Here is a 56,889-nt window from a genome sequence, read left to right as displayed (position 1 = left end):
CGAGGCGCGCTGCGCGAACAGCGCGTCGAGCAGCTCGCGCTCGACGACCGAGCCGATGACCTCCGCGGCCATCACGTCGGGGTGGCCCGCGCCCGGCTTCACGATCGGCATCTGCGAGACGCCGTACTCGCGAAGGACCTCGATGGCCTCGCCGACGGTCTCCTCGGGGTGCATGTGGACCAGCGAGGGCAGCTCGCCGCCCTCCTTGCGGCGCAGCACGTCGCCGACCTTCGGCTGGTCCCCGGCCTGCTCCAGGAAGCCGTAGTCGTTCATCCACTCGTCGCTGAAGATCTTGCTCATGTAGCCGCGGCCCGAGTCGGGCAGCAGCACGACGACGACGTCGTCGGGGCCGAGCCGCTCGGCGACCCGCAGCGCCGCCACGACGGCCATGCCGCAGGAACCGCCGACGAGCAGCCCCTCCTCCTTGGCGAGGCGCCGGGTCATCTGGAAGGAGTCCTTGTCGGACACCGCGACGATCTCGTCGGTCACATTGCGGTCGTACGCGGTCGGCCAGAAGTCCTCACCGACGCCCTCGACGAGGTACGGGCGCCCGGAGCCGCCGGAGTACACGGACCCCTCGGGGTCGGCACCGACGACGGTGACCGCGCCCTTGGAGATCTCCTTCAGATAGCCGCCCGTACCGGAGATCGTGCCGCCGGTGCCGATGCCCGCGACGAAGTGGGTGATCTTCCCCTCCGTCTGCTCCCAGAGCTCGGGGCCCGTGGAGTGGTAGTGCGAGAGCGGGTTGTTCGGGTTGCTGTACTGGTCGGGCTTCCAGGCGCCGGGCGTCTCGCGTACGAGGCGGTCGGAGACGTTGTAGTACGAATCCGGGTGCTCGGGGTCGACGGCCGTGGGGCAGACCACTACGTCGGCGCCGTACGCGCGCAGGACGTTGATCTTGTCGAGAGAGACCTTGTCGGGGCAGACGAAGATGCACTTGTAGCCCTTCTGCTGGGCCACGATGGCGAGACCGACCCCGGTGTTGCCGGAGGTGGGCTCGACGATGGTGCCGCCGGGCTTCAGCTCCCCGCTCTGCTCGGCCGCCTCGATCATGCGCAGCGCGATGCGGTCCTTCACGGATCCGCCAGGGTTGAAGTACTCGACCTTGGCCAGGACGGTCGCCTGGATGCCCGCGGTCACGTTGTTGAGCCTCACCAGCGGGGTGTTGCCGACGAGACTGATCATCGAGTCGTGGAATTGCACCGTTGTCTCCGGGCTGCGATGTAGTGCGACGAATTGGTGCGGTCAGCCTAAGGCTCCTGCTCATCCGTTCACCTCCGCTTGCGATTGGCCGACCGTGCTTACGGGGCAATGAGTGGATGTACGGCCGTATGAAGCGGTACGGCACGAGGAGGTGGCTGCAGGGCATGTCGAGGGCGAGGGTGGCACGGCGGATCGCCGCGGGCGCGGCGTACGGCGGCGGCGGCATCGGGTTGCTCGGGGCCGCCACGGTGGGCGTGGTGCTCGCCGAGGTGCAGCTGGCGAAGCGGTCCGTGGGCGGCGGGGCGCACGGGGATCCGCCACGGGCCGACGGCCGCTACGGCCGCGCCTTCGCGGACCGCCCCGCCTCCTTCGAACCGGTGCGGTTCGCGATGCTCGGGGACTCCACGGCCGCGGGCCAGGGCGTGCACCGGGCCAGGCAGACCCCGGCGGCGCTGCTCGCCTCCGGGCTCGCCGCGGTCGCGGAGCGGCCCGTCGACCTGCGGAACGTGGCACTGCCGGGCGCCCAGTCGGACGACCTGGACCGGCAGGTGACGCTGATCCTCTCGGATCCGGCCTGGGTGCCGGACGTGTGCGTGGTGATGATCGGCGCGAACGACGTGACGCACCGGATGCCGCCGACGCGTTCGGTGCGGCATCTCTCCTCGGCGGTACGCCGGCTGCGTACGGCCGGGTCGGAAGTGGTCGTCGGGACGTGTCCCGACCTCGGCACGGTCGAGAACGTCTACCAGCCGCTGCGGTGGCTGGCCCGCCGGGTCTCGCGGCAGCTGGCCGCGGCGCAGACGATCGGCGTGGTCGAGCAGGGCGGGCGGACGGTGTCGCTCGGCGATCTGCTCGGTCCCGAGTTCGCGGCGAATCCGCGGGAGCTGTTCGGTCCCGACAACTACCACCCCTCCGCGGAGGGGTATGCGACGGCGGCCATGGCGGTCCTGCCGACGCTGTGCGCGGCGCTCGGCCTGTGGCCCGAGGAGGAGCGGCCCGACGTCTCGCGGCGCGAGGGGTTCCTGCCGGTCGCCCGGGCGGCGGCGCAGGCTGCCTCCGAGGGCGGCACGGAGGTCACTGCCGCGATGCCGACGGGGCCTCGGGGGCCGTGGGCCCTCCTCAAGCGCCGTCGGCGGCGGCGCATCCAGACTCCTGAGGCGTCACCGTTGCCCCAGTGAGGGTGCGTTTTCGGCTGCGGGGCGGTGGGGGTTGCTCGCGCAGTTCCCCGCGCCCCTAGGTAGTCCGCCCCGCCCGGCGCCGAGGGGTGCCCCTGAAAGGGGCGCGGGGAACTGCGCGACAAGCCCCCACCGGCCCGCAGGTGAAAACGCACCCCCGCGCGGCCTGAGCGTCCGCTTAGAAATGCGGTCCGCGTCACATGTGCGACCCCGTGACCGTGGGCAATACGTGCGGGTAACTTCACAGGGAGCCCTGCCCCCCTCGTCACTGGAGTCACGATGCCCGAAGCCGTGATCGTCTCTGCCGCCCGCACCCCGATCGGCCGCGCCTTCAAGGGCTCGCTGAAGGATCTGCGCCCGGACGACCTGACCGCCACGATCATCGAGGCCGCCCTCGCCAAGGTGCCGGAGCTCGACCCCAGGGACATCGACGACCTGATGCTCGGCTGTGGCCTGCCGGGCGGCGAACAGGGGCACAACCTGGGCCGCATCGTGGCCGTGCAGATGGGCATGGACCACCTGCCCGGCTGCACGATCACCCGCTACTGCTCCTCGTCCCTGCAGACGAGCCGCATGGCCCTGCACGCCATCAAGGCGGGCGAGGGCGACGTGTTCATCTCGGCGGGCGTCGAGATGGTGTCGCGCAGCGTGAAGGGCTCCTCCGACGGCCTGCCCGACACCCACAACCCCCTCTTCGCCGAGGCCGAGGCCCGTACCAAGGCCGTCTCCGAGTCCGAGGGCTCCACCTGGCACGACCCGCGCGAGGACGGCCTGGTCCCGGACGCGTACATCGCGATGGGGCAGACCGCGGAGAACCTGGCCCGCGCCAAGGGCGTCACCCGCAAGGACATGGACGAGTTCGGCGTCCGCTCGCAGAACCTCGCCGAGGAAGCCATCAAGAACGGCTTCTGGGAGCGGGAGATCACCCCGGTCACCACCCCCGACGGCACCGTCGTCAGCAAGGACGACGGCCCGCGCGCGGGCGTCACCATGGAGGGCGTCGAGGGCCTCAAGCCCGTCTTCCGCCCCGACGGCCTGGTCACCGCGGGCAACTGCTGCCCGCTGAACGACGGCGCCGCCGCCCTCGTGATCATGAGCGACACCAAGGCCCGCGAGCTCGGCCTGACCCCGCTCGCCCGCATCGTCTCCACCGGCGTGACCGGCCTGTCCCCGGAGATCATGGGCCTCGGCCCGGTCGAGGCGTCCAGGCAGGCCCTGCAGCGGGCCGGTCTCACCGTCGACGACATCGACCTGTTCGAGATCAACGAGGCCTTCGCCGCCCAGGTGATCCCGAGCTACCGCGACCTGGACATCCCGCTCGACAAGCTGAACGTCAACGGCGGCGCCATCGCGGTCGGCCACCCCTTCGGCATGACCGGCGCCCGCATCACCGGCACGCTCATCAACTCCCTCCAGTTCCACGACAAGCAGTTCGGCCTGGAGACGATGTGCGTGGGCGGCGGCCAGGGCATGGCGATGGTGATCGAGCGCCTCAGCTAGGCCCGCGTTTCGCTGACACACAGTTCACAGAACTGACGCTCAGTCTCTGCATCTGTTCGTGACCCAATCTCCCCCAGGATGTGACCTATCTCCTGGGGGAGATACATATGCCCAGCTCAGAGCGCATCTGTGGATAAACACTGGGCCCAAAGACCTGTCCAATTCGTGACGTAATGCACTGACAGGTGGATCGTGCAGGCTTCAAGCTGATGTAGGAAGTCGGGGGTCGACTTGAAACCGGGAGTACGTCAGTGAGCGCCATGCCTCTTGCCCTGCTGCTCTCCACGGCCGCTGCCACGGCCGTGGGCGCCGCCGCCCTGCACGCCGTGTACGGGCTCCGGAAGCAGCTCACGGCCCTGCGCACCGAGCTGGCCGACAGCCGTGCCGCGAGCGGACCGCACCCCACGGTGCCGGGCGCCCGCAGCACGCCGGACACCGATGAGATACGCGCGGCCGTGGCCGAGGCGCTGGCCGAGGAGCGGGAGCGCGAGCTGGCCGAGGCGCGCGCGTTCTGGGCCGCCCAGGAGGCCCGCGACGCCTCGGACGCGCCGTCGCTGCTCAGCGGTCTGCCGGGCATCCACGACGGCATCGCCGACGAGCTCTTCCTGCCCCGGCAGGCCGATTTCGCCGGTATCGAGTCGGACAGCCTGGAGCCGGTCATCGAGCCGTTCGCCGACCCGGCGGCCGACGAGTTCGCCGGGGACTCCCCCGAGCTGGCCGCCGCCCGCCGCCGCCACCCCTCGCACCCGGACTTCGTGCCGGTGCAGGCACCGGCCGCCGAGGGGCACGGCGACCACGAGCGCACGGTGGCCTGTCTCGAAGAGCTGGCCGACGCCCGCACCGCCCTCGCCGACGTCCGCCCCGGACCACTCGGCACCCTCGACGTCTACGTCTTCGCGGACGGTACGACGCTGTGCATGACCCCGGGCCACCGCGAGACCGCCGAACTGCTCGCCGGCGCCCTCCGCGACGGCCACGCCCCGGTCCTCCTCGGCGGCTCCGGCGTCTCGGGCGCGTACGCCCTGACGTTCGAGTGCGGCACGGAGAACGTCTACATCCTGGCGGACCGGGTCATCGCTTCGGTGTAGGGCTTCCGGGGCCCCGTCAGGGGCGCGGGGAACTGCGCGCTCAGCCACAAAGCACCCGCAGACGCCACATCACCCACCGGGGCAACCCCTTAGGGTCATCCCGTGCCGCACCTAGAGATATCCGACCTGATCACAGCGACAGCCCCGCGCAGCGGAAATCGCCTACCGGTGCACCGCGCCGACGTGATCCACCGGCTCCACGAGGCAGGAGACAGAAGAGCCGCCCGCATCGTGGAGCGGCTCCCCGTGGACGAGCAGGGCACACTCGACCCGCACCACGTGGACCGCCTCCTGATCTCCGTGCACACGGAAATGCAGCGCCTCAGCGAAGAGCTGCGCATCGGCGACCGCCTCCTGCACCTGCTCGGCCCGCTCCTCGAAGCGATCCGGACGAGCGACGGCGGAGCAGCCCGCGGCGGCCCCCTCCGCCTCGTGGACATCGGCTGCGGCCTCGGCCACCTCGTCCGCCATCTCGCGGCCACCCGCGCCCTCGGCCCGGACGTCGAACTCATCGGCGTGGACCTGAACGCCGCCCTGGCCGACGAGGCCGAACGGCTGGCCCGCGCCGAGGGCCTGGACTGCCGCTTCGTGCACGGCAACGCCTTCGACCTGCCGGAGGCCGCCACCGTGTACGTCTCGACGGGCGTCCTGCACCACTTCCGCGGCCCCGCGCTCGCCGAGTTCTTCCGGACCCAGGCGGCCACCCCCGCGCTGGCGTTCTGCCACTTCGACATCGCCGCGACGTCGCTGGCACCCATCGGTGCCTGGGTGTTCCACCGCGCCCGCATGCGCCATCCGCTGGGCCGCCACGACGGTGTCGCGTCCGCCCGCCGCGCCCACACCGACGAGACCCTGCTGCGCGCCGCGACGGTCCCCGGGATGCGCCCGCTGGTCTACGAGCCCCGCACCCTCTCCAACCCCTTCTGCACCACCCTGCGCCCCGTCGTGGGCGTACGCCCGCACCTGGAGGCCCCCCTGCGCCGCTCCCTCGGCCGCGCCGCACGCAGGCTCGTCGGCCCCGAACACCTGGCGGCGTCCGGCCGGTTCGGCGCGGCGGCGTGATGGGGCCCGCCCTGCCGCTGCTGGCCCTCGGCCTGATCGACGCCGCGTTCAGCGGTTTTCGCGCGTACGCCGGACGCGACGCCCGCATCCGCAAGCGCCGCGCCGCCGTACGGTCCGGGCTGCGCGGCCTCGCGGTCGGCGCCGTACTGCTGCTCGTGCCCGTGGCGACGGCCTGCGCGCTGCTCCTGTGCGCGGCCGACCGGAACGCCGCGTACGCCGAGCTGGCCGACGGCGGCACCGGCTTCCTGCTGCCGCTCGCCGCCTACGCCGCCGTCGTCCTGGTCACGCTCGTCGGCTACTTCGTCCTGCCGTTCCGGGCGAGCACGCTCGCCATGGTCGTGGGCCTCGGCCCGCTCGTCCTGCTGCGCCCGCTGGTCGTCGCGGCCGCCTGCGCGGGCACGCTCCTGGGCGGCGGCGGCCCGGCCGCCCTCCTGGTGGGCGTGGTCGCGGGCGCCGCCGTCCTGTGCGTCGAGCCGCTCACCCACCGCCGCTGGTACGCCGAGCCGCTCACCCACCGCCGCTGGTACGCCGAGCCGCTGTAGCGGCGACTACACCCCGGCCCGCTTCTGCGCCTGGGCCACCAGTTCGAGGGCCTCGGCGAGCCCGGCGGGGTCCTCCAGGACGAGGGCCAAGTCCCGCCCCGCGACGGTGATCTGGTCGGCGGCGGCGAACATCCCGGCGTCCGGCATCTCCCGCGGCTGCGCGCCCGGCTCCTCGATGCGCTGCGCGCGCACCGCCAACTCCCTGGCCAGAGCGAGCGCTTCGGTCGCCGCGCCGCGCTGCAGTCTGCTCTGCGGCGCGGCCCGCAGGCGGTCGGCGAAATGGTCCACTGCGGCCGTCAAAGGCGTCGTATCGAGCACCCCGCGACCTTATGCGCCTTTCCGCGACTGTTGCCAACGCCCCAACGCTCAGGCACGGTGGCGTGAAGGACGGAACACATCGCGACGCGTCCGGAGGCGCCGATGTCCCAAGTCTTCTCCGAGGAGACCCACCGCAACCTGCTCGCCCGAATCCCCCACTGCACCGGTCGTGAAGTCTCCGACTGGCTGCGCGCCGTGGACGAAGGCCCCTCTCTCTTCCGCTTCGAGGAGAAGGTCAGCTGGCTCCGCGCCGAACACAACCTCGCGTACGGCCATGCGAAAGCCATCATCCACGAGTACGACCTGAGGCGGGCCGCCCGCAAGTTCCTCTGATCCACACCCCCCGAAAAATCCCTCTCCCATACGGCGAAGGGCCCGCGAACCGGAATCGGTCCGCGGGCCCTTCGGCCGTCAGCTGCGTCAGTCGTTGCCGGAGAAGATGGCGATCAGGCGCAGGAACTCCATGTAGATCCAGACGAGCGTCATCGTCAGACCGAACGCGGCGAGCCAGGCCTCTTCCTTCGGCGCGCCGTACGCGATGCCGTCCTCGACCTGCTTGAAGTCCAGGGCCAGGAAGCACGCGCCGAGCAGGATGCCGACGATGCCGAAGACGATGCCGAGGCCACCGCTGCGGAAGCCGAGACCGTCACCGCCGCCGAAGACCGCGAACAGCAGGTTCACGGCGGTCAGCAGCAGGAAGCCCATCGCGGCGGCCATCACGAAGCCGTAGAAGCGACGGTTGACGCGGATCCAGCCCGCCTTGTACGCCACGAGGACGCCGATGAAGACGGCCATCGTGCCGAGCACGGCCTGCATGGCCGCGCCGCTCGCGATGCGGTTGTCGACGACGCTGGAGACGACGCCGAGGAAGACACCCTCCAGCGCCGCGTACGTCAGGATCAGCGCGGGGGACGCCTTGCGCTTGAAGGCCTGGACCAGGCCGAGCACCATCGCGATGAGGCCGGCACCGATCGCGATGCCGTACGACTTGCTGATGTTGGCGTCGTCCACCGGCAGCAGCGCCCAGGCGAGCGCGGCCGTGACCACGAGCGTGCCGAGCGTGGTGGCGGTGCGCATGACGACGTCGTCCATCGTCATGCGGCCCGCGGTCGTCACGGGCGCCTGGGGCGCGCCGTACTGCACGTCCTGCTGGGCGTACGGGTTGGTGGCGTAGGGGTTGCCCGCGGGGGCCTGCTGGCCGCCGGCGTACGGATTGCCCTGCGCGTACGGGTTGCCCTGCTGGGTCTGGGTCGCGCCTGCGGGTCCCCCGGCCTGCGGCTGCTGGCCGAAGCCGGCGAAGCCGTTGTCGCGGCTGAACCCCCGTCGCGAGAAGACCGGGTTACTGCTCCTCATTTCACTCCTCCATGGCCACCGAGCGTGGCTTTGGTTCAAGAGTAATGCGTAGGCAAAGGGATGAGCCTAGTGCTTGGGGAGGATCTTTCCCTCCCTGTGACCGAGAACGTGCGGGACCGCCCGCACTGTTCCCGGATCGGAATCGTTCCGCCGCACGAGTGGCACCAGCGAGATGGCGACGGCGCCGAGGACCGCGGCGACCGCGAACGTGGTGAAGCCGAGTGAGGCGTTGCCGCCCGCGACGACCGCGCCGCCGAGCCAGGGTCCGACGACCGCGCCGGTGCGCCCGACTCCGGTGACCCAGCCGAGCCCCGTGGCGCGCTGCGCCGGCGGATAGACGGAGGGGGCGGCCGCGTACACCATGACCTGCGCGGAGAAGAGCCAGATGCCGGTGACGAAGACGACGGCGTAGGCGACGCCGAGCGGCAGCTGGGCCTTGAGCAGGAAGGCGCCGCACGCGGTGAGCAGGAACCAGACCGCGGAGACCTTGACCGCCCCGAAGCGGTCCGCGGTGCGCCCGGCGACGAGCATGCCGACGATGCCGCCCGCGTTGATCACCATCAGGAAGGTGACGGAGGAGGAGAGGGAGTAGCCGGAGGCGCGCATCAGCTCGGGCAGCCAGGTGGAGACGCCGTAGACGAGGAGCAGTCCGGCGAAGGAGGCGATCCACATCAGCGGGGTGGCGAGGCGCCTGCCGGGTCCGAAGAGCGCGGCGACGGCGGAGAAGCGGCCCTTCGCGCCGGCCTCGGGGGCTTCGGCGGCCGTCGGGTCGGGCAGCAGATAGCGGGCGGCGACCGCCTCCGCCTCGCGCGTACGTCCCTTGGCGAGCAGCACGCCGGGCGACTCGGGCAGCCACTTCAGGACCAGCGGGACCGCGACGAGCGCCGGTATGACGCCGGTCCAGAAGACGACGCGCCAGCCGTGGTCGGGGCCGAGCGCGAGCCCGAGGCCCGTCGCCGCCATGCCGCCCGCGTGGTACGAGGTCATCATCAGGCCGGTGGCGAGCGCGGCCCTGCGCGGCGGCGCGAACTCGGCGACGATCGCGAGCCCGATCGGCATGAGCCCGCCGAGCCCGAGCCCGGAGACGAAGCGTCCGGCGCCGAAGACGGCGGCGCTCGGCGCGAGCGCGCACAGCGCGGAGCCCAGCGAGAAGAGGACGACGCTGCCCGTCACCATCGGCTTGCGCCCGGCCCAGTCGGTGAACGTGCCGCAGCCGAGCGCGCCGACGAGCATGCCGAAGGTGGTCCAGGAGCCGATGGTGCCCGCGGTGGACGTGGTGAAGCCGAGGTCGGGGTCGTCGATGAGGTGCGGCATCACAGCGCCGTAGATGTTGACGTCCATGCCGTCGAAGAAGACGACGAGCCAGCACAGGGCGATGACGGGCGCGACGGATCTGAAGGTGCGCTCAGGAGGGGGCACAGCGTTCACGGGCTTCCTTCTGGTCGGTCGGTCCGGTCAGTCGAGGGGGAATCCGGTGTAGCCGTCCGCGAGGTCGGCCTCGGCGGAGCGCGCGGTGGTGATCCGGTCGAGCCGGGCCAGCTGGATGCGGTCGTCGAAGGGGGTGGCGTCGGGGGCGCGGTGCAGCATGGTCGTCATCGCGTACGAGAAGCGCTCGGCCTGCCAGACGCGGCGCAGGCAGGTCTCGGAGTACGCGTCGAGGCGGCTCGCGTCGCCCTTGTCGCGCAGCAGGGTCAGCGCGCGGGCGAACGTGACGACGTCGCCGACCGCGAGGTTGAGGCCCTTCGCGCCGGTCGGCGGGACGATGTGCGCGGCGTCCCCGGCGAGGAAGAGCCGCCCGTGGCGCATGGGTTCGTGGACGTAGCTGCGCATGGGCGTGACGGACTTGGCGGTGACGGGTCCGCGCCGCAGCGTCCAGGCCGGGTCGTCCGTCTCCAGGCGCCGGTCCAGCTCGTCCCAGATCTCCTCGTCGCTCCAGTCGGCGGCGTCCGTGCCGTCCGGAACCTGGAGGTACGCGCGCGTGACGGACGGCGACCTCATGGAGAGCAGGGCGAAGCCGCGGTCGTGGCGGGCGTAGACCAGCTCGTCGTGGGAGGGCGGCACATCGGCGAGGATGCCGAGCCAGCCGAAGGGGTACGTGCGCTCGAAGGTCCGGGAGACCGCCTCGGGTATCGCGGTGCGGGCCACGCCCCAGAAGCCGTCGCAGCCCACCACGTAGTCGCATTGGAGGGTGTCCTCGCGTCCCTCGTGCCGGAAGCGGATCCGGGGGCTCTCGCTGTCGGCGCCCTCCACGGCCAGCGCCTGTGCCTCGAAGAGCAGCGGGCCGCCCTCGGCGAGCTGGAGGGCGATGAGGTCCTTGCAGATCTCGGTCTGGGCGTAGACCGTCACGGACCTGCCGCCGGTGAGCGCGGGGAAGTCGACGCGGTGCCTGCGGCGGTCGAAGCGCAGCTCGATGCCGTCGTGCGGCAGGCCCTCGCGGTCCATGCGGGCCCCCGCGCCCGCCTCGCGCAGCACGTCGACGGTGCCCTGTTCCAGGATCCCGGCGCGCTGGCGCCGCTCCACATAGCCGCGGTCGCGGCTCTCCAGGACGACGGAGTCGATGCCGGCGCGGTGCAGGAGCCGGGCGAGGAGCAGTCCGGCAGGTCCCGCTCCGATGATTCCGACGGTGGTGCGCATCGATGACTCCCTCGCCTTGTTCGCCTGGTGAACTTTCGTTCATAATGTGCTGACGGGAGTCTCTGGGCACGGCTGTGCGCTGTCAACGGTCCTGCGGCACCCGATTTCACGAGCCACGAGGAGCGGCGCGATGCCGGAAGAGTCCGTACGTCCCCTGGAGCGCGGCCTCGCCGTCCTGCGCGCGCTCACCGCACGGGACGGGGCACGCGCCGGCGATCTCGCACGCGCCACGGGCCTGGCCCGCGCCACGGTCGACCGGGTCGTGGCGACCCTGGTCCGGATCGGCTACGTACGCGCACACGGCCAGGAACTCCGCCTCACCCCCCGCCTCATGGAGCTCGGCAACGCCTATCTCGCGGCCAGCGGCCTGACCGGCGAGGTCGCCGCGCGCACCGCCCGGCTCGCGGACGAGCTCGACGAGTCGGTGTCCCTCGCCGTGCCCGACGGCGACGGCGTCCGCTTCGTGACCCAGGCCGCGCGGCGCCGCGCGATGTCGGTGGCGTTCCGCATCGGGGACCTGCTGCCGCCGGAGCGCTGCGCCCCCGGCGCGCTGTTCGCCGACGCGTGGGACGCGGCGGAGTGGGCCGCGTGGCGGGCCCGGACGGCCGCAGGGCCCGCGGAGGGCGCCTTCCCCGCGCTGCCGCCGGGACCCGCCCCGTCGGACCTGCCCGACCTCGCGGACCGCGTGGCGCACTCGCGCTCGACGGGCTGGGCCCTGGACGACCAGCTGATCGAGCCGGGCCTGATCGCGGTGGCGGTCCCGGTGCGCGACACCGAAGGGCGGGTCCGGTACGCCCTGTCGGCGGTGAGCCACACCAGCAGACACACGGCGGACGACCTAGCCTCCGCGGTCCTGCCGCGCCTGCGCGCGGAGGCGAAGCACTTGGCGGACCTGGCGGGGGACGCGCGGCCCGCGGGTCCCGGACTGCCGCCGCCCGCCGACGAGTCGGCGCACTCCCAGGCCCCCGACCCGGCGGCGGCCAAGGCCGAGCTCGGGCCCGGTTTCCTGCAGTCCCTGGCCCGCGGCCTCGCCGTCCTGCGCGCCCTGGGCGAGGCCCGCGGCGACGGCCTGCCGCTGACCGCGCTCGCCGCGGCCACGGGCCTGCCCCGGGCCACCGCGCGGCGCTGTCTGCACACCCTGGAGCAGGAGGGGTACGCGGCGCACGACGGGCGCCTCCACCGGCCGCTCCCCCGCATCCTGGAGCTGGGCCACGCGGCCCTGTCCCGGCTCGGCTTCGCCGAACTCGCCGAGCCGCATCTGCGCGACCTCGCGGACCGCGTGCACCAGTCGGCGTCGGTGACGGTCCTCGACGGGACGGACATCCTCTACGTCGCGCGGGCGGCGACGGTCCGCGTGATGAGCGTCCGCATCACGGTCGGCACCCGCTTCCCCGCGTACGCCACGGCCATGGGGCGCGTCCTCCTCGCCGGGCTCCCCGCGCGGGAGCGCACCCGCCTCCTCACGGCGGCCCCGCCGCGCGCCCTCACCCCGCACACCGTGACGGACCCCGGCGCGCTCGGCCGGATCCTCGACCGGGTGGCCGCCGACGGGTACGCCACCGCCGACCAGGAGCTGGAGGAGGGCCTGCGCTCGGTCGCGGTCCCGGTCAGGGACGCGGAGGGCCGCGTGGTGGCGGCGCTGAACGTGGCGCAGCACGCGGGCCCGGGGCCGCTGCGGGAGACCCGCGACGCCCTGCTCCCCGCGCTGCGCGAGACCGCGGCGGCGATCGAGACCGACCTGCACACCGCGGGCCGCTTCAACGCCGTGCGGCTGCCGTAGGGCCACTGTTCGAGCAGCGCCCTGTCGCGGGGGGGGCAAGTGTCTGATGGGGCGTCAGTTCAAGCGTCTCGCAACGGTGTTGACCGCCACGCCCGTGATCTTCGGCGGCGCTCTCTTCGTGGGGACGGAGGTGCCCGGAGCCGGACTCGAACCGGCACGCCCCCGAGGGGCAGCGAGGTTTAAGCTCGCCGTGTCTGCATTCCACCATCCGGGCAGGCCGTGGGTCCGCATCTCAGGATTCGACCCTATCGGGAGGCATCCCCCGAACAGCGGAAGGACAGCCCGATGTTGTCTTATTTTATTGACGTCTGAGGGTGCATCAGCCACGGGTACGGTCCATCGGTACTTGCCGGAGGCCTTTCCCCACTGTCGGCCGGTCTCATGGGCCTCTGCACGGAATGACGGAATTTAGCCGCCCGGCGCGATCACCGTCCCGGTTCCGCAGTCAGGGACGCCCGTCATCCCCAGGTATGACGCAGGGCGCTCGAGTCCGACTGGAGAGGGCCTCGGGAACCGGAACAGCGGCTGACTTCACGGCGCGGATCGGCCATGACGATGGAATACGTCCCCACTCGTCGTCCCGACAGGAGCACCGCCCCGTGACCACCACCCCCTTCGCCGCCCGCGCCACCGCCGTGGCCGCGCGCGCCACGGACCTCTCCAAGGTGTACGGACAGGGCGAGACCCAGGTGGTCGCCCTCGACCACGTCTCCGTCGACTTCGGACAGGGCGAGTTCACCGCGATCATGGGCCCCTCCGGCTCCGGCAAGTCGACGCTGATGCACTGCGTCGCGGGCCTGGACAGCTTCAGCTCGGGCTCGGTGCGGATCGGCGAGACCGAGCTGTCCACGCTGAAGGACAAGCAGCTCACCAAGCTCCGCCGGGACAAGATCGGCTTCATCTTCCAGGCGTTCAACCTGCTGCCGACCCTGACGGCGCTGGAGAACATCACGCTGCCGATGGACATCGCGGGCCGCAAGCCGGACAAGCGGTGGCTGGAGCAGGTCATCGAGATGGTCGGCCTCTCCGGGCGGCTCAGCCACCGGCCCACCGAACTCTCCGGCGGTCAGCAGCAGCGCGTGGCCGTGGCCCGTGCGCTCGCCTCGCAGCCGGAGATCATCTTCGGTGACGAGCCGACGGGAAACCTCGACTCGCGCTCGGGCGCGGAGGTTCTCGGGTTCCTGCGGAACTCCGTGCGGGATCTCGGGCAGACCGTCGTGATGGTCACGCATGACCCGGTGGCCGCGTCGTACGCGGATCGCGTGATCTTCCTTGCGGATGGGCGGGTCGTGGATGAGATGCACCGGCCTACCGCGGACGGCGTCCTCGACCGGATGAAGCACTTCGACGCCAAGGGGCGGACGAGCTAAGCGCTCTGCTCAAGCGCTCTGCCGCTCTGTTCTTCGACTGCGGGCCGTCTGTGGCTGGTCGCGCAGTTCCCCGCGCCCCTGACGGGGCGACCCAGCCCCGGCCCGATCTTCCACCAGGACTCACACCCATGTTCCGTACCGCCCTGCGCAACGTGCTCGCGCACAAGGCCAGGCTGTTGATGACCGTGCTCGCCGTCATGCTCGGCGTCGCGTTCGTCTCCGGCACCCTGGTCTTCACCGATACCTTCGGCAACGCCTACAAGAACAAGTCGGCGAAGAGCTTCGACCATGTCTCCGTCGCCATTCAGCCCGACGGCGGCTCCTCGTCCGGCGACGGCGACGCCAAGCGGCCCGGCCGTCTCACCGACGGTCTCCTGAAGAAGGCCGGGTCGCTGCCCGGCGCCGACTCCGCGATCGGCTCCGTCTCCGGCTTCACCGCGCTCGCCGACAAGGACGGCAAGCTGGTCGGCGGCGAGTGGGGCACCACCGGCGCCAACTACTACCCGGGCAAGGACGGCAAGGACCCGCGGTACGACTTCACCAAGGGCGCCGCCCCGAAGTCCGCGGGTGACATCGCCATCGACTCCCGTACCGCCGAGCGCACCGGCTTCACGGTGGGCGAGACCGTCCGCTACTCCACCGACGGACCGGTGCGGGAAGCCAAGGTCAGCGGCGTCTTCGACACCGACGAGGGCAGTGTCGTCGCGGGCGGCAGCCTGGTGGTCCTGGACAACGCGACCGCCTTCAAGGCGCTGAACAAGACCGCGTACGACGAGATCGACGTGAAGGCCGCCGCGGGCACCTCCGAGGCCGCCCTGAAGTCCTCCGTCGAGAAGATCCTGCCGAAGGACACGGACGCCGTCACCGGCGGCCAGCTCTCCGACGACCAGGACGCGATGATCGAGCAGCAGACCAGGTCGATGAGCCAGGTCCTGCTGATCTTCGCGGGCATCGCGCTCTTCGTCGGCATCTTCATCATCGCCAACACCTTCACCATGCTGGTCGCCCAGCGCACCAAGGAACTGGCCCTGATGCGCGCGGTCGGCGCCTCGCGCCGCCAGGTGACGCGCTCCGTGCTCATCGAGGCGGGCCTGGTCGGCCTGGTCGCCGCCGTCACGGGCTTCGCGCTCGGCATCGGTGTGGCCGTGGGCCTGGAGTCCCTGATGAACTCCGCGGGTGCCTCGCTGCCCGACGGGCCGCTCGTCGTCGCCCCGACGACCATCGTGGTCGCGCTCCTGATCGGTGTGGTCGTGACCATGCTGGCCGCCTGGCTGCCGGGCCGCCGCGCCGCGCGGATCCCGCCGGTCGCCGCGATGAACAGCGTGCACGCGACGCCGACCATGCGCGGTCTCGTCGTCCGCAACACCATCGGCTCGCTGATCGTGGCCCTCGGTGTGCTCATGCTCTTCATGGAGGACAACTACGTGAAGTCCGGCGGCGCGGCCGTCGTCCTCATCGGCGTCATCGTCCTCACGCCGCTCCTGTCCCGCCCGTTCATCGCCGCGTCGGCCCCGCTCCTGAAGCCGTTCGGCGTCACCGGCAAGCTGTCCCGCCTCAACTCGGTGCGCAACCCGCGCCGTACCGCGTCCACCGCCGCGGCCCTGATGATCGGCCTCACCCTCATCACGGCGATGACGGTCGTCGCGACGTCCATGGGCACGGCCATCAACAAGATGGCGGCGGGCTCCCTGAAGGCCGACTACTCGGTCTCCATGGCGAACTTCCAGCCGCTGACCCCCGAGGTCCGCGAGAAGCTGGACAAGCTGCCCGGCGTCGAGGCGAGCAGCCCGGTGCGCAGCGCCTACGGCGAGGCCGCGGGTTCGTACACCACGATCTCCGGCGTCGACCCGAAGACCATCGACAAGCTGGTCGGCCTCGACTTCGACAGCGGCTCGATCGACGCCCTGCGCGGCGACTCGGTGCTCATCGACCGTGACATGGCCAAGGACAAGGGCCTGAGGACGGGCGACACCGTCCCGGTGGAGTTCGACGACGACAGCAAGACGGTCAAGCTGAAGGTCGGCGGCGTCTACGAGGGCAACGAGATGCTGAGCGGCGTCTTCGCCGCCACCTCGGTCGTCGACCCGCACCTCGACAAGGTCGTCGACAAGCAGGTCCTCGTGAAGATGAAGGACGGCGCCTCCGACAAGGCCGAGGACTCCATCGTCAAGGCGCTCGGCGACAACCCGGCGATCACCATCCAGGACAAGGACGCCATCAGCAACCAGGTGGCGGGCGCCATCAACATGATGCTGAACATGCTCTACGGCCTCCTGGCGATGGCCATCCTGATCGCGGTGCTCGGCGTCATCAACACCCTGGCGATGTCGGTCTTCGAGCGGAAGCACGAGATCGGCATGCTGCGGGCGATCGGCCTCGACCGTGCGAACGTGAAGCAGATGGTCCGCCTCGAAGCGGTGATCATCTCGCTCTTCGGCGCGGTGCTCGGCATCGTCCTCGGCCTGTTCCTCGGCTGGATCGCGGGCGGCACGATCTCCGACACGGTCTCCACGTACGCCATGGAGGTCCCGGTCGGCAGGATCGCGGTCTTCCTCGGCATCGCGGCCCTGGTCGGTGTCCTCGCGGCGGTGTGGCCCGCGCGGAGCGCCGCGCGGCTGAACCCGTTGCAGGCCATCAAGAGCGAGTAGCAGGTAAGCAGGTGGGAGAGGGGCCCCGGGCGTGGTCTCGGGCGGGGGCCCGCTCGAGGGCGTTGGCGCGGCGCGGCGCGGGGGCGGCGTCAGACGCCGTACGGGCTGAAGATCACCGCCACTCCCTGGCCCGCAGCGGCATCCCCGAGGCACCGCTCTCCGAAGTCTTCACGGCGAGGACCTGGTTGACGCCGATGCGGTTGCGCTCGAAGGCGAGGGCGGACGCCGCCATGTAGAGGCGCCAGATGCGGGCGCGCCCCGGCGAGGTGAGCCGCTGGCCCGCAGCCCAGTTCGCCTCCAGATTGGCGACCCAGCGGCGCAGCGTGAGGGCGTAGTGCTCACGGATCGCCTCCAGGTCGCGCACCTCGAACCCGGCGCGCTCCAGGAGGTCCACCGTGGTGCCCACGGGCGCGAGCTCGCCGTCCGGGAAGACGTAGGCGTCGATGAACTCGTCGACCGTGTACGCCGATTCGTCGGCCTGCGGGCGGCGCGCGATCTGGTGGTTGAGCAGCCGTCCGCCGGGCTTCAGGAGGGCGTGCAGGTCGTGGGCGTACTCCAAGTAGCGCGCGGAGCCGACGTGTTCGGCCATGCCGATCGAGGAGATCGCGTCGTACGGTCCGTCGCGCACGTCGCGGTAGTCCTGGACGCGGATCTCGATCCGGTCGGTGAGGCCCTCGTCCGCGATGCGCTTCCTGGCGTACGCGGCCTGTTCCTGGGAGAGCGTGACGCCGACGACGCTCACGCCGTGCTCGCGGGCCGCGTGGATCGCCATGGAGCCCCAGCCGCAGCCGACGTCGAGCAGCCGCATGCCGGGCTTCAGGTCGAGCTTGCGGGCGATGAGTTCGAGCTTGTCGCGCTGGGCGTCCTCCAGGGTGCCGTCGGGCGACTCCCAGTAGGCGCACGAGTAGACCATCGAGGGGCCGAGCACCAGCTCGTAGAAGTCGTTGCCGACGTCGTAGTGGTGGCTGATGGCCTGCCGGTCGCTGCCCTTGGTGTGCAGGTGGAGGCGGCCGTGTCTGCGCATCTCCTCCGGCGGCGGGGCCGGCGGCAGGAAGGGGGCGGAGAGGGCGAAGAGGGAGCGTGCGGCGGCGCGGACGCGCGGGTCGCGCAGGGACTGCCGCAGGTTCCTCGCGTTGTCGCCGCGCTCCCAGATGAACTCGGCCATCCGGTCCAGGACCTCGTACAGGTCCCCGTCGACGTCCAGGTCACCGGCCACCCAGGCGCGGGCCAGGCCCAGTTCGCCCGGCTTCCACAGCAGGTGGCGCAGGGCGCGGCGGTTGCGCACGACCAGGACGGGGGCGTCCGGCGGGCCGGTCTCCGATCCGTCCCAGGCGCGGATACGCACCGGCAGCGCGGCTCCCATGAGCTGCTCGGCGAGGTTCTTCAGCCGCAGTGCGGCGTTCTGCATGGCGCACACCTCCGTGGTGAGATCGGCCGGATCCCGGAACGGACCAACACCACGTAAACACCAAAGAGCCACCTGCGCAGTCCCGTTGCAGCGTCACGGATCGGCAAAATAGATGGCGGGGGCATCTAGTTCCGCGAGGGGTGTGCGCCCCTCGGGCCCACGGGAACGCCGAAGGGACCGCCCGCACCACGGATGGCGGGCGGCCCCTTCGGGGTGGATCAGTGACGCGAGGTCAGGAGGCCTTGGCCTTCTCCTCGGCCTTGACCGCCGGAGCGGGCTCGGCCGCGACCGGAGGCTTCGGAGCGGGCTTGGCCGCCTCGTAGAACTCCTCGCGCGGCGCTTCGAGGGCACCGAGCGAGACGACCTCGCGCTTGAGGAACATGGCGAGCGTCCAGTCCGCGAAGACGCGGATCTTGCGGTTGAACGTCGGCATCGCCATGCCGTGGTACGCGCGGTGCATGTACCAGGCGAGACGACCCTTGAGCTTGATCTTCATCTTGCCCATGACGATCATCGCGACGCCCTTGTGCAGGCCGAGACCGGCGACCGCACCCTTGTTGGCGTGGCTGTACTCCTTCTGCGGGAAGCCCCGCATGCCGGAGATCACGTTGTCGCCGAGGACCTTCGCCTGACGCAGCGCGTGCTGGGCGTTCGGCGGGCACCAGGCGTTCTCGTTGCCCGCCTTGCGGCCGACGAGGTCCGGCACCTGGGCGTTGTCGCCCGCGGCCCAGATGTAGTCGGTGCCCTGGACCTGGAGGGTCGTCTGGGTGTCGACGTGACCACGCGGGCCGAGCGGCAGACCGAAGCGCGAGAGCGCCGGGTTCGGCTTGACGCCCGCGGTCCACACGATGGTGTTGGAGTCGACCTCGAGGCCGTTCTTGAGGACCACGTGGCCGTCCACGCAGGAGTCCATGGACGTCGAGAGGTAGACCTCGACCCCGCGGCTCTCCAGGTGCTCCTTGCCGTACTGGCCGAGCTTGGGACCGACCTCGGGGAGGATCTTGTCCGCGGCGTCGACGAGCACGAAGCGCATGTCGTCGCGCTTCACGTTGGTGTAGTACTTGGCCGCGTCGCGGGCCATGTCCTCGACCTCGCCGATGGTCTCCGCACCCGCGAAGCCACCGCCGACGAAGACGAAGGTCAGCGCCTTGCGGCGGACCTCCTCGTCGGTCGTGGAGTCAGCCTTGTCGAGCTGCTCGAGGACGTGGTTGCGCAGGCCGATGGCCTCCTCGATGCCCTTCATGCCGATGCCCTGCTCGGCGAGGCCGGGGATCGGGAAGGTGCGGGAGACCGCGCCCATCGCGATGACGAGGTAGTCGAAAGGCAGCTCGTACGCCTCGCCCACGAGGGGGGCGATCGTGGCGACCTTGCGGTCCTGGTCGATGGTGGTGACCCGGCCGGTGAGGACCTCGGCCTTCGGCAGTACGCGTCGCAGCGGGACGACGACGTGCCGAGGCGAGATGCTGCCGGCGGCGGCTTCGGGGAGGAAGGGCTGGTAGGTCATGTACGACCGGGGGTCGACGACCGTGACGGTCGCCTCTCCGTAGCGCATCTTCTTGAGAATGCGCCGAGCTGCGTACAGGCCTACGTACCCACCGCCTACTACGAGGATCCTGGGACGCTCCGTGGTGCTCATGCCATCGAGTATCCACCTGCCCGCCGGGGGTCGCTCGTGCGCCCCTTCACAAGGTTGAGTAGGGCCTCTGCTACACTTCGCCGCCCACGTGACGGAGGTCATGGCGGCGCAGGGGAACCACCGCGTCACGCGAGTCGTTGTCCACCCCCTGTGAGCTGCCCCTCTGGGCCCCCGCGGGGAGTGGACCACCGGGCCGCTTCACGCGCGTGACACACGCGCGAAGCACCCCGGCCACACACCGTCGGACCCCTGGGTACCCCTTTCGGGGGTCGAAGGTCCTTGAACCTCGCCCATCAGGGCCGAATTCCTTGTGAAGAACTTCACGAACTTTTCCGACGGAGTCTCGTCGGGGGGCCTTTCGGCCCCCCTCACGGCCGCTCAGGCGCCACGGGGCGCGCTCAGGCGATCGACCATCCGATGCCGTCGAGGATGTCGTGTTCCGAGACGACGACCTCGCGGGCGCCGACCCTGTCCATGATCGCGAGCAGCACGAGGGTGCCCGCCGCGATCACGTCGACACGGCCCGGATGCAGCACGGGAATCGCGGCGCGCTCGTCGTGCGTGGCGTGCGTGAGACGCTCCACGATCGCGCTGACCTGCTCGTACGAAACGCGGGCGTGATGGATCGCCGCCGATTCGTAGGCGTCGAGGCCCAGCGCGATCCCGGCCACCGTCGTGACCGAACCGGCGAGCCCGACGAGCGTGCGGGCCTCCTTGAGCGGCACCGTGCTCTCGGCGAGGTCGAGGGCGGCCTCGATGTCGGCACGGATCGCGTCCAGCTGCTCGCGCGTCGGCGGGTCCGTGACGACTCCGTCGCGTACGAGATGACGCTCGGTCATCCGGACACAGCCGACGTCGACCGAGCGGGCCGCCTCGACATGGTCCGTGCCGACCACGAACTCCGTGGAGCCGCCGCCGATGTCGACGACCAGATAGGGCTGCGCCAGATCGTCGCGCCCCGTCAGTTCCTTGGTCGCACCGGTGAAGGAGAACTCCGCCTCCTGGTCGCCGGTGATGACCTCGGGCTCGACGCCGAGGATGTCCACGACGCCGCGCACGAACTCGTCGCGGTTCTCGGCGTCGCGGGACGCGGAGGTGGCGACGAAGCGGACGCGTTCGGCGCCGAGGTCCTTGATGATCGCGGCGTAGTCGCGGCAGGCGGCGAAGGTGCGGTCCAGCGCCTCCTGGGCGAGGCGGCCCGTCTTGTCCACGCCCTGGCCGAGCCGGACGATCTGCATCCGGCGGTCCAGGTCGACGAGTTCACCCGTGGCCGGGTCCGCGTCCGCCACGAGCAGGCGGATGGAGTTCGTGCCGCAGTCGACGGCGGCGACGCGGGTCACTTGGCCGCCTCGTCGGCGTCGCCGTCGACACCGAAGAAGCCGCCGCCGTTCGCGCCAAGCTTCAGGATGTCCTCCTGGCAGGTGGCGGACGGCGTGACGCACGGGCCCTTCGCCCACCACTCCGGGAGCATCGCGACGGCCTCGTCGCCCAGCGGGTTCACACCGGGGCCCGCGGCCAGCGAGTGACCCACCAGGACGTGCAGGCACTTCACGCGGTCCGGCATGCCGCCCGCGCTGGGGAAGCCCTCAAGGACCTCGATGGCGTCGCGGCGGGCGATGTAGTCCTCGTGCGCCCTGCGGTACGCGGCGGCGAGCTCGGGGTCCGTCTTGAGCCGCTCCGACATCTCCTTCATGACGCCGTTGGCCTCAAGAGTGCCGATCGCGGAGGCCGCCCGCGGGCACGTCAGGTAGTACGTCGTCGGGAAGGGCGTGCCGTCCGGGAGGCGCGGGGCCGTCTCGACGACGTCGGGCTGTCCGCAGGGGCAGCGGTGCGCGATGGCCCGCAGGCCGCGCGGCGGGCGGCCGAGCTGCTGCTTGAAGGCCTCGACGTCGGCGTCGGTGGGCTCGGTGCGCTCTGTGGTCGGCGGAGGCGTTTCCATGCCTGTCTTTCCATGTCCGTGGGTCAGTCGTCGGGGCGGTCGGCCTTGTCGACGCCGTCCCATACGTTCGAGTACCAGGGCCGGGTGACCGCTCCCTGGTCCGTGCGGCGGCTCTTCGTCGCCGCGGGGTCGATCACCGTGAAGCCGGTCTCGCCCGGCATCACATAGTGCAGCCGGTCCCGGATGCGCTGCTCCGCGTACGCGTCGTCCTGCCAGCGGGCCTTCTCGTCGCGCAGCTTCTCGACGTCCTCCTGGCGCTCGGCCTTCTGCCGGCGCAGGTCGTCGATCTCGGCGCGCTGCGAGACGTACTGCCGCATCGGGTACGCGAGCGCGACGATCAGGGAGCAGAGCACGAGGGCGAGGAGGGCCGCGCGGCCCGTGAGGCGGGAGCGGCGGGCCTGGCGCTTGGTCTGGGAGCGGTAGACCCGCTCGGCGGTCTGCTCACCGAGCAGGCGCAGGCGGGTCGCGGTGGAGAACCGGTCCTTGGTCCCGGCCTTGGCCATGGTTCCGCCTCCCCAGAGCAGCGCGTCAGTGCCTCAACGTACCTACGTCCCCGCACACGGTACGGGACCGCGTGCGGGGACGTAGGTAACCCGGCGTTACTACCGGGCCTCCGGCTCGATCAGCCCTTGAAGCGCGGGAAGGCGCTGCGGCCGGCGTAGACCGCGGCGTCGTCGAGGATCTCCTCGATGCGCAGGAGCTGGTTGTACTTGGCGACGCGCTCGGAGCGGGCCGGGGCGCCGGTCTTGATCTGGCCGCAGTTGGTGGCGACGGCCAGGTCGGCGATGGTGACGTCCTCGGTCTCGCCGGAGCGGTGGGACATCATGCACTTGAAGCCGTTGCGCTGGGCCATCTCGACGGCGTCCAGGGTCTCGGTCAGCGAACCGATCTGGTTGACCTTGACGAGCAGGGCGTTGGCCGAGTTCTCCTCGATGCCGCGGGCCAGGCGCTCCGGGTTGGTGACGAACAGGTCGTCGCCGACCAGCTGCACCTTGTCGCCGAGCTTGGCGGTGATGACGTTCCAGCCGGCCCAGTCGTCCTCGAACAGCGGGTCCTCGATGGAGACGAGCGGGTACGCGGCGACGAGCTCCTCGTAGTACTCGGTCATCTCGGCGGCCGAGCGGGACTTGCCCTCGAACTCGTACTTGCCGTCCTTGTAGAACTCGGACGCGGCGACGTCGAGGGCGAGCGCGATCTGCTCGCCGGGGACGTAACCGGCCTGCTTGATGGCCTCGAGGATGAGGTCGAGCGCGGCGCGGTTGGAGTCCAGGTTCGGGGCGAAGCCGCCCTCGTCGCCGAGGCCGGTGGACAGGCCCTTGCTCTTCAGGACGGACTTGAGGGTGTGGTAGACCTCGGTGCCCCAGCGCAGCGCCTCGGAGAAGGACTCCGCGCCGATCGGGGCGATCATGAACTCCTGGATGTCGACGTTGGAGTCGGCGTGCGACCCACCGTTCAGGATGTTCATCATCGGGACGGGCAGCAGGTGCGCGTTCGGGCCGCCGAGGTAGCGGAACAGCGGCAGGTCGCTGGCCTCGGAGGCGGCGTGCGCGACGGCGAGCGAGACGCCGAGGATGGCGTTGGCGCCGAGCGAGCCCTTGTTGTCGGTGGCGTCCAGGTCGAACATGGCCTGGTCGATCAGACGCTGCTCGGTGGCGTCGTAGCCGACGAGCTCCGGGCCGATCTGCTCGATGACGGCGAGGACGGCCTTCTCGACACCCTTGCCCTGGTAACGGTTGGGGTCACCGTCGCGAAGCTCGATGGCCTCGAAGGCACCGGTGGAGGCACCCGACGGGACGGCGGCACGACCGGTGCTGCCGTCGTCGAGGCCGACCTCGACCTCGACCGTGGGGTTGCCTCGGGAGTCCAGGATTTCCCGGGCTACGACGACGTCGATGGACGGCACGAGCATCTCCTTCTGGGATGTGACGCATTTACGCGGGGCCGCTTCGGCCCTGCGTCTCACGAGCCTAACGGGCTCCGGAGCTTCGGCCAGCCGACCGCCCGTCCCGTGGGACGGGCGAGGGCCCAAATACCTGGGAAACGGGACGGAAGCCCGTGTTTCTACTGGCCGGTAGCTCGCTAGGGGCGAACACGGGGCCAAGGCCGCGGGCCTTCCGGCGCCGGACACGGCCCCGCCCCGGTGCGTACGGGGGATACGCGCACCGGGGCGGGGAGCCCGTGGGGACGGGGGAAGCGGCCGTGCGTCCGCCGAGGCACGGCCGCTCGCGGGTCTTTAGCTGAGGTGCAGCTGCTGACCCGGGTAGATGAAGTCGGCGTCGTCGATGATGTCGCCGTTGAGCTTGTAGACCTTCTGCCAGCCGCCCTTGACCTTGTGGTCCTCGGCGATCTTGGACAGGGTGTCGCCCGACTTGACCTTGTACTCGCCGTCGCCCTTCTTGACCGTCTTGCCGGTCGGGGTCTCGACGGTCTTCTTGGTCTCGGCCTGCGGCGTGGGCTGCGGCTTCGGCGCGGCCTGCTGCTGCGGAGCCTGCTGCTGGGTCTGCTGCGGCTGCGGCTTCGGCTGCTGCTGCGGCTTGGCCTGCTCCTGCGAGCCGCCGCCGTTGTACGCGGCGCCCGAGAGGCCGACGCCACAGCTCGGCCAGGCGCCCTTGCCCTGACCGGCGAGGACCTTCTCGGCGATCTCGATCTGCTGGGCCTTGGAGGCCTTGTCGGCGGTCGGCGCGTACTTGGTGCCGCCGTACGCGGCCCAGGTGGAGGCGGAGAACTGCACGCCGCCGTAGTAGCCGTTGCCGGTGTTGATGGACCAGTTGCCGCCGGACTCGCACTGGGCGACGGCGTCCCACTCCTGGCCGGTGGCGGCGTTGGCCGAGCCGGCCGCCATCAGCGGGGCGGCGACGGCCGCGCCGGTCACACCGACGAGCGTGGCGACGCGGGTGGCCTTGGACGGGCGACGGTGCTTGCCCTTGCCGGAAAGCAGCATGAGTTGATCCCCTACACCGACGCCTGCGAGGTGAGCTGTCGGGTTCGGGCCGATGTGGTTGCCCGGCCGCGCTTCCTAGAGCGCGACTTCACCCCTAGCCGTTTCCGGCACTTACCTTGGGTCCCCCGCTCCTGCCTACGGCGCTCTTGAGCGACGACTGTTCCCGTCCGGCCGTTGGCAGGATTCGGCGTACCGACCGGCGGGGCCCGCAGTGGCGAGCGGTCACGACCGTAGACACGCAATCCACCGAATTTCAAAGACGATCAGGTCTTCTGAGACCCATCTCTCACTCGCGCCAAACCGGACATACGACGCGAAGCCCCCACCCGACTCTTCGTCAACTTCCCTTACTTTTCGCCCAAATCGAGGCTCTGACCGGGGAGAATGAGGTCCGGGTCGGCCCCGACGGTCTTCTTGTTCTCGGCATAGAGCGTGGGCCAGCCGCCGTCGACGTCGAGGTCGTCCGCGATCGCCGAGAGGTTGTCTCCGGAGCGCACCGTGTACGTCCCGTCGGCGACCTTGTCCGTCCGTCCTTCGCCACGCGAGGCGTGCCGCCCCGGACGGTCCTTGCCGTCGTCTCCCGAGGGCTGCTCGTCGGCGCGGTCGCCGCGGTGGCGGCCGGGCGCGGAGTCGCCGGAGGGGGCGGTGGAGTCCTCGGGCGCGGGCGAAGTGGCGTCCTTCTCTCCGGACTTGCCGGGGGCGTCCTTGCCGTCCTTGTCGCCCTTGCCGTCCGCCGCGCCTTCGCCGTCCTTGTTGCCCTTGTCGTTCTTGTCACCCTTGCCGGGCTCGTCGTGATTCTTGTCGCGGGCATCCCCGGAGTCGTCCGACGCCTCACCCGAGTCCGCCGGCCCGCTCGCGTCGTCGGACGGCTCCGCGGAGTCCGAGGGCTTCTCAGCAGGCTTCTCGGAGGGCTTCTCGGTGGGCTTGTCCGTCTCGCCGGAGCCGGTCGGGTCCGACGGCTCGGGCGTCATCGGGGCACCCGGGTCCACGTCGGCCGCGGCACCGCCGTCGGTGAGTCCGGCGATCGGGGCGCAGCTCGGCCACGCGGCCGTGCCCTGGTCGTAGAGGACGCTCTCGGCGACGGCGATCTGCTGCGACTTGGACGCCTGGTCGGCGCTCGGCGCGTAGTCGAGGCCGCCGTAGTTCTCCCACATCTCCTGCGAGAACTGGAGTCCTCCGTAATACCCGTTGCCGGGGTTGGCGCTCCACGCGCCGCCGCTCTCGCACTCGGCGAGCTTGTCCCACGTCGCGGTGTCGGCGGCGCTCGCGCTGGTCGCGCCGAGCAGCGGGATGGCGATGGCTGATCCGGTGACTCCTGCCGCGACGATGAGGGCCGGGGCTTGGCGGGGGCGTCGGTGACGACCATTGCCGGAGAGCATGCGGTTGCCTTTCAGGAGACTATTGCGGCAACTCGGGCACCAGGTGTCCGAGTCGACGTGAACGTAGTCGCACTCGAACGCCTGTCACAAGTCGATGCAGCGGAGATCACGTGAAAGTCACAGTCTTGACGGACCGTCAGTTCGGTGCCGTTCTCTGTGCGGATGTGAACTCCACGGGCAACGTCCGCAGTCCCCGCATGATCAGCCCGCCACGCCACCGCAAATCGGCAGGATCCGCCGCGAGTTGCAGGTCCGGAAGGCGCCGCAGCAGTGTCGCGAGGGCGGTCTGGCCCTCCAGGCGGGCGAGCGGGGCGCCCAGGCAGTAGTGGATTCCGTGGCCGTACCCGAGGTGCTGGTTGTCACGCCGGGACAGGTCGAGGGTGTCGGGATCCGCGAAGCGGGCGGGGTCGCGGTCGGCGGCGGCGAGCACCACGAGGACGGGATCGCCCGCGCCGATGTGCTGCCCGCCGATGGTCAGCGCCTCGGTGGCGAACCGCCAGGTGGCCAGCTCCACGGGCCCGTCGAAGCGGAGCAGCTCCTCGACACCGGTCTCGAGGAGGCCGGTGTCCCCCTCCGCCAGGGCACGCTGCAGCCGCTCGCGCTGCTCGGGGTGGGTGAGCAGGGCGTACATGCCGTTGCCGATGAGATTGACGGTGGTCTCGAACCCGGCGAAGAGCAGGATGAACGCCATCGCCGCGGCCTCGTTCTCCGTGAGGTGCTCGCCGTGGTCGGAGGCGCGGATGAGGCCGGAGATGAGGTCGTCGCCCGGGTCCAGGCGCTTGCGGTGGATCAGCTCGGCGAGATAGCCGCGCATCTTCTTCACGGACCGCGCGACACCGCCCCGCGGGCCTCCCCCGTGCCGGATCATCATGCCCGCCCAGTCGCGGAAGTCGTCCTGGTCCTCGCGCGGGACGCCGAGCAGGTCGCAGATGGCGTAGATGGGGAGCGGGAAGGCGAACTCGTGGATGAGGTCGGCGGTGCCTTCCTCGGCGAACCGGTCGATGAGCTGATCCGTCAACTCCTGCACGCGCGGCGCGAATTCGGCGACGCGGCGCGGGGTGAACGCCTTCGAGACGAGACGCCGGAGGCGGGTGTGGTCCGGCGGGTCGATGTTGAGCAGATGCGTCATGAGGTTGGCGCTGCGCTCACCCGGAATACCGGTCTTGCTCTTCACGTGCGCGGGCTCGTCGTGGTGGGCGGGGTTCTTGCTGAGCCGCTGATCGGCGAGGGCCTGCCGAGCATCCGCGTACCGGGTGACGAGCCAGGCCTCGACCCCACTGGGCAGCCGCTGCTTGCTGACGGCCTCGTTCTCCCGCAACCAGGCGTAAGCGGGGTAGGGATCGCTGGAGAACTCCCAGGTGAAGAGCTCGGGCTGCGAGGGCGGGGCGGAGGCCTTGTCGTGCATGCGGTCGACGGTATCGCTCCGCCGGGCGGCCGGTGTCATGCCTGCGGGTGCATCGTGGCTGGTCGCGCAGTTCCCCGCGCCCCTTCGGGCGCTCAGTCCCCCGCCCGTCGAGGGGGCGGTCCCTAATCCCCCGCCCCCTCAGCCGCCAGCACCGCATCCCGATACGCCCTCGCCGCCACCCGCAGCGCCGCCTCGGGGTCGACGCCCTCCGCTTCGGCCCGCAGGGCCAGGGCAAGCAGTTCGTACCCCATGTCTCCGCCCGAAGGCACCGTCACCTCAAGTCCCGCCGTCCGCACCCGGGATGCCAGCTTCGCCGCGAGTGCCAGGGCGGGCTGGCCGAGGGGGATGCCCTCCGTCAGGGACGTGCGCTGCTTCTCCTCCGCCTTGGTGCGGAGCCAGTGCGCACGGACGTCGTCCGGGGTCTGTGCCGAGTCGTCGCCGAAGACATGCGGGTGGCGGTGGATGAGCTTCTCGACGAGGCCGCCCGCGACGTCGTCGATGGAGAAGGACTCGTCGTCCTCGTCGGGGCCGCCCTCCTCGGCGATCCTCGCGTGGAAGACGACCTGGAGCAGGACGTCGCCCAGCTCCTCGCGGAGTTCGTCCCTGTCGCCGTCCTCGATCGCCTCGACCAGCTCGTACGCCTCCTCGATCGCGTACTTCGCCAGGCCCTTGTGGGTCTGCTGCGAGGACCAGGGGCATTCGTCGCGGATCCGGTCCATCACCTGGACCACGTCGAGCAGGCGCGCGCCCGGCAGGTCGTACGAGGCGGGGAGCAGCTCCAGGTCCGGCATCGCGACGCGGCCGGAGCCTGCGAGGCGGGCCAGGCCGTCGGTGAGGGGGCGGTCGCCCTCGGCCGTCGCGATCACCAGGACCGTGCGCCCGCCCGTGCAGGCGTCCACCAGCTCCTGGGCAGTGGGCGACGCCTGCTCCACCGGCACGCCCGCCTCCCGCAGATAGGGCAGCTGCGGGTGCGTGGCGTCGGCGCACAGCACTTCGTCGGCGCCGTGCAGCGCCTGCCAGGCGGGCCAGGAGAGGAGGCCGGGCGCGACCCGGTGGCTGGTGGTCAGCAGGATGACGCGGCCGACGGCCTCCTCGGAGGGGTCGGAGGCGTCGGCCGGGGGCGTGGTCTCGGTGGCGTTCACCCGTCGAACGTAACCCGCCCCACTGACAACGACGCCACCGTCGCCGACAAGCCGATACCGCCAGGGCCTGTCCGGCGGATCAGGCCGCGTGCGGGTGGCGGCCACCTTTCGGTGCCGGCGAGCGGGGTCTGGTGCGTGCGGCTGCAAGGCGGAGGAGGGCGGCAACGCAGTGGGGTCTCCCCTGCTCGGGCGGAGCCGAGAGCTTGGGGGAGTGCGTGCCAGCCCCCGCGACCGCGGCCTGGTCCGCCGGGCAGGCCCTACGCCTGCTCGCCCTGTCCCGCGGCCTTGGCGTCCGTGACCTCGCGCACCCACGGCGTCCTGGCGTCCGCGCGCTTGTTCTTGTCGACGTCCCAGGTGCCGTACCGCGGGTTCAGGTCGATGTCGAGCTTCTTGGAGGCGGCGGACAGCGACTTCCAGAACACCGCCTGGCCCTCGGGCGCGTTCATGTCGGCGCCCAGCTTCTTGGCGAGCTTCTGGGCCTCGATCTCGGTGCGGAAGCTGTCGTCGAGGTGGGCGGGGGCGACGCCGTACTGCTGGAGCCAGCCCTGCTCCAGGGCCTTGCGGCCGCCCGCCTGCTGCTCGAGGCCGGTGCGCATGGTCTGGATGTCGCGGCGCGTGACGCGCACTCCGGCGTCGGCGGCCGCGCGGTGCAGGACCTTGTCCAGGACCATCGTGTGCAGCGTGCTGCGGGTGAGGCCGCCGGACTTGGCGATGGCCTGCGCGTACTGGGCGTCGTCCGGGATGGCGGCCCGCTGCGCGTCGCGCACCTCGTTCACCCGGCTCTCCAGCTGCGCGACCGTGATGCGGTCGCCGCCGACGACGGCCGCGGCGCCGGGGTGCGCTTCGCCGCCGCAGGCGGTGAGGAGGGGGGCCGCGGCGATCGCGGCGGCGGAGAGGGTGAGCGCTGTGCGACGACGGCGGTGCAAGTGAGCCTCCCGTTGGAGATTGTGCGGCGGTGCACAAAGTCTTGCGGTGATCGATGGTAGGCAGTGGCCGTCATCTCGGCCAGCCATTCGACACCTATTCGACCAACGATTTCCCGGGAGTTGGGGCACCCTCGGCCCCGCCGTACGGGCGTCAGCCGCGCACTTGTCCGAGCCATTGCAGGGTGCGGCGGATCTCCGCGGGGAAGGGGTGCCCGGGGCCGTGCAGCAGCTCCGCGTCGTGCAGCAGCCGCGCGAGGGTGTCGTGGGCGGCCGGGCGGTCGCCGAGGGCGAGCAGCAGGTGGCCGATGCGGCGGCGGATCTCCAGGGACTGGCGGCGGTCGTCCGTCGCGTAGTGGTTCTCGTAATAGGGGAGCAGCGCGCGGTACTCGGCGAGCGCCGCGGCCGGTTCGCCGAGCTGCTCCAGGCACTGCGCGGCCTCGTACCGGAACTGGAGGGAGTGCGGGTCGGCCTGGCCCGATTCGGCGGCCCGCTCGTCGGCGAGGCGCCGCAGTTCGGGCAGGGCGCGGCGGTACTGGCCGTCGTCCATGAGCGTGGCGGCGTACTGCTTGCGCAGGCTGCGGACGACGGGTGAGTGCTCGCCGTGCTTGGCGGCGGCGGCAGGAAGGATCGCGCCGAGGATGTCCACGGCCTGGGTGATGCGGCCCTCGCCGAGCAGGCGCTTGACGTCGTCGACGGCGCGGGCGACGTCCTGCCGGGGCGGTGCACCGGGCGGCTGCGGCGGCATGTCGGGGGCGGCGGCGGGGGTCGCCGCGCGGTCCGGCCAGGGCGCGTGCGGGCGCAGGAAGGGGCGGGTGGGGTCGAGGGGGCGGCCCGAGGGGATGCCGCGCGCGGGCAGCAGCGGGGCCAGCTCCTCGTACACCTCCTGGGCGCTGGAGTGCCGGTGCTGGGGGTCCTTGGCGAGCAGCCGCAGGACGAGGGACTCCACGGCTTCCGGCACCTCGGGGCGCAGCCGGCGGACCGGCAGCGGCGGCTCGTAGAGGTGGCGGTGCAGGACGCCGAGCGCGGTCGAGCCGGAGAACGGCACGTCGCCGCTGAGGAGTTCGTGCATCAGGACGCCGAGGGCGTAGAGGTCGGTGTAGGGGCCGACCGCGCCGCCCATGGCCTGCTCGGGCGCCATGTAGGCGGGGCTGCCGATCGGCGATCCGGTGTGGGTGAGGCGGGTGGTGTCGGTGTCCATGACCGAGGCGATGCCGAGGTCGAGGATGGAGATCGTGCCGTCCTGCTTGACCATCACGTTCCGCGGCTTGAGGTCGCGGTGCACGATCGGCACGGCGTGCACCGCGGAGAGCACGGCGCACAGCTGGGCGGCGACGGCGACGGCCCACTGCCAGGGGTAGGGGTCGTGCTCGGCGAGGTGGTCGCCGAGGTCGGCGCCGTCGACGTACTGCATGACGAGGAAGAGGGCCCCGTCCTCGGAGGGCTCGCTGCCCGCGTCGTGCACGGTGACCAGGCCCGGGTGGTCGACCTGCGCGGTGACGCGGCACTCGCGCACGAAGCGGCGGCGCAGCTCCTCGGCCTCGGCGCCCGCGACCCGGTCGGGGCGCAGCAGCTTCACGGCGACACGGCGGTCGAGGCGCTGGTCGTACGCCGTCCAGACCTGGCCCATGCCGCCCTGGCCGATGAGCGTGGCGAGTTCATAGCGTCCTGCGACGACGCGGCCGCCCGTGGTCACGGTCAGCTGCCGCCTTCCTGCTTGCGCAGATAGTCGCTGAGCTCGTCGAGCTCGGCGCGGACCTGGTGGATGCGGGCGGGCGCGGGGCGCGTGGGCGGCTGCGGGGTCTGCTGGAGGGGCGGCGGCTGGAGCGGCGGCTGCTGGAACTGGGTGGGCTGCTGGTGGACGGGGCCCGGCGCGGGCTGCTGCGGGTAGCCGTAGGCGGCCTGGGCCTGCTGCGGTACGTGGCCGTCGAAGCGCGGTGCGCGGTACGGGCTGAAGTGGCGGATGTCCGCGTACAGGTAGTAGGCGAGGGCGGCCACCAGTGTGCAGAGCAGGATCACCATGCCCGCGTTGCCCGGGCCCTCGAACTCGTCCTCGCCCTTGTCGATGCCGACCAGGGCGAGGGCCGTGATGTCGAGCGCGGTCACGACGCCGAAGAGGACCCAGTCGTGCGCCTTGCGGGTCACGAGGGCCAGGCGCAGCAGCGCGGCCCATGCGAACAGGCCGCACGTCACGACCGCGAGGGCCACGAACATCACGCGCAGCGTCACAGGCGAACCCCCCGAGGGGGGCGGCGGTTGTGGCGGCGCATAGCCGTGGCCGTGCATGGCTGCTCCTGGTACGTGAAGAATCGGGTGCGGATTCGAGCGTATAGGCCGACCGCGGGAAGCGGTCCCGGGTTGTACCGAACCGTTGTCGTACTGGTCACGCCCGCGCGCCGGGCTCCGGTTGCGTCACTCCGGCGGAAGCGTGCCGTCCGTCAGTCCGTCGTGCAGACCGCGCACCAGACGCTCCCCCAGCCTGCCCGCGAGGCGCAGGGCGTCCTCGAACGCGGCGAGCTCACGGAAGCGTGCGCTGTAGCCGCGCTGTCCGGCGAGCGGAAGCCGGGGCAGCTGGAGGCGGCGTACGTCGAGCCGTGCCGATGTGGAGGCGTAGCTGCTGGCCTGCCGGTGGTTGGCGGTGCCGCGCAGGAACCCGGCGAGGAACCAGGGGTCGAGGGCGGCCGGGTCGGGACGCAGCAGGGTCAGGCCGCGGCCGAGCGCGGCGCCCGCCGTGGTCCCGTCGACGACGCGGGCCACCGCGCCGCCGCCGAGGACGGGGACGACGACATCGCCGGGTTCGGTCAGGACGGCGGGTTCTTCGTCCGTGCCGTCGTGGCCGGTGCCCGACGGTGCGGTGCCCGCGAGCACGTCGTGGTCGGTGAGGACGGGCACGCCGTCGGGGCCGGTGCCGGTGCCCGTGTGCAGCAACAGGGCGCCCGCGCGGGCCAGTTCACCGACGGTGGTGAGCGTCCGCCGCGCACGGTCGTCGTCCGCGGTCCGTTCGACGTCCCGCGGCGCGAGGTCGGCGGCCCTGCGCAGCGCTTCGCCCAGGCCGTCCCGTACGGTCGCGAGCTCCACGGTGCCGCCCTCCGCGGCGGGCGGCGGCAGCCTGCGTGCGGGCGCCAGGTCGACCTCGTCGTCGAGGAGTTCGAGCACCGGCACGGCCCTGGCCGCACCGGGCCGCTCCTGCGCCGTGCCGTGCCGGTCGAAGTGCCGCCAGAGGTCGAGCACGGTGTCCTGCAGGGCGGGCCACAGCTGCTTGTCCCTGCCGTCGGCGGCGGGCAGGCCCGCCGCCTCCACGAGGAGCAGCTCGGGGGCCGGGGGCGCACCGGCGGCGGGCCTGCGCAGGACCCAGACGTGCAGGGGCAGGTTGTACGGCGGGGCCGCCCCGGCCGGCAGCGCGATCACGGCCCGCAGCGCGCCGCGGCGCAGCAGGTCGGCGCGGATGCGGCGGCCCGAGCGGCGGGACGCGGCGGCGGGCGGCATCAGGAGGACGGCGGTGCCGCCGTCGACGAGGCGGGCCAACGCGTGCTGGACCCAGGCGAGTTCGGACTCGGCGCGGGCCGGGAAGCCGTACTCCCAGCGGGCGTCGTAGGCCAGTTCGCCGTGGCCCCAGTTGCGTTCGTTGAACGGCGGGTGGCAGAGCACGGCGTCGGCCCTGCGGTCCTCGTAGGCGTCGGCGCGCAGGGTGTCGGACGCCATGCTGCGCACGGTCGCGTCGGAGTGCAGGGCGAGGCGCAGCGCGGTGAGGGCGGCCAGTTCGGGCGCGCTGTCCTGGCCGTACAGGTACTGGCCGGGGCGCGGCGCGACGGCCCGCAGCAGGGCGCCGGTGCCGCACGCGGGGTCGAGGACGGTGCGGGCGGGTGCGGTGGTCCCGGCGAGCCGGGCCATCAGCTCGGCGGGGCCCGCCGGGGTGAGCGTGTACTGGCGCGGGTTGGCCTCGATGTGCCGGCCGAGCAGGAACTCGTACGTCTGCTGGGCGCCGAGTTCCGCGGCGAGTTCGGCGACGCCGCGCAACAGCGGGACGGACGGCAGGAGTTCGGCGGCATCGGGGACGCGCACGGCCCGCTCGCGGCGCACCCCGAGCCGAGGCGTCACCGCCTCGTCCAGCTCGCCGGGCAGGAGTTGGGCCATCCGCTCGTCGGACACCGCGCTGGCCGCGAGCCAGGCGGGCGGCCTGTCGCGGACGAGGAGCAGGGCGCAGCCCGCGTGCAGCAGGGCGGTGACGGGGCCCGCCGGGTGTCCGGCGAGCCGCTGCCAGACGCGTTCGCGGAGCGGGACCTCGACGAGCTTGCCCTGGGCGCGCAGCCAGCGTTCGACGTCGGCGAGCGCGAAGGAGGGGCTGGTCTCGGTGCCGCCGACCGGCTTGGGGAAGTCGCCGTGTCTGCGGCGCCAGTTGCTGACCGCGGCGCGGCCGACTCCGGCGAGCCGGGCGATTCCGGCGGCGGTGACCTCGGTGGCGTCGTCCGGCGACGTCATCTGGCAGCTCCCCTCGTGCGCGGGGTCAGTCGCGCGGCGTCGAGCATACCCAGCGATCAGCCGCACGGGGTGCTTCACGGCCGTGAACCCACACTCCACAGGCAACCGTGTTGACTCGGTTCACACACTCCTGTTGTGATGTCCCCATCGAACGACTTCCCTGGGGGGATCTCCATGCGTCATCACCTGCGCTCACGCCGTACCGCGATCGCGGCGGTCTGCCTCGCCACCGCGGCGACCGTCGGCCTGACGGCCTGCGGCACCGAGACGAAGAAGGACGGGGCCACCGCCGCGAAGCCGAAGGAGCCGTTCGCCGGGATGTCCGGCGGCGACATCGCCGAGAAGGCCATCAAGGCGACCACCGGCGCCGCGTCGCTCCGCATCAAGGGCGAGGTTGCCGACGACTCGTCCGGCCCCCTCCGGATGGACCTGGCCCTCGACACCAAGGGCACCTGCACGGGCACGATGGGCACCGCCAAGGAGGGCTCGATCGAGCTGATCATCCCGGGCGACGTCGCCTACATGAAGTACGACGAGAAGTTCCTGCGCGCGCAGAGCAAGGGCGAGCCCGCGGCCGATGTCCAGGCGAGCATCGACATGATGGCGGACCGCTGGCTGAAGACGAAGGTGACGAGCACCGACGCGAAGGAGATCGCCGGGTTCTGCGACCTCGACGCCCTGCTCTCCGAGTTCAAGGACACCGGCTCCACGGCCCGCAGGGGCGGGACGACCACGGTCGACGGCACCCCGGCGATCAAGCTCACCGAGAACGACGGCGGCGACAAGTACACGATCTACGTCGCCACCAAGGGCAAGCCGTATCTGCTGAAGGTCGACAAGGCCACCACAGGGAAGCCGGAGGGCCTCGTGTTCACCGACTACGACAAGCCGGTCAAGGCGACGGCGCCCACCGGGGACGTCCTCGACCTGGACAAGCTGGGCGGCTGACCGCGCGTCACAGCACGTGCCGGACCCATACGTTCGGTTCGACGTACACCGCGTAGCCGCGGGCGAGTTCGCAGTGCACCGGCACCAGCGCGCCGGGCACCTCGACCTCGCCCTCCGCGTCGAAGGGCAGCCCGGTCCACTCGCGCCACTGCGCGGTCGACCCGGACACCGTCATCGAGGCGTGCGCGACCTTCTCGATGACGCCGCCCGCCCGCACGTGCACCCGCAGCCACGGGTCGTGCGGCAGGCCGTCCTCGCGGGTGCGGTACGCGTACTCGTCGATCAGCGCGGCCGGTTCGAGGTGCTTGGCGTTGGGGCGCACGGGCGCGACGACCTCGGTGAAGCCGCGGGCGCGGGCGTTCTCCCGCATCGCCGTGAGCATCCGCCCCGAGACGCCCTTGCCGCGCACCGACTCGTCGACGGTGATCTCGATGGCGCTGACCGTGTCCGTCTCCTTGCCGTGCCGGAGGTCGGAGAAGGCCCACAGGAGGGCCTGGTCCCAGCCTCCGTCCGGGAGCTCGCCTCCGCGGGCCCGCAGGGCGAGGGGCACGCTGAAGCCCCTGGACACGACCTTGCCGTCCTGGTCCGTGGCGACCAGGACGTACTCCGGGAGGTCTGCGACGATCCTGCCGATCAGGGACCAGCCGACCGGGTCGTGGAGGATGAACTCGGGCCAGTCCTCTGCCATGTGCCAGAGCGGATCTGCCAGTTCTGGCCTCTCGGCGAGGGTGGTGATCTTCAGGTCCATGTGTCGCACGGTATGCGCTTCGCTGAAGGGCGGCCAATGGTTTGTCTGCGGGTTCGTCGAGGCTGGGCGCGCCCACGCGGCGGAGCCGCATATCGATACAGCCCCGCGCCCCTTGCGGGGCCCGTGGATCAGCGGGCGTGGAAGCGCGGTGGGGCCAGCGTCGGGGCCGACCCCGACGGCAGCCTCTCGTCCGGGCACGTGGTCAGGACCTTCTTCATCGCGTCGCGTTCCGCTGACGTCACCCACACCCCGTACTTCTTCTTCACCGCGACCTGTCCGGCCACGTAGGTGCAGCGGTACGCCTTGTTCGGGGGGAGCCAGGTGGCGGTGTCGCCGTCGCCCTTGCTGCGGTTGGGGCGGGCGTCCACCGCGATGAGGTTGAGCGGGTCGTTGGCGAAGGCGATGCGCTTGCTCGGTGCCCACTGGAAGGCGCCCTTCTGCCAGGCGTCCGAGAGGGCGACGAGGTGGTCGATGTCGACCTGGCTGCGGCCGCGCCGGAAGGACACGTCCTTGCCGGTGTACGGGTCGGGCGCGAGTGTTCCCGCCGCCACCCGGCAGTCCCCGCCCTGGTAACTGACGTCCTTCAGGTCGCGCTTGAGGATGTCGTCCCTGGTGGGGCAGCCGTTGGAGTCCGTGTCGGCCCAGGCGCTGCCGAACCGGCTCCGTTCGTAACCGGTCTTGGGCGCCCGGCCCTTGACGGTGAGCGTGTCGACGGCGGCCAGTGCGGAGCCCGCCTTCGCGTCGGGCCCCGCGGCGCCGCCCTCCTCCTTGTCCTTGGTGCCGAGTTCGCAGCCGGTGAGCAGCACGGGGACGGCGATCAGGGCCAGCAGGGCCGCGGTGGTGCGTCGGTTCATCGGGCGGCCACCGTGTCGCCGAGGGCGAGCGGGGCGGGCGTCACGATGTCCGCGTAGATCCCGATGCACATGCCGCGCGCGGCGGTGAGGGTCTTCAGGATGCGGCCGTCCGCGGGCAGGCCGGTCTGGGCCTGGGTGGTCATGACGCAGCGCGCGACGCGCTGGGTGACGCGCAGCCGCAGCGGGCCCGCCGCCCCCGCGCCGCCGATGGTGAGTTCGCGGCCGACCCAGCTCTCCTCGATCCATGGCTCGTCGGTCTCCACCACGATGTTCTTGCGCAGCCGCCGTACGTCGACGGGGTCGGCGTCGCCGAGCAGGTCGCCGAGGCCGCGCAGGGACGCGGTGCCGACGAGGGAGACCGCGGCGAGGTCCTGGTGGCTCGCCCCGTCCTCGCGCGCCAACTCGGCGCCCTCTCCGAAGCGTTCGGGGATCCGGGGGTCGCCGGGGCGCAGCGTCTCGCCGTCCGGCGCGGTGACGACGGGGGTGCCGTCCGCGTCGTACGCCGCACGGTGTTCGAGCAGTCCCGTCACCCGGCGGAAGCGGCGGTTGTTCTTCCCGCTGGCCAGCTTGCCGTCGGTGAACCGCAGGGCCCACAGCCGGTCCCCGACGGCGCCCCGCGCGTCGAAGCCGAGCCGCTCGTGCGCCACCCCGAGCATGGATTTCACCGGAAAACTGTTCAGCCCCACGACTGTGAGCGGCACTGCGCTCTCCCTCCCCTGGGCGGACTCATGCCACCACCACGGTATCGACCAAGTGGTCCAGACCATATCTCCCCTCAGCAAGCAAAGCGGACACCTCGGACGTATCGTCGATCGTGCATCCCCTCCCCCGCCCGCAAGGAGCTCTCCGCATGGGCATCTTCGACAAGTTCAAGGACCAGGCCCAGGACAAGGCCAAGGACATCTCGGACGCCGTGGCAGAAGAGGTCAACGAGAAGACCGGCGACAAGTACGCCGACCAGGTCGACAAGGCCAAGCAGCAGGCGAACGAGCGGCTCGGTCTCGGCGAGGACAAACCGGAGGACCAGCAGCCGTCCTGACCCCGCACGCCACCTCGCACACCGTCGGTTGCCCCAGGGCATTACCCCTGGGGTAATCGACCGCTCTCCCCCGCCACGGCAAGCTCATGCACATCGAGGGCCCGCCCCGGGCCGAGCACCGAGGGAGAGCACCATGACCGCCAAGTCCCCTTCCGCCACCACGGCTTCCGTCGCCGACGCCACCCGCGCCACCGTCCAGGAGTTCCTCACCGCCCGCATGGCGGGGGACGTCGCCCGGATGACCGAGATCTTCGCCGACGAGGTCGACTGGCTGCTCGCCGAGAACCCCGTCGTCCCGTGGATCCGGCCGCGCTCCACCGGCGCCGAATGCGCCACGCAGGCCGCGGAGATGGCGCGGTACACGGTCCCCGAGGACTCCCGCGCCACGGTCGACACCTTCCTCGTCGACGGCACCGACGCGGTCCTGATGGGCCACCTCTCGGGCACGGTCCGCGCCACGGGCAAGTCCTTCGAAGGCCCCTTCGCCCTCCGCCTCACCGCCGAGAACGGCCGGATCACCCGGCACCACCTCTACGAGAACAGCCTGTCGGTCGCGGCGGCGTGCACCCCCGCGACCTGACAGCGGCAGGACGCGGGCTACGACCCGAGGACCGACGTCAGGAACTCCCCCACCCAGCCGAGCAGTTCGCGCCCGACCAACGGCTTGCCGCCGACCTTCGCGGTCTTGGGGCGGGGGACGAGGACCTGGTTCGCGGCCGGCTTGATGACCGTGCCGGGGTAGAGGCGCTTGAGCCTGAGCTCCTGGGACTCGCGCAACTCCACAGGGGCGAAGCGGATGTTGTTGCCCTGGAGCACGATCTCGCCGACGCCGCACGCCCGGGACAGCATCCGCAGGCCCGCCACCAGGAGGAGGTTCTCCACCGGCTCCGGCAACTTGCCGTAGCGGTCGGTGAGTTCCTCGCGGACGGACGCGATGTCCTCCTCCGTGTTGGCGGAGGCGATGGCGCGGTAGGCCTGCAGGCGCAGCCGCTCGCCGGGCGCGTAGTCGTGCGGGACGTGCGCGTCGACGGGCAGCTCGATCTTGACCTCCAGGGGCGGCTCCTCCTCCACGCCGCCCTCCAGGGACGCGCGGTAGTCGGCCACCGCCTCGCCCACCATGCGGACGTAGAGGTCGAAGCCGACGCCCGCGATGTGGCCCGACTGCTCGCCGCCGAGGAGGTTTCCGGCGCCGCGGATCTCCAGGTCCTTCATCGCGACGTACATGCCCGCGCCCATCTCCGTGTGCTGGGCGATCGTCGCGAGGCGCTCGTGGGCGGTCTCGGTGAGGGGCTTCTCCGGCGGGTAGAGGAAGTAGGCGTAACCGCGCTCGCGGCCACGGCCGACGCGGCCGCGCAGCTGGTGGAGCTGGGAGAGGCCGAAGTTGTCGCCGCGCTCGACGATCAGGGTGTTGGCGTTCGAGATGTCGATGCCCGACTCCACGATCGTGGTGGAGACCAGGACGTCGAACTTCTTCTCCCAGAAGTCCACCACGACCTGCTCCAGGGCCTGTTCGGACATCTGGCCGTGCGCCGTCGCGATGCGCGCCTCCGGGACGATGTCGCGCAGCCGGGCCGCCGCGCGGTCGATCGACTCGACGCGGTTGTGGATGTAGAAGACCTGGCCCTCGCGCAGGAGTTCACGGCGGATGGCCGCGCCGATCTGCTTCTCCTCGTACGGACCGACAAAGGTCAGGACCGGGTGGCGCTCCTCGGGCGGCGTCGTGATCGTCGACATCTCGCGGATGCCGGTCACGGCCATTTCGAGCGTACGGGGGATCGGCGTCGCGGACATGGTGAGCACGTCGACGTTCGCACGGAGCTTCTTCAGCTGCTCCTTGTGCTCGACGCCGAAACGCTGCTCCTCGTCGACGATGACCAGGCCCAGGTCCTTGAATCTGGTCTCCGAGGAGAACAGGCGGTGCGTGCCGATGACGATGTCGACCGAGCCGTCCTTCAGGCCTTCGAGGGTCGCCTTGGACTCGGTGTCCGTCTGGAAGCGGCTCAACGCCTTCACGTTCACCGGGAATTGGGAGTAGCGCTCGGAGAACGTGCCGAAGTGCTGCTGGACGAGGAGGGTCGTGGGGACGAGGACCGCCACCTGCTTGCCGTCCTGCACCGCCTTGAACGCCGCGCGGACCGCGATCTCCGTCTTGCCGTAGCCGACGTCGCCGCAGATCAGCCGGTCCATCGGGACCGTCTTCTCCATGTCCTCCTTGACCTCGGCGATCGTGGTGAGCTGGTCGGGCGTCTCCGCGTACGGGAAGGCGTCCTCCAGCTCGCGCTGCCAGGGGGTGTCGGGGGCGAAGGAGTGGCCGGGCGCGGCCATGCGGGCCGAGTACAGCTTGATGAGGTCGGCCGCGATCTCCTTGACGGCCTTCTTCGCGCGCGCCTTCGTCTTCGTCCAGTCGGCGCCGCCCAGGCGGTGCAGCGTGGGGGCCTCGCCGCCCACGTACTTGGTGATCTGCTCCAGCTGGTCGGTGGGGATGTAGAGCCGGTCGCCGGGCTGGCCGCGCTTGGCGGGGGCGTACTCCACGACCAAGTACTCGCGCGTGGCGCCCTGGACGGTGCGCTGCACCATCTCGATGTAGCGGCCCACGCCGTGCTGTTCGTGGACGATGTAGTCGCCGGACTCCAGGGTCAGCGGGTCGATCGTCTTGCGGCGGCGGGCCGGCATGCGCTGGCCGTCCTTGCCCGCCGCCTTCTGGCCGGAGAGGTCCGTCTCGGTGAGCACGGCGAGCTTCAGCGCCGGGTCGACGAACCCGAAGTCGATCGAGCCGCAGGAGACATGCACGACGGACGGCGTGAGGCCGGTGAGGTCGGCGTCGTGCCGGGCCGCGATGCCCTCGCCGCCCAGGACCTCGACCGTGCGCGCCGCGGGGCCGTGCGCCTCGGTGACGTACACGACGCGCCAGCCGTCCGCGAGCCAGCCCTTGGTGTCGGCGAGCGCCTTCGCGGTGTCGCCGCGGTACGTCTCCGGGGCGTGCATGCCGAGCTTGAGGGTGTCCTCGTCCAGCTCCTCGTCCGCGGCGAACGGCGAGACCGACCACCACATCATCCCGAGGTCGCTCGCATGGTCACGGACGTCCGCGATGCCCCACAGGGAGGCCGCGCCCACATCGATCGGCGCCTCGCCGCCGCCCGCCGTCGCCGCCCAGCTGGCCTGCAGGAACTCCTGCGACGTCGCCACCAGGTCGGCCGCGCGCGTGCGCACCCGCTCCGGGTCGCAGACCACCGCCATGCTGTTCCTCGGCATGACGTCGAGCAGCAGCTCCATGTCGTCGACCAGGACGGGGGCGAGGGACTCCATGCCCTCGACCGCGATGCCCTCGGCGATCTTCCCGAGCAGCTCGCCCAGTTCGGGGTGCTCGGCGGCGAGCGCGGCCGCCCGCTCCCGCACCTGGTCGGTGAGGAGCAGCTCGCGGCAGGGCGGCGCCCACAGGCCGTGCTCGGCGACCTCCAGGGAACGCTGGTCGGCGACCTTGAAGTAACGGATCTCCTCGACGTCGTCGCCCCAGAACTCCACGCGCAGCGGGTGCTCCTCGGTGGGCGGGAAGACGTCGAGGATGCCGCCGCGGACCGCGAACTCGCCGCGCTTCTCGACCAGTTCGACCCGGGAGTACGCCGCGGCGGCCAGCGCCTCGACGATCTCGTTCAGATCCGTGCTCTGGCCCGTGCGCAGCGCCACGGGCTCCAGGTCGCCGAGCCCCTTGACCTGCGGCTGCAGCACCGAACGCACCGGCGCGACGATCACCGAAACCGGGCCCGTCTCCGGGTCGTCCGTGCTCGGGTGCGCGAGGCGGCGCAGCACCGCGAGGCGGCGGCCCACCGTGTCGGAGCGGGGCGAGAGGCGCTCGTGCGGCAGCGTCTCCCACGAGGGGTAGTCGACGACCCCGTCCGGCGGCAGGATCGTGCGCAGCGCCGCCGCCAGGTCCTCGGCCTCGCGTCCGGTGGCCGTCACGGCGAGCACGGGACGGCCGGACTCGCGGGCCAGGGCCGCCACCGCGAAGGGCCGGGCCGCGGGCGGGCCGACCAGGTCGACGTGCATGCGGTGGCCGTCGGTTGCGGCCTTGACCGCTTCGGCGAGTGCGGAGTCCTTGACGACGGCGTCGAGCAGACCGTGCAGGCTCATGAAGGCTTTCCGTCCAGGTTCCGTGGGAGTTTCAGGGATCCGGCTGCGGTGCGCGGCCGGGCGGGCAACGCGAACCGCCCGGCACGTGTCACGGGCCGGGGGTCTCCAGCGTACGACTCCTCGCCGACGGGCGCGGCTCGTCCCGGCGGCGCCCCGGGGCCGGACCCCGCCCGGGCTCCCGGACAATGTCCCGAAATCACCTGTCCGCGATTTTCTCCGGGGCCGGGTAAACCGGACCGGGATCCCAGGCGTACTGCTTCTGAGACCTGCCGCGACTCCCGCGCGCCGGGAGACCCCAGGGAGACGACCACTTGACCGACGAGGAGTTCGAGGCGTTCTACGCGCACTCCGTGAGACCGCTGGTCGGACAGGTGTACCTGATGACGGGCGACCTCCATGAAGCGCAGGACGTGGTCCAGGAGGCGTTCGTCCGCGCATGGAGCAGGCGGTCCTGGCTCGACCGGGACGCCGGGCCCGAGGCATGGATAAGGACCGTCGCATGGCGGCTCGCCGTCAGCCGCTGGCGGCGGCGCGGCCGGGCCCTGGAGGCCTGGCGGCGGCACCACGGGGAGCGGGCGGACGCCGTGCCCGCGCCGGATCCGGGGACGGTCGCGCTGGTGGCCGCGCTGCGGCAGCTGTCCGAGCGGCAGCGCCGGGTGGCCGTCCTGCACTACGTCTGCGACCTGTCCGTGCAGCAGGTCGCCGCGGAGACCGGCATCGCCGCCGGAACCGTGAAGTCCCATCTCTCCCGCGCCAGGGCGGCCCTCGCACCGCACCTCGACGACGCGTCCACCCCGGAGGCGCACCATGACTGACGCCCGTGACCCCGCCGCCGCGCCGTCGCCCGCGGCGGACGACCCGGTGGCCGCCGCGCTCAAGCGGGCCGCCGCGTCCGGCGGTCGGCTCGCCTCGCCCGCGGCCGTCGGACAGGTGGCCGCGCGGGGCGCGCGCCGACGCCGCCGTACGCTCGCCGCGGGGGCCGCGCTCGCCGTGTGCCTGGTCGCGGGCGGTGTGGCGGTGGCCGCGGTGCGGGTGGGCGGGGGCGGTCAGGTGGGGCCCGCGGTGCCGCCGAGCCCCACGTCGTCGGCGTCGCCGCCGGGGTCCCCCTCGTCGGGGGCGCGGTCCGGGTCTCCCTCGCCGTCGGACTCCCCGTCGGGCACGCCGTCCCACCCGCCATCCTCGTCGGCACCACCCACGACGACACCACGAGCCCCGTAGGGGCGCGGGGAACTGCGCGAGCAACCACGAAAAACCCGCAGACGCAGCTGCGGAACACAGCCCCGCACCTCTGACGGAGCGCCCTCCTGGGACTCCGCCCCGGAGGAATGGCACGCTGGGCCCGCGGCCCGCCCGCACACGTCGCCCCGAACGTACCGGGAGCCGCACCCGGCCCCCGCCCGCCGACCAGAAAGCCAGCCCATGCCCGGAGCCCACCCCGTCACCGCGGCCGCCCCTGAGGCCGACGCCGGGCTCATACCGGCGCGGCCCGGGACCGGGGCCGATGCCGGAGGCGAGCCGAGGCTCCCCTCCGGTTCGAGCACCCGTGTCCTGTGGGACCGCGCCCCCTACCTGCTCGCCCTCGCGCTCTTCGTCGCGTACGCCCTGCTCTCGTACACCCGGTACCGCCGCATGGAGAACCTCTCCTGGGACCTCGGGATCTTCGAGCAGGCCATCCGCGCCTACGCCCACCTCCAGGCGCCCATCGCCCCGCTGAAGGGCGACGGGGCGAACATCCTCGGCGACCACTTCAGCCCCGTCACCGCCCTCCTCGCGCCCGCCTACCGGGTCTTCCCCTCGCCGGTCACGCTGCTCGTGGCGCAGGCCCTGCTGTTCGCTGTCTCCGCCGTGCCCGTGACGCGCGTGGCGATGCGGCTCCTCGGACGCGGCTCCGGGCTCGCGATCGGGATCGCGTACGGGCTGTCCTGGGGGATCCAGCGCGCCGTCGACTTCGACTTCCACGAGATCTGCTTCGCCGTACCGCTGATCGCCTTCTCCCTCGAAGCCGTGCTGCGGCACCGGTGGCGGGCCGCGCTGCTGTGGGCGCTGCCGCTGGTGCTCGTCAAGGAGGACCTCGGCGTGACGCTCGCGGCCATCGCGGCCGTCGTGGCGATCCGGTGCCGCCGCACCTCTCCGAAGACCGTGCCCTACGCCCTCGGCGTCACCGCCTTCGGGCTCGCCGCCGCCCTCGTCACGCTCACGCTCGTCATCCCGGCCTTCAACTCGGGCGGGGCGTACGACTACTGGGACAAGGTCGGCGACGCCGGTGCGACCGCGGGGATGTTCGACGGCACGGGGACCAAGCTGCGCACCCTCGCCTGGCTGCTGATCCCCACCACCGGACTGCTCGCGCTGCGCTCGCCGCTGCTCCTGGTCGCGCTGCCCACGCTCGGCTGGCGCTTCCTCTCCGCCGAGGACCACTACTGGGGCACCGACTGGCACTACAGCGCCGTCCTGATGCCGGTGGTCATGCTCGCCCTCGTCGACGCCGTCGAGCGCGACCGACGCAGCGGGCGGCCGTGGCTGCGCACCGCCGCCGACCGGCTGCCGGCCTGCGCCGCGGCCGCCGCGCTCGCCCTGACGACGTATCTGCCGCTGTCCCGGCTCACCGAGAGCGCGACGTACGAGAAGAGCGGGCAGGTCGTCGCCGTGGAGCGGCTGCTCGGGCGGATCCCGGACGGGGCGACCGTCGAGGCGAACATCGGCCCCATCAGCAGGCTCACCGACCGCACCCGCGTCTACTGGATAGGCGCGGCCCGCCCCGTCGTCCCCGACTATGTGGCGCTCGACGTCCGCTCGGGCTGGACCAAGGACCCCCTCGCGTACGCCAACCAGCTGCACCCGGGCGTCACCTACGTCACCGAGGCCTCCGCACACGGCTACGTCGTCCTGCGCAAGGTGTGAAAACGATCGGTCCCGGCCGGTGCGTGCTGCACCGGCCGGGACCGATTCCCCCGTTCCCCCGTGTCCCCCGGCTCTGTGGTTACTCGGTGGCGATCGCGTTCAGGACGTTCATCCGGCCGGCCCGGAAGGCCGGGACCAGCGCCGCGAACAGGCCCACGAACGCCGACCCGACGAAGACCGCGATGATCGTCGGCCACGGGATCTCCAGGACCTTCAGGCCTTCGAGGGCCAGGAGCTTCTGGGCCGTCGCTCCCCAGCCCATCCCGAGTCCGAGGCCGAGCAGCGCGCCGAAGAGGGCGATGACCACGGACTCCATGCGGATCATGCGGCGCAGCTGGCGGCGCGAGAGGCCGATCGCCCGCATCAGGCCGATCTCACGGGTGCGTTCCACCACCGAGAGGGCCAGGGTGTTCACCACACCGAGGACCGCGACGATGATCGCGAGACCCAGCAGGCCGTAGACCATGTTCAGGAGCTGGCCGACCTGGTCCTTCAGCGTCTGCTTGAAGTCGGTCTGGTCCATGACCTTGTACTGCGGGTACGTGGCCAGGGAGTCCTTCAGGGACTTGTACGCGGCCTCCTGCTGACCCTTGTCGGCGGACGCGAACATGATGTCGTTCTGCGGCATCCGGTCCGCGGGGACGTACCGCTCCAGGGTCGTGATGTTCATGTACATCGCGCCCTTGTCGACCGAGCCCTCCTCCGAGGTGATCGCCGCGAGCTTCAGTTCGGCGGTCCTGCCGTGCTCGAAGGCGACCTTCAGCTCGTCGCCGACCTTCAGGCCGTGCTTCTTCGCGAACTCCTCGCCGACCGACATGGCGTCCTTGCCGTACGCGGCGGACAGCGTGCCCGCGGTCGTCTCGCGGCGCAGGTCCTCGGCGTACGTCGGGTCGGCGGCGCTCAGTCCGACCTCGTCCACGGTCTTGCCGTCGGGCGTCGTCATGTCCGCGTTGATCTGCTTGTAGCGCGTGATGTGGGAGACGTGCTCGGCCTTGCCGAGGGCGTCGGCGGCCTTCTGCGTGATGGAGATGCCGGGCTGCGTGGGCTGCACGATGAAGTCCGCGCCGACCGACTTGTCGAGCTCGTCGGTGGCCGAGGCGACCATCGAGGAGCCGACGACGGAGAGGCAGGCGACCAGGGCGAGGCCGATCATCAGGGCCGCGCCGGTGGCGCCGGTGCGGCGCGGGTTGCGCAGCGCGTTGCGCTCGGCCATCCGGCCGACCGGGCCGAACATCCGCAGCAGCAGCGCGCTGATGACGCGGACCACTCCGGAGGCGAGCACCGGGCCGATGACGACGAAGCCGACGAGGGTGAGGACGACGCCGCCGCCCAGGAACAGCGAGCCTTCGCTCGCCTTGTCGGCCTGCGCCGCGGTGTAGAGGGCGAAGCCGCCCGCACCGGTCAGGACCAGGCCGATGACGGCGCGCAGTGCGCTCGCCCTGCCGTCGGCCGGGGTGCCCGCGTCGCGCAGGGCGGCCATCGGCGAGACCTTGCCGGCCCGTCGTGCGGGGAGGTAGGCGGCGAGGACGGTGACGACGATGCCGAGGACCATGCCGACCACGGGGGTCGTCCAGTTGATGGTGAGGTCGCCGGTGGACAGTTCCATGCCCATGCCGGACATGAGCTTCATCAGGCCGACGGCGAGGCCGATGCCCGCGCCGACGCCGAGGACCGAGCCGAACACGCCGAGCAGCAGGGCCTCGACGAGCACGGAGCGGTTGACCTGCTTGCGGCTCGATCCGATGGCCCGCATCAGGCCGATCTCGCGGGTGCGCTGGGCGACCAGCATCGAGAAGGTGTTGATGATGAGGAAGATGCCGACGAGGAAGGCGATTCCGGCGAAGCCGAGCATCGCGTACTTCATGACGTCGAGGAAGCCGCTGACGGACTTGCGGTTGTCGTCCGCGGTCTCCTTCTGCGTCTTGATGTCGTACGTCTTGGCGTCGGCCAGCGTGCCCGCGACGTTCTTCTGCAGCTGGACGTCGCTGACGCCCGCCGCCGCGGTGAGGTTGACGTGCGTGAACCGTCCGGTGGTGCCGAGGAGTTCGCGCTGGGCGGTCGCGGTGTCGAAGTAGACGATCGCGGCGCCGGGGTTGGTCACCTTGAAGGTGGCGATGCCGGAGATCTTCGCGGTGTGGTCGCCGGTGGCGGTGATCGTGCGCAGCTCGTCGCCGATCTTGAGGTCGTGCTTGTCGGCGGTGTCGGCGTCGATCATCACCTCGGTGGGGCCGCGCGGGGAGTGGCCCGAGGTGATCTCCATCGAACGCAGGTCGTTCTTCGTCCAGTTGCCCGCGATCGTCGGGCCGCCGCTGGTCGGCCCCATGTTCTTGTTCTCGGAGTTGACGACGGTCACGCTCTGGCTGCTGACCGCGCCTTCGGCGGCCTTCACGCCCTGGGCCTTCTCCGCCTCCTGGACCACGGAGGCGGGCATCGACTCGGGCTTGCCGCTGCGGGGCGTGTCGCCCGCGTCCTCGGCGGACTTGGGGGTGACCGTGACGTCCGACGAGGTCGCCGCGAAGAGCTTGTCGAAGGTGGTGCCCATGGTGTCGGAGAAGACGAGCGTGCCGCACACGAACGCCACCGAGAGGACCACGGCCACGGCGGAGAGCGCCATGCGGCCCTTGTGCGCGAAGAAGTTGCGCATCGAGGTCTTGAGGACGGTCATGACGTGCGCCCCCGCGCGTCGAAGGACTTCATGCGGTCGAGGACCTGGTCGGCGGTCGGGTGGTGCATCTCGTCGACGATCCGGCCGTCGGCCAGGTACAGGACGCGGTCCGCGTACGAGGCGGCGACCGGGTCGTGCGTGACCATCACGATGGTCTGGCCGAGCTCGGTCACCGAGCGGCGCAGGAAGCCCAACACCTCTGCCCCGGCACGGGAGTCGAGGTTTCCGGTCGGCTCGTCGCCGAAGATGATCTCGGGCCGGGACGCGAGCGCGCGGGCCACGGCGACGCGCTGCTGCTGACCGCCGGACAGCTCGGTGGGGCGGTGCTTGAGGCGTCCCGCGAGGCCCACGGTCTCCACGACCTGGTCGAGCCAGCCGCGGTCGGGCTTGCGGCCCGCTATGTCCATCGGGAGCGTGATGTTCTCGATGGCGTTCAGGGTGGGCAGGAGGTTGAACGCCTGGAAGATGAAGCCGATCCGGTCCCTGCGCAGCTGGGTGAGCTTCTTGTCCTTGAGGCCGGTGATCTCGGTCTCGTCGAGGAAGATCTGCCCGGAGGACACGGTGTCGAGGCCCGCGAGGCAGTGCATCAGGGTCGACTTGCCGGAGCCCGAGGGGCCCATGATCGCGGTGAACTGCCCGCGGGCGATGTCCACATCGATGTGGTCGAGCGCGACGACGCGGGTCTCCCCCGAGCCGTACGCCTTCACGACCTGGCGTGCTCGTGCCGCCACGGCCGTACGCCCGCCAGTGCCCCCGTGCCTGGGTGTGGTTACAGCCGTTGTCACGGTACGTCTCCTATGTCGGTCATGCGGTGGTGCGCATGGGTACGTCGATCGGCTCGCATGGGTGTGCTTCGCGCTTCAAGTCTGCTGTCGAGAGGGGGCTCGGCGCGCTGGTGCAGAACTCAGTCTTCTAGTGGGGAAAACCCCACCCCCGTTGGTGTGGCCCGACGTCTCGCCGGTGCGGCGCCGCGTCGTAAAGACAATCTAAGAACCGGCCGGGGCCCTTCTCGTCCTCCAGGGGGACGAAGCACCCCCGGTCCGAAGTACGGAGGTTCCCCTAGGGGATCTCCACCCGCCGGTGGAGCGCATCTCGGGGTGACTCCACCCCCCGGTCGCGACCGGCGCCGGCCCAACCCCGCCTCACCTGCCGTGATTCCGTCCACCCGGTCATGCGCCCCTCCCCTCACGGCACCCCGGGTGAGATGGTGGCCCGCAGCAACCGGTGCAGGGGGAAGGGACTTTCGTGGACGCGCAGGACGCGATACGGGGCCGGGGCGCGGTCGTCGCCGCACTCATGCTCGCCATGGCGCTCGTCGCCCTGGACTCCACCATCGTGTCGACCGCGGTGCCGCAGATCGTCGGCGACCTCGGCGGCTTCTCCGTCTTCTCCTGGCTCTTCTCCGGCTATCTGCTCGCGGTCACCGTCACCCTGCCCGTCTACGGCAAGCTCTCCGACACCTTCGGCCGCAAGCCGGTCCTCATCGCGGGCAGCATCGTCTTCCTCATCGGCTCGGCGCTCTGCGCGAGCGCCTGGAACATGGGCGCGCTCATCGCCTTCCGCGTCGTCCAGGGCCTGGGCGGCGGCGCCCTGCAGGGCACGGTCCAGACGCTCGCCGCCGACCTCTACCCGCTGGAGCAGCGCCCCAAGATCCAGGCGAAGCTGTCCACCGTGTGGGCGATCTCCTCGGTCGCGGGCCCGGCGCTCGGCGGCCTGATCGCCTCGTACGCGGACTGGCGCTGGATCTTCCTGATCAATCTGCCGGTCGGGGCCGTCGCGCTCTGGCTCGTCGTACGGCATCTGCACGAACCCGAACGGGCCGCGGCGCCCCGGTCGCACATCGACTGGGCGGGCGCCATCGCCGTCTTCGCCTGCGGCGGCGTCCTGCTCACCGCGCTGGTCCAGGGCGGGGTCGCCTGGCCCTGGCTCTCGGCGCCCTCGCTGGCCCTGTTCGGCACCGGCAGCGCCCTCGTCGCCGCCGTCGTGGTGATCGAGCGGCGCGCGAAGGAGCCGGTCATCCCCGGCTGGGTGTGGCGGCGGCGGACCATCGCCGCGGTCAATCTGGCGCTCGGCGCGCTGGGTCTCGTGATGGTCGCCCCGACCGTGTTCCTGCCGACGTACGCACAGTCGGTCCTGCAACTCGCGCCCATGGCCGCCGGGTTCGTGCTCTCCACGATGACCCTGAGCTGGCCGGTGTCGGCCGCCCTGAGCCAGCACGTGTACCGCAGGATCGGCTTCCGCAACACCGCCGTCGGCGGCGGCTGCGCGGCGGCCCTCGTCCTCTTCGCCTTCCCGCTGCTCCCCTACCCCGGCTCGGCCTGGCAACCCGCCCTGCTCATGCTCCTGCTCGGCGCGGCGCTCGGCCTCTTCCAGCTCCCGCTGATGGTCGGCGTCCAGTCCACCGTCGGCTGGGCCGAGCGCGGCACGGCCACCGCGTCCGTGCTGTTCTGCCGGCAGATCGGCCAGACCCTGGGCGCGGCCCTGTTCGGCGCGGTGGCCAACGGCGTGCTGTCCGCGCGCCTCGGCGGGGCGGGGTCGCTGGACTCGGTGGCGCGCTCCCTGGACGAGCCGGGCGCGGTGGCCGACCCGGAGCGGCTGCGGCGGGCCGTGCACGCGGCGGTCGACGCGGTGTACGTGGGCGCGGGGTGCGCGGCGGCGCTCGCCCTGCTCGTCCTCCTGTTCGTGGCGCCCCGGCGCTTCCCGGTCCTCCAGGAGAAGCAGGAGAAGCAGGGGAAGCCGGAGAAGCAGGAGCAGCCCGAGCAGCCCGAGCAGCCCGAGCAGCAAGAGCGGCCGGAGCAGCAACAGGACTCCCAGCAGGAGCAGTTGACCCGCACGCCCCCTGCGTCTCCCGCCGCACCCACCTCCCCCACGCCCCCTTCACCCCCCGCACAACAGGCCGACTGACCGGTTCGCGGAAAACCCCGCACACCTCCCCTACTTGCGAGTAACGTCTCGGCTCCCCTCGCTCCCTGCGGTCCGCACCTGCGGACCGAACGCCGCGCAAGGAGAACCGGGATGACCCACCCTCCACACCAGTCACCCGAACCGCACCTCGGCCACGAACCGCACCTCACCTACCCCTGGCAGCCCCCGCCCGCGCCCCCGCAGCCGCCCCCGCCCCGCCTCCCCCGCCACCCGGCACCGGGCCGCCACAGCGACCTGCGCATCCTGCGCCGCGCCTACCGCGTCCAGCGCCGCGTCGCCGCCCTCACCGCGCTCGGCTACTTCACGCTCTTCCTCGCCCTCTCGGCCTTCGCCCCCGCCCTGATGACTGGCACGGTCACCGGCGGCCTCTCCACGGGACTGCTGATCGGCCTGTGCCAGCTGCCCGTCACGGGCCTCGCCGTGCTCCTGTACGAGCACACGGCGCGCCGGGGACTCGACCCACTGGCCCACCGCCTGCGCAGACAGGCCGAGTTGACGTACGGAGCGGGCGGCGGAGGCCGCCCGTGAACGCCGACACCCAGACGATGTCACTGCTGGCCTTCACCGCCGCGGCCACCCTCACGCTCCTGCTGTGCGTCATGACCGGACCCGACCGGGACGACCTCGACGAGTTCTACACCGGCTTCGGCGCGCTCTCGCCGATGCGCAACGGCCTCGCGATCGCGGGCGACTACATCTCGGCGGCCACCGTGCTCGGCACCGGCGGCGTGATCGCGCTCCTCGGGTACGACGGTGTGGTGCTCGCCCTGAGCACGGCGCTGTCCCTGACCCTGCTGATGTTCCTGCTCGCCGAACCCCTGCGCAACGCGGGCCGGTTCACCATGGGCGACGTGCTCGCGCGCCGCACGCCGGGCCGCGCGGTCCGGGTCGCCGCGTGCGCGGCGACCCTGGCGGCCCTGCTTCCCCTGATGCTGGTCCAACTGGCGGGCGCGGGCGACCTGTTGTCGTTCGTCCTGGGCTTCTCCGGCGAGGGCGTGAAGACCGGCTGCGTCGTCGCGCTGGGCGCCCTGATGATCGGCTACGCGGCGATCGGCGGCATGAAGGGCACCGCCCTCATCCAGATCCTCAAGATCGTCACGCTGCTCGGCTCCGGCGCGGTGGTCGCCGTACTGATCCTGCGCCGCTTCGACTGGGACCCCGGCGCCCTGCTCGCGGCCGCGCGGGACGGCAGCGGGGCGGGGCCCGCCTTCCTCCGCTCCGGCCTGCAGTTCGCCGAGAGCCCCAACCCCCGCCTCGACATGATCAGTTCGGAGCTGACGGTGGTGCTCGGCGGCGCCGCGCTGCCGCACGTCACGATGCGGATGTACACGGCGCGCTGCGCCCGCGAGACCCGCCGCTCCATGTCCTGGGCGGTGGCCTGCGTGTCCCTCTTCGTCCTCGTCATCACCGTCGTCGGCTTCGGCGCGACGGCACTGATCGGCAGGGCGGCGATCGCGAAGGACGACCCGCAGGGCAACACCGCGTATCTGCTCGGCTCCCGGGCCGCGTTCGGCGCCGACATCTCGACGGCGGAGACCCTGCTCTTCACCACCGTCACCACGGCCCTGTTCCTGACCCTGCTCGCGTCGGTGGCCGGGATGATCCTCGCCTGCGCCAACTCCCTTGCCCACGACGTCTTCGCGAGCGGCCGGGATCTCTCCGCCCGCCGCGAGATGAGACTGGCCCGCGCCTCCGCGCTCGCCATAGGAGTCCCCGCGATCCTGCTCGCGGTCCTGGTCGAGGACCACAACCTGCAGCCGCTGGTCACCCTCTCGTTCAGCCTGGGCGCATCGGCCCTGGCCCCCGCCCTGGTCTACAGCCTGTTCTGGCGCCGCTTCACCCGCACGGGACTGCTCTGCACCCTGCTCGGCGGGACACTCGGCTCCGTGGTCCTGATGACGGGCACCAACCTGGTCTCGGGCGCGCCGCACACGGCCTTCCCGCACCACGACTTCACCTGGTTCCCGTTCACGACGCCGGGCCTGGTCTCCATCCCCCTCGGCTTCTTCCTCGGCTGGCTCGGCACGAGACTCTCGGGCCGGGCCGAAGCCGAGGAACAACGACGCCAGTACGAGGCGGTGGAGGGCCTGATCCTGGCGGGTGCGGTCAGCCGAACTGGCCGGGCCGATAGTCGCCCGCGGGCAGCTGGATCATGACGTTCACACGGTTGTAGACGTTGATGACGGCGATCAGGGACACCAGGGCGGCGAGCTGGTCCTCGTCGTAGTGCTTGGCGGCGTTCGCCCACGCCTCGTCCGTCACGCCACCGGCCGCGTCCGCGATGCGGGTGCCCTGCTCCGTCAGCTCCAGGGCGGCACGCTCGGCGTCGGTGAACACCGTGGCCTCGCGCCAGGCCGCCACCAGGTTGATGCGCACCGAGGTCTCCCCGGCGTGCGCGGCGTCCTTGGTGTGCATGTCGGTGCAGAAGGCGCAGCCGTTGATCTGGCTGGCACGGATCTTCACCAGCTCCTGCGTGGCGGCCGGCAGGGTCGAGTCGGCGATCGCCTTGCCGGCCGCGTTGATGTGCTTCACGACCTTGCCCACGACCTGGTTCTCGAACAGGTTCAGACGAGCTTCCATGATCGGCTCCTATGCCTTCAGTGTCTGCCGGGCCTTCGCCGGTGGCTACACCTGCTTGACGGAGCGGATCGCGGAGATGTGACACGAGGCTTTGTGACGCGCGTCTCAGGGGAGCGCCCCGAAGGGGCGCGGGGCTGTGACACATGCGGCTCCGCCGCGTGGGCGCGCCCAGCCACAACGCACCCGCAGCAACGAACCGTCCTCGCTCAGGGCGCCTCCTCCGCGGGCGCACGCCCGGTCAGCGCAGCGAGACTGCTGCGTACGTGATCCATGTGCGCCCGCACCTCATCCCACTCCTCGCCGTGCTCACGCAGCACCCGCTCCGTCTCGCGCGAGATCCGCTCCTCGCGCAGCGTCGCCTCCGCGATCACCTCGGCGCCGCGCGCCTCGGCGTCCTCCTGGCGGTGCCGCGCGGACTCCGTCGCCTCCGCGATGCCCCGCTTCGCCTCGGCGAGCCGGGCCTCGGCCGCGGCGACGAGCTCCGCCTCGCGGGCCTGGAACGCCGCCTCGCGCTCGGCGATCTCCCGCTCGGCGGCCTCCCAGCGCTCGGCGTGCTCCTTCTCCTGGTCGGCGAGGAGCCCCGCGGTGCGCTCCCGCATCTCCCGGAGCGCGGCGAGCGCCTCGCCGCGCCACTCCTTGACGTCCCGCCGGGCGCCGACGCGGGCGTCGTCGGCGGTGGCGCGGTCCGCGAGCAGCCGCTGCCCGGCCCGCTCCTCGGCGTCGGCGCCCACCCGGTCCGCGTACGCCCTCGCGGCCCCGCCGACCTCGCGGGCCTGCGCCTCGGCCTCGTCCGTGACGCGCTGCGCGTCGGCCTCCGCCGCGGCGCGCACGGCGGCCGCCTCCGTCTCGGCGAGCGCCAGGATCTGCCGGGCCCGGTCGCCGAGCGTCTCGTACGTCTGGGGGGCGAGCCGCGACACCGCGTCCCTCAGGTGCTCGGCCTCGGCCTCCATGTCCTTGGCGAGGACGGTCAGCCGGGCGGCCCGCTCCCACGCCCCGTCCCGCTCCTGGGAAAGACCGGCGGCGAACGCCTCCACCTGCTCGGGACGGTAGCCGCGTCCGCGCACGGTGACGAAGCCGTGCGGCGACGACGATGCACCGCTGCTGCTCATCCTTGGATCCCCTCTCCGACGTACCTCACGCGTACAGCGCGATTGGCGCACATCTTGATGGATCAAGCGGAAGCGCTCATAACGCGACACTCCGCCCACCCCACCCGGTCAAGGATGCGTCAATTGGCGTCAGAAGTCGGAATCGGGGTGTCATTTCTGAGCGCTTCGAAGAGCTGATCGGCCTTGACCTGGTCCCACACGACGACATCGCCGACCCCGGCGATCTCCGGTTCGCTCGCCACGGGCACGGTCGTGGTGGTCCCCGAACCGCTGGACAGCCCCTCCATCTCGAACCCCATATGGGCCAGCGTCCCCACCCCGGTGTCCTTGTCGACGGTGAGCGCGTCGAGCGAGGCGCTCAGGAACGGGATCAGGTTCCACGGCGGAAGCAGCACCGACACGCTCACCGCCTTCTTCGCGACCGCGCTCACCAGCTGCTGCTGCCGCCTGACCCGCCCCAGATCGCCCTGCGGATCGGAGTACCTGGCCCGCACGTACTGCAGCGCCTGCACCCCGTCCATGTGCTGACACCCGCCGTCGAAGTCCGCCCCCGACTTCTCGTCGTGCAGCCCGCCGTCGGGCACGCAGATCGTGACGCCGCCCAGCGCGTCCACCACGTCCACGAAGCCGAGGAAGTTCACCTCGGCGTAGTGGTCGACGCGCAGCCCGGTGGCCTGCTCCACGGTCCGGGTGAGCAGCGGCGCGCCGCCGAGCGCGTACGCCGAGTTGATCTTCCCCTTGCCGTGCCCGGGGATGGCGACGTACGAGTCCCGCGGGATCGACACCAGCGAGGGCCCGCTGTCCCCGTAGTGCAGAACCATGATCGTGTCGGTGTTCAGCCCCTGGTCGTTGCCGACATGCAGCTCCTTGCGCTGTTCGGGGGTGAGCGAGGAGCGGCTGTCGGAGCCGACGAGCAGCCAGTCGGTGCCCTTGCCCTGACCGGGCCTGCTCTCGTACTCCGTGAAGGCGTCGGTGGTCCGCAGACGTGAACCGGCCCAGAAATACAGGCCGGTTCCGTACGCGGCGACGAGCACGACCAGCACGAGCAGGCTCAGCGCGACCCGCTTGGGCCAACGCCGCCCGCCCGCCCGCGAACCCTTGTCTGCCATGCCCGCATGATCGGGGCGCCCGACTGATTACGCAGGTCGAGCGCCCCTTCAGGGGCGCGGGGAACGGCGCGGTCTTTCAGGGGCGCGGGGAACTGCGCGACCAGCCACGACGAACCCGCAGCCAACCAGCTACAGCAACCCGTCCCACATCTGCTCAAGAAGCACGGACCACCAACTCTCCGGCGAAGCCAAAGCGGCAGCGTCCAGCGCGGCAAGCTGATTCTGGAAGTCCACCGTCCACCGTCCGGCCTGCTCTTGATTGAGACCGAACCGCAGCCGCCACATCCGCCCGAGCAGGGCCATGCACCGCGCGAACTCGGGCAGCCCCGTGTTCACGAACTGCGGCGGCACCGGCGCCCCGCCGGGCCCCGCCTCCACCGGAACCGCCACGATGTTCGCCGTGCCGTACTGCACGCACAGCGCGCGGCCGAAGTCGCTGCCCATGACGAGGTACGACCCCGCGTCGGACGCCGGCTGCACCCCCCGCTCCTGCGCAAGCTCCGCCAGCGTCGGCACCGGACGTCCCGGCTGGGCCTGCGCCCAGAAGAACGGCCCGAAGTCGACGGGCAGACCCGCCACCACGAGGGTGTGCGCCACGATGTCCGGCACGCCCTGCCGGGACACCGCGCGCTGATCGAAGCGGAAGAGGCCGGGCCCGAAGGCCGCGGCGAGCTCCTGCCCGATGGCCTCCGGCGGGATCGCCGGGGCGGGCGGCACCTGCTGCAGCGGCGCACGCACCGGCGCGGGCCGCGCGGGCCCGTCCGCCACCTGGTGCAACTCGCCCTGGTGGGCCAGGAGTTGCTGCATGCCTCCCTGGCGGGACGCGTGGTCCTTGCCGTACGGGGCGATGGACGTGATCCGCGCCTGCGGCCAGGTCTCGCGGATCATGCGGGCGCAGTAGGCACCCGGCAGCTCGCAGGACTCCAGCTCCGTGTGGAGTTCCAGGACCTGCTGCGGCGGCACGTTCATGCCGCGCAGCTCGTGCAGGATCTGCCACTCCGGGTGCGGCGTACCGGGCGCCGAGCGGCGGATGAGCTGCTGCTCGGAACCGTCGGCCGCGCGATAGCGCAGCACGGCCTGGTAGCCGGGACCCACGGTGGGCTGCCCCGCGGGCGGCTGCGGATAGCCGTACGGCTGCCCCGGCCCCGGCTGACCGGGCGCGGGCGGCGGCGGCATGCCGGGCGCACCCGGACCACCGACGGCGGGACCGGCCAGCATCGTCGCGGCATGGTGCACCCCGCCACCGGGCGGCTGCGGAGCACCAGGGGCGCCGGGGGCACCGGGCGGCTGGGGCGCACCAGGCGCACCGGGAGCACCCGGCGGCTTGATCCCACCGGGGCCACCGAGGCTCGGGTCGGCGAGCATCGTCGCGGCATGGTGCACACCACCGGGCGGCGTACCACCGGGCGCACCCGGCGGACCAGGCGGCTGCGGCGCACCCGGAGCACCGGGCGGGCCGGGCGGCTGCGGGGCGTTGGGGGTACCGGGCGGCTGAGGTCCATCAGGTCCGAGCGACGAGACGAGCTGCGTCGGCACGTACCCGCCCGCGGGCGTACCCGGCGCACCGGGCCCCGACTGCGGCGGCGCACCACCGGGCGCACCCGGCGGACTGGGAGGCGGCGGCGTACCGGCACCACTCCCCCGGCCGCCCACCGGCCCCTCCGCCTTGCTGGTCGCGGCATCCGCGATGTCCCCGGCACCGGGCGCCCCGGCGGGCTCCGGCGAACTCGCGGGCGACTGCGGGGTGTTGGCGGCGCCAGGGCCCTGCGGGTAGCCGTACGCGGAGGCATCCGGCGGAGGCGGCACCGGCGAACCGGCAGGCGGCTGCGGCGCATTGGCGGCTCCCGGACCCTGCGGATAGCCATACGCCGAAGCATCCGGCGGAGGCGGCACCGGCGAACCCGCAGGCGGCTGCGGCGCATTGGCGGCTCCCGGACCCTGCGGATAGCCATACGCCG

Annotated in this window: 47 protein-coding genes, 1 tRNA gene and 1 riboswitch (1 of these 49 running past the window's edge); of the genes, 18 read left to right on the top strand and 30 right to left on the bottom strand. The window is 71.8% G+C overall.

Translation table 11 applies throughout. The features are described 5' to 3' along the window. Positions 1-1,203 carry the 5' portion of a cystathionine beta-synthase gene (locus ACFWZ2_RS29945; protein WP_384550911.1) on the bottom strand. Its footprint begins 189 nt before the window's first position, so the window shows 1,203 of its 1,392 coding nt (coding positions 1-1,203); it begins with the start codon at positions 1,201-1,203; its stop codon lies off the left edge, out of view. Positions 1,204-1,367: 164 nt separating this feature from the next. Here ACFWZ2_RS29945 and ACFWZ2_RS29940 point away from each other — a divergent pair, with 164 nt between their 5' ends. The 5 genes from ACFWZ2_RS29940 (at position 1,368) to ACFWZ2_RS29920 (ending at position 6,570) form a co-directional block, all read left to right on the top strand. Then, positions 1,368-2,381 (top strand): SGNH/GDSL hydrolase family protein, encoded by a 1,014-nt coding sequence (locus ACFWZ2_RS29940; RefSeq protein ID WP_384550909.1) that lies wholly within the window; start codon positions 1,368-1,370, stop codon positions 2,379-2,381. A gap of 276 nt (positions 2,382-2,657) precedes the next feature. After that, entirely contained in the window at positions 2,658-3,878 is a 1,221-nt protein-coding gene (locus tag ACFWZ2_RS29935) for an acetyl-CoA C-acetyltransferase (protein ID WP_384550907.1), read from the top strand. A 260-nt stretch (positions 3,879-4,138) separates the two neighbouring features. After that, a complete protein-coding gene (locus tag ACFWZ2_RS29930) occupies positions 4,139-4,966 on the top strand; it encodes a hypothetical protein (RefSeq protein WP_384550953.1) in 828 nt (275 codons plus the stop codon). A 168-nt stretch (positions 4,967-5,134) separates the two neighbouring features. After that, a complete protein-coding gene (locus ACFWZ2_RS29925; protein ID WP_384550905.1) occupies positions 5,135-6,028 on the top strand; it encodes a class I SAM-dependent methyltransferase in 894 nt (297 codons plus the stop codon). Further along, a complete protein-coding gene (locus ACFWZ2_RS29920) occupies positions 6,028-6,570 on the top strand; it encodes a hypothetical protein (protein ID WP_384550904.1) in 543 nt (180 codons plus the stop codon). Before ACFWZ2_RS29925 ends, ACFWZ2_RS29920 begins: the two co-directional genes overlap by 1 nt. 6 nt (positions 6,571-6,576) lie before the next feature. On the opposite strand, the gene ACFWZ2_RS29915 is transcribed toward ACFWZ2_RS29920, so the two are convergent. Continuing rightward, positions 6,577-6,888 (bottom strand): hypothetical protein, encoded by a 312-nt coding sequence (locus ACFWZ2_RS29915; protein WP_384550902.1) that lies wholly within the window; start codon positions 6,886-6,888, stop codon positions 6,577-6,579. A 102-nt stretch (positions 6,889-6,990) separates the two neighbouring features. Between ACFWZ2_RS29915 and ACFWZ2_RS29910 the strand changes: the two genes are divergently transcribed. Continuing rightward, complete coding sequence (locus ACFWZ2_RS29910; protein ID WP_055545457.1) at positions 6,991-7,221, top strand: DUF4287 domain-containing protein; 231 nt, start codon at positions 6,991-6,993, stop codon at positions 7,219-7,221. Positions 7,222-7,308: 87 nt separating this feature from the next. On the opposite strand, the gene ACFWZ2_RS29905 is transcribed toward ACFWZ2_RS29910, so the two are convergent. The 3 genes from ACFWZ2_RS29905 to ACFWZ2_RS29895 form a co-directional block, all read right to left on the bottom strand. Next, positions 7,309-8,241: a Bax inhibitor-1/YccA family protein gene (locus ACFWZ2_RS29905; protein WP_384550900.1), complete on the bottom strand. Its 933-nt coding sequence runs from the start codon at positions 8,239-8,241 to the stop codon at positions 7,309-7,311. A gap of 66 nt (positions 8,242-8,307) precedes the next feature. Then, entirely contained in the window at positions 8,308-9,669 is a 1,362-nt protein-coding gene (locus tag ACFWZ2_RS29900) for an MFS transporter (RefSeq protein ID WP_384550898.1), read from the bottom strand. A 27-nt stretch (positions 9,670-9,696) separates the two neighbouring features. After that, positions 9,697-10,875: a 4-hydroxybenzoate 3-monooxygenase gene (locus tag ACFWZ2_RS29895; RefSeq protein ID WP_384550896.1), complete on the bottom strand. Its 1,179-nt coding sequence runs from the start codon at positions 10,873-10,875 to the stop codon at positions 9,697-9,699. A 130-nt stretch (positions 10,876-11,005) separates the two neighbouring features. Between ACFWZ2_RS29895 and ACFWZ2_RS29890 the strand changes: the two genes are divergently transcribed. After that, positions 11,006-12,655, top strand: coding sequence for an IclR family transcriptional regulator C-terminal domain-containing protein (locus ACFWZ2_RS29890; protein WP_384550894.1), 1,650 nt, complete (start codon positions 11,006-11,008; stop codon positions 12,653-12,655). 131 nt (positions 12,656-12,786) lie between these two features. On the opposite strand, the gene ACFWZ2_RS29885 is transcribed toward ACFWZ2_RS29890, so the two are convergent. Continuing rightward, a tRNA-Leu gene (locus ACFWZ2_RS29885) sits at positions 12,787-12,869 on the bottom strand. Between the two features lie 385 nt (positions 12,870-13,254). On the opposite strand from ACFWZ2_RS29885, the gene ACFWZ2_RS29880 reads away from it, so the two are divergent. Both ACFWZ2_RS29880 and ACFWZ2_RS29875 read left to right on the top strand, forming a co-directional pair. Continuing rightward, positions 13,255-14,025 carry an ABC transporter ATP-binding protein gene (locus ACFWZ2_RS29880; RefSeq protein ID WP_365365236.1) on the top strand — a complete coding sequence of 257 codons (771 nt, stop codon included), beginning with the start codon at positions 13,255-13,257 and terminating at the stop codon, positions 14,023-14,025. 128 nt (positions 14,026-14,153) lie between these two features. Next, complete coding sequence (locus ACFWZ2_RS29875; RefSeq protein ID WP_384550891.1) at positions 14,154-16,673, top strand: ABC transporter permease; 2,520 nt, start codon at positions 14,154-14,156, stop codon at positions 16,671-16,673. A 112-nt stretch (positions 16,674-16,785) separates the two neighbouring features. Here ACFWZ2_RS29875 and ACFWZ2_RS29870 read toward each other — a convergent pair whose 3' ends face one another. From ACFWZ2_RS29870 to ACFWZ2_RS29805, 14 genes are all read right to left on the bottom strand, one after another. Then, complete coding sequence (locus ACFWZ2_RS29870; protein ID WP_384550889.1) at positions 16,786-18,081, bottom strand: class I SAM-dependent methyltransferase; 1,296 nt, start codon at positions 18,079-18,081, stop codon at positions 16,786-16,788. 232 nt (positions 18,082-18,313) lie between these two features. Next, entirely contained in the window at positions 18,314-19,717 is a 1,404-nt protein-coding gene (locus ACFWZ2_RS29865) for an NAD(P)/FAD-dependent oxidoreductase (protein ID WP_384550888.1), read from the bottom strand. A 398-nt stretch (positions 19,718-20,115) separates the two neighbouring features. After that, complete coding sequence (locus tag ACFWZ2_RS29860; protein ID WP_384550886.1) at positions 20,116-21,057, bottom strand: exopolyphosphatase; 942 nt, start codon at positions 21,055-21,057, stop codon at positions 20,116-20,118. Beyond that, the gene (locus ACFWZ2_RS29855) at positions 21,054-21,656 is read right to left on the bottom strand and encodes a DUF501 domain-containing protein (protein WP_384550884.1); all 603 of its coding nucleotides are present in this window, start codon (positions 21,654-21,656) and stop codon (positions 21,054-21,056) included. The genes ACFWZ2_RS29860 and ACFWZ2_RS29855 overlap by 4 nt, the downstream gene beginning before the upstream one ends. Positions 21,657-21,679: 23 nt before the next feature. Further along, a complete protein-coding gene (locus ACFWZ2_RS29850) occupies positions 21,680-22,159 on the bottom strand; it encodes a septum formation initiator family protein (protein ID WP_384550882.1) in 480 nt (159 codons plus the stop codon). A gap of 119 nt (positions 22,160-22,278) precedes the next feature. Continuing rightward, the gene (gene eno, locus ACFWZ2_RS29845) at positions 22,279-23,559 is read right to left on the bottom strand and encodes a phosphopyruvate hydratase (protein ID WP_384550880.1); all 1,281 of its coding nucleotides are present in this window, start codon (positions 23,557-23,559) and stop codon (positions 22,279-22,281) included. 330 nt (positions 23,560-23,889) lie between these two features. Then, positions 23,890-24,597, bottom strand: a complete 708-nt coding sequence (locus ACFWZ2_RS29840; RefSeq protein ID WP_384550879.1) for a transglycosylase family protein — start codon at positions 24,595-24,597, stop codon at positions 23,890-23,892. 4 nt (positions 24,598-24,601) lie between these two features. After that, positions 24,602-24,750: riboswitch (cyclic di-AMP (ydaO/yuaA leader) on the bottom strand. Positions 24,751-24,944: 194 nt separating this feature from the next. Further along, positions 24,945-25,976 (bottom strand): transglycosylase family protein, encoded by a 1,032-nt coding sequence (locus ACFWZ2_RS29835; protein ID WP_384550877.1) that lies wholly within the window; start codon positions 25,974-25,976, stop codon positions 24,945-24,947. A gap of 136 nt (positions 25,977-26,112) precedes the next feature. Continuing rightward, positions 26,113-27,381, bottom strand: a complete 1,269-nt coding sequence (locus tag ACFWZ2_RS29830; protein WP_384550875.1) for a cytochrome P450 — start codon at positions 27,379-27,381, stop codon at positions 26,113-26,115. 122 nt (positions 27,382-27,503) lie between these two features. Next, positions 27,504-28,523: a nucleoside triphosphate pyrophosphohydrolase gene (locus tag ACFWZ2_RS29825; RefSeq protein WP_384550873.1), complete on the bottom strand. Its 1,020-nt coding sequence runs from the start codon at positions 28,521-28,523 to the stop codon at positions 27,504-27,506. Positions 28,524-28,780: 257 nt separating this feature from the next. Continuing rightward, positions 28,781-29,449, bottom strand: coding sequence for a SurA N-terminal domain-containing protein (locus tag ACFWZ2_RS29820; RefSeq protein ID WP_384550871.1), 669 nt, complete (start codon positions 29,447-29,449; stop codon positions 28,781-28,783). A 151-nt stretch (positions 29,450-29,600) separates the two neighbouring features. After that, the gene (locus tag ACFWZ2_RS29815) at positions 29,601-31,148 is read right to left on the bottom strand and encodes a protein kinase (RefSeq protein WP_384550951.1); all 1,548 of its coding nucleotides are present in this window, start codon (positions 31,146-31,148) and stop codon (positions 29,601-29,603) included. Further along, positions 31,145-31,675, bottom strand: a complete 531-nt coding sequence (locus ACFWZ2_RS29810; protein WP_384550870.1) for a hypothetical protein — start codon at positions 31,673-31,675, stop codon at positions 31,145-31,147. Before ACFWZ2_RS29810 ends, ACFWZ2_RS29815 begins: the two co-directional genes overlap by 4 nt. 183 nt (positions 31,676-31,858) lie before the next feature. Further along, the gene (locus ACFWZ2_RS29805; RefSeq protein ID WP_384550868.1) at positions 31,859-33,925 is read right to left on the bottom strand and encodes an N-6 DNA methylase; all 2,067 of its coding nucleotides are present in this window, start codon (positions 33,923-33,925) and stop codon (positions 31,859-31,861) included. A 174-nt stretch (positions 33,926-34,099) separates the two neighbouring features. Between ACFWZ2_RS29805 and ACFWZ2_RS29800 the strand changes: the two genes are divergently transcribed. After that, positions 34,100-34,873 carry a hypothetical protein gene (locus ACFWZ2_RS29800; RefSeq protein WP_384550866.1) on the top strand — a complete coding sequence of 258 codons (774 nt, stop codon included), beginning with the start codon at positions 34,100-34,102 and terminating at the stop codon, positions 34,871-34,873. A gap of 7 nt (positions 34,874-34,880) precedes the next feature. Here ACFWZ2_RS29800 and ACFWZ2_RS29795 read toward each other — a convergent pair whose 3' ends face one another. From ACFWZ2_RS29795 to ACFWZ2_RS29785, 3 genes are all read right to left on the bottom strand, one after another. Further along, positions 34,881-35,621: an N-acetyltransferase gene (locus ACFWZ2_RS29795; protein WP_384550864.1), complete on the bottom strand. Its 741-nt coding sequence runs from the start codon at positions 35,619-35,621 to the stop codon at positions 34,881-34,883. Positions 35,622-35,749: 128 nt separating this feature from the next. Beyond that, on the bottom strand, positions 35,750-36,475 hold the full coding sequence (locus tag ACFWZ2_RS29790; RefSeq protein WP_384550862.1) for an HNH endonuclease family protein: 726 nt from the start codon (positions 36,473-36,475) through the stop codon (positions 35,750-35,752). Further along, complete coding sequence (locus ACFWZ2_RS29785; protein WP_384550860.1) at positions 36,472-37,176, bottom strand: MOSC domain-containing protein; 705 nt, start codon at positions 37,174-37,176, stop codon at positions 36,472-36,474. The genes ACFWZ2_RS29790 and ACFWZ2_RS29785 overlap by 4 nt, the downstream gene beginning before the upstream one ends. 149 nt (positions 37,177-37,325) lie before the next feature. Here ACFWZ2_RS29785 and ACFWZ2_RS29780 point away from each other — a divergent pair, with 149 nt between their 5' ends. Beyond that, positions 37,326-37,514 carry an antitoxin gene (locus ACFWZ2_RS29780; protein ID WP_384550859.1) on the top strand — a complete coding sequence of 63 codons (189 nt, stop codon included), beginning with the start codon at positions 37,326-37,328 and terminating at the stop codon, positions 37,512-37,514. Positions 37,515-37,647: 133 nt separating this feature from the next. Then, positions 37,648-38,094 carry a nuclear transport factor 2 family protein gene (locus ACFWZ2_RS29775; protein ID WP_384550857.1) on the top strand — a complete coding sequence of 149 codons (447 nt, stop codon included), beginning with the start codon at positions 37,648-37,650 and terminating at the stop codon, positions 38,092-38,094. Between the two features lie 17 nt (positions 38,095-38,111). Here the strand turns inward: ACFWZ2_RS29775 and mfd are convergent, their stop codons facing one another. Further along, on the bottom strand, positions 38,112-41,642 hold the full coding sequence (mfd, locus tag ACFWZ2_RS29770; RefSeq protein ID WP_384550855.1) for a transcription-repair coupling factor: 3,531 nt from the start codon (positions 41,640-41,642) through the stop codon (positions 38,112-38,114). A gap of 311 nt (positions 41,643-41,953) precedes the next feature. Between mfd and ACFWZ2_RS29765 the strand changes: the two genes are divergently transcribed. The 3 genes from ACFWZ2_RS29765 (at position 41,954) to ACFWZ2_RS29755 (ending at position 44,543) form a co-directional block, all read left to right on the top strand. Then, on the top strand, positions 41,954-42,457 hold the full coding sequence (locus ACFWZ2_RS29765; protein ID WP_384550853.1) for a SigE family RNA polymerase sigma factor: 504 nt from the start codon (positions 41,954-41,956) through the stop codon (positions 42,455-42,457). Further along, positions 42,450-42,860 carry a hypothetical protein gene (locus ACFWZ2_RS29760; RefSeq protein WP_384550851.1) on the top strand — a complete coding sequence of 137 codons (411 nt, stop codon included), beginning with the start codon at positions 42,450-42,452 and terminating at the stop codon, positions 42,858-42,860. Before ACFWZ2_RS29765 ends, ACFWZ2_RS29760 begins: the two co-directional genes overlap by 8 nt. Before the next feature lie 201 nt (positions 42,861-43,061). After that, positions 43,062-44,543, top strand: coding sequence for a DUF2079 domain-containing protein (locus ACFWZ2_RS29755; protein WP_384550850.1), 1,482 nt, complete (start codon positions 43,062-43,064; stop codon positions 44,541-44,543). Between the two features lie 79 nt (positions 44,544-44,622). Here the strand turns inward: ACFWZ2_RS29755 and ACFWZ2_RS29750 are convergent, their stop codons facing one another. Next, positions 44,623-47,208, bottom strand: coding sequence for an ABC transporter permease (locus tag ACFWZ2_RS29750; protein WP_384550848.1), 2,586 nt, complete (start codon positions 47,206-47,208; stop codon positions 44,623-44,625). Then, complete coding sequence (locus ACFWZ2_RS29745; protein WP_384550846.1) at positions 47,205-47,993, bottom strand: ABC transporter ATP-binding protein; 789 nt, start codon at positions 47,991-47,993, stop codon at positions 47,205-47,207. Before ACFWZ2_RS29745 ends, ACFWZ2_RS29750 begins: the two co-directional genes overlap by 4 nt. Before the next feature lie 511 nt (positions 47,994-48,504). On the opposite strand from ACFWZ2_RS29745, the gene ACFWZ2_RS29740 reads away from it, so the two are divergent. From ACFWZ2_RS29740 to ACFWZ2_RS29730, 3 genes are all read left to right on the top strand, one after another. Further along, on the top strand, positions 48,505-50,112 hold the full coding sequence (locus tag ACFWZ2_RS29740; protein WP_384550949.1) for an MFS transporter: 1,608 nt from the start codon (positions 48,505-48,507) through the stop codon (positions 50,110-50,112). A gap of 111 nt (positions 50,113-50,223) precedes the next feature. Next, a complete protein-coding gene (locus ACFWZ2_RS29735; protein ID WP_384550844.1) occupies positions 50,224-50,661 on the top strand; it encodes a DUF485 domain-containing protein in 438 nt (145 codons plus the stop codon). Between the two features lie 17 nt (positions 50,662-50,678). Then, on the top strand, positions 50,679-52,289 hold the full coding sequence (locus ACFWZ2_RS29730; RefSeq protein WP_384550947.1) for a cation acetate symporter: 1,611 nt from the start codon (positions 50,679-50,681) through the stop codon (positions 52,287-52,289). Here the strand turns inward: ACFWZ2_RS29730 and ACFWZ2_RS29725 are convergent. From ACFWZ2_RS29725 to ACFWZ2_RS29710, 4 genes are all read right to left on the bottom strand, one after another. Further along, positions 52,240-52,713: a carboxymuconolactone decarboxylase family protein gene (locus ACFWZ2_RS29725; RefSeq protein WP_384550843.1), complete on the bottom strand. Its 474-nt coding sequence runs from the start codon at positions 52,711-52,713 to the stop codon at positions 52,240-52,242. The genes ACFWZ2_RS29730 and ACFWZ2_RS29725 overlap by 50 nt on opposite strands. 206 nt (positions 52,714-52,919) lie before the next feature. Continuing rightward, positions 52,920-53,822, bottom strand: coding sequence for a cellulose-binding protein (locus ACFWZ2_RS29720; protein WP_384550841.1), 903 nt, complete (start codon positions 53,820-53,822; stop codon positions 52,920-52,922). 119 nt (positions 53,823-53,941) lie between these two features. After that, positions 53,942-54,931, bottom strand: a complete 990-nt coding sequence (locus tag ACFWZ2_RS29715; protein WP_384550839.1) for an LCP family protein — start codon at positions 54,929-54,931, stop codon at positions 53,942-53,944. 129 nt (positions 54,932-55,060) lie between these two features. Further along, positions 55,061-56,889: SUKH-4 family immunity protein (locus ACFWZ2_RS29710; protein ID WP_384550837.1), on the bottom strand; the 1,829-nt coding region annotated here is incomplete at its 5' end.

It is taken from the genome of Streptomyces sp. NPDC059002 (assembly GCF_042740435.1).
In the GTDB taxonomy this organism is placed as follows: domain Bacteria; phylum Actinomycetota; class Actinomycetes; order Streptomycetales; family Streptomycetaceae; genus Streptomyces.
Note: the sequence above shows the minus strand (reverse complement) of the source record. Positions and strands in the feature narration are given on the sequence as shown.

What these genes read in the sequence shown, in the direction of transcription:
- ACFWZ2_RS29755 (WP_384550850.1), top strand. Translation starts at nt 43,062, where the DNA reads ATGCCCGGAGCCCACCCCGTCACCGCGGCCGCCCCTGAGGCCGACGCC.
- ACFWZ2_RS29830 (WP_384550875.1), bottom strand. Translation starts at nt 27,381, where the DNA reads ATGCACGACAAGGCCTCCGCCCCGCCCTCGCAGCCCGAGCTCTTCACC.
- ACFWZ2_RS29930 (WP_384550953.1), top strand. Translation starts at nt 4,139, where the DNA reads ATGCCTCTTGCCCTGCTGCTCTCCACGGCCGCTGCCACGGCCGTGGGC.
- ACFWZ2_RS29905 (WP_384550900.1), bottom strand. Translation starts at nt 8,241, where the DNA reads ATGAGGAGCAGTAACCCGGTCTTCTCGCGACGGGGGTTCAGCCGCGAC.
- ACFWZ2_RS29875 (WP_384550891.1), top strand. Translation starts at nt 14,154, where the DNA reads ATGTTCCGTACCGCCCTGCGCAACGTGCTCGCGCACAAGGCCAGGCTG.
- ACFWZ2_RS29720 (WP_384550841.1), bottom strand. Translation starts at nt 53,822, where the DNA reads ATGAGCAGCAGCGGTGCATCGTCGTCGCCGCACGGCTTCGTCACCGTG.
- ACFWZ2_RS29840 (WP_384550879.1), bottom strand. Translation starts at nt 24,597, where the DNA reads ATGCTGCTTTCCGGCAAGGGCAAGCACCGTCGCCCGTCCAAGGCCACC.
- ACFWZ2_RS29855 (WP_384550884.1), bottom strand. Translation starts at nt 21,656, where the DNA reads ATGGAAACGCCTCCGCCGACCACAGAGCGCACCGAGCCCACCGACGCC.
- ACFWZ2_RS29790 (WP_384550862.1), bottom strand. Translation starts at nt 36,475, where the DNA reads ATGAACCGACGCACCACCGCGGCCCTGCTGGCCCTGATCGCCGTCCCC.
- ACFWZ2_RS29910 (WP_055545457.1), top strand. Translation starts at nt 6,991, where the DNA reads ATGTCCCAAGTCTTCTCCGAGGAGACCCACCGCAACCTGCTCGCCCGA.
- ACFWZ2_RS29760 (WP_384550851.1), top strand. Translation starts at nt 42,450, where the DNA reads ATGACTGACGCCCGTGACCCCGCCGCCGCGCCGTCGCCCGCGGCGGAC.
- ACFWZ2_RS29850 (WP_384550882.1), bottom strand. Translation starts at nt 22,159, where the DNA reads ATGGCCAAGGCCGGGACCAAGGACCGGTTCTCCACCGCGACCCGCCTG.
- ACFWZ2_RS29775 (WP_384550857.1), top strand. Translation starts at nt 37,648, where the DNA reads ATGACCGCCAAGTCCCCTTCCGCCACCACGGCTTCCGTCGCCGACGCC.
- ACFWZ2_RS29935 (WP_384550907.1), top strand. Translation starts at nt 2,658, where the DNA reads ATGCCCGAAGCCGTGATCGTCTCTGCCGCCCGCACCCCGATCGGCCGC.
- ACFWZ2_RS29895 (WP_384550896.1), bottom strand. Translation starts at nt 10,875, where the DNA reads ATGCGCACCACCGTCGGAATCATCGGAGCGGGACCTGCCGGACTGCTC.
- ACFWZ2_RS29865 (WP_384550888.1), bottom strand. Translation starts at nt 19,717, where the DNA reads ATGAGCACCACGGAGCGTCCCAGGATCCTCGTAGTAGGCGGTGGGTAC.
- ACFWZ2_RS29740 (WP_384550949.1), top strand. Translation starts at nt 48,505, where the DNA reads ATGCTCGCCATGGCGCTCGTCGCCCTGGACTCCACCATCGTGTCGACC.
- mfd (WP_384550855.1), bottom strand. Translation starts at nt 41,642, where the DNA reads ATGAGCCTGCACGGTCTGCTCGACGCCGTCGTCAAGGACTCCGCACTC.
- ACFWZ2_RS29795 (WP_384550864.1), bottom strand. Translation starts at nt 35,621, where the DNA reads ATGGACCTGAAGATCACCACCCTCGCCGAGAGGCCAGAACTGGCAGAT.
- ACFWZ2_RS29940 (WP_384550909.1), top strand. Translation starts at nt 1,368, where the DNA reads ATGTCGAGGGCGAGGGTGGCACGGCGGATCGCCGCGGGCGCGGCGTAC.
- ACFWZ2_RS29715 (WP_384550839.1), bottom strand. Translation starts at nt 54,931, where the DNA reads ATGGCAGACAAGGGTTCGCGGGCGGGCGGGCGGCGTTGGCCCAAGCGG.
- ACFWZ2_RS29805 (WP_384550868.1), bottom strand. Translation starts at nt 33,925, where the DNA reads ATGACGTCGCCGGACGACGCCACCGAGGTCACCGCCGCCGGAATCGCC.
- ACFWZ2_RS29730 (WP_384550947.1), top strand. Translation starts at nt 50,679, where the DNA reads ATGTCACTGCTGGCCTTCACCGCCGCGGCCACCCTCACGCTCCTGCTG.
- ACFWZ2_RS29835 (WP_384550877.1), bottom strand. Translation starts at nt 25,976, where the DNA reads ATGCTCTCCGGCAATGGTCGTCACCGACGCCCCCGCCAAGCCCCGGCC.
- ACFWZ2_RS29725 (WP_384550843.1), bottom strand. Translation starts at nt 52,713, where the DNA reads ATGGAAGCTCGTCTGAACCTGTTCGAGAACCAGGTCGTGGGCAAGGTC.
- ACFWZ2_RS29890 (WP_384550894.1), top strand. Translation starts at nt 11,006, where the DNA reads ATGCCGGAAGAGTCCGTACGTCCCCTGGAGCGCGGCCTCGCCGTCCTG.
- ACFWZ2_RS29735 (WP_384550844.1), top strand. Translation starts at nt 50,224, where the DNA reads ATGACCCACCCTCCACACCAGTCACCCGAACCGCACCTCGGCCACGAA.
- ACFWZ2_RS29800 (WP_384550866.1), top strand. Translation starts at nt 34,100, where the DNA reads ATGCGTCATCACCTGCGCTCACGCCGTACCGCGATCGCGGCGGTCTGC.
- ACFWZ2_RS29870 (WP_384550889.1), bottom strand. Translation starts at nt 18,081, where the DNA reads ATGCAGAACGCCGCACTGCGGCTGAAGAACCTCGCCGAGCAGCTCATG.
- ACFWZ2_RS29750 (WP_384550848.1), bottom strand. Translation starts at nt 47,208, where the DNA reads ATGACCGTCCTCAAGACCTCGATGCGCAACTTCTTCGCGCACAAGGGC.
- ACFWZ2_RS29920 (WP_384550904.1), top strand. Translation starts at nt 6,028, where the DNA reads ATGGGGCCCGCCCTGCCGCTGCTGGCCCTCGGCCTGATCGACGCCGCG.
- ACFWZ2_RS29780 (WP_384550859.1), top strand. Translation starts at nt 37,326, where the DNA reads ATGGGCATCTTCGACAAGTTCAAGGACCAGGCCCAGGACAAGGCCAAG.